Raw genomic sequence first — 57671 nt, forward strand, 5'->3', positions numbered from 1 at the left:
CCGATTTACGATCAAATCGCGGTTATGATCCCAAACTACGATATTCTTGTCGCCCAATCCCGCTTTTTCAAACGTTGGGCCTAAGTAGTTTTTGAGGAAGTCACGTTCATCTTCGGCAGTGTACACGCACGATTCCCAGGTTTGTGTAGCCATCGGCTCATTTTGGATGGTTACGCCCCAAAGCTCCATGTCCTCTTTTTCGTAGGCTTCAATGAATTTTACGTAATAATTAGCCCATGCTTGGTAGTATTCGGGAAGTAGCGTACCCCCTTTTAGCATATCTTTTTTTCCTTTCATAAACGCTGGCGGACTCCACGGGCTGGCATAAAAAAGCAAATCGTTCCCCGCTTTTTTCATTGCTTTTTTGATCATCGGAATCCGATATTTCTTGTCGTGGGAAATATCGAACGTTTTGAGTTCTTTGTCGCCTTCTTCTATGTAGGTATAGCTTCCTGGGCTGAAATCGCAGCTATGGATAGTGGTACGAAGGAGGGAATAATCGATTCCCTTATCCCCATAATAAGCCTCCAATAATTTTTTCTGATTGTCCGGTGAAAGCTTGGCAAAAACTTCGGCAGAGGCATCGGTAATAGCCCCTCCTATCCCTATGAATTCTTGAAATTGCTTATTTGGGTTGATAAAAACAGCTATTTCCGTTTCAAGTGGCTGGCTAGCCTTTTCAAGCTTGTAGTTGCCAGTGGAAGAAAGCCGTAAGTCCGTGTCCTTTGCCGTGGTGTAAACGCTTACAGAGTTGGTCTCCTGCCCAAAGGCGGCAAACCCAAAAAATCCTAAAGCGAAAAAGATGAAAAATGTCTTCATGTTAATTGTCTTTTTGTTTGTTTACAATAGTACCAACACTATTTGCAGGAAGAGTTATGATATACTCTTCGTTGGTTTCTTCTATGCGTAGGTTGAATTTTTTCTCTTGATCAGATTCGTTCATTACCACCACCACAATGCTTTCATCAGGGGCTTTGTAAGCTACGTTCGGAAGGTCACTTGGTGAGTTCGACTTTACCCTGACCGAACCTGGGCGAACATATTTGGATGCGTGGGCAATTATATAATAGGCAACATTCCTTTTTAGGATATTTCCATCAATGGTCAATGCCCCAAGGCACTGGTCACAGCCTCCATCAGTATGAGGCTCAAGAGCGGAATTTGCTGCTAAATTCCATTCTAACACATTTTTACTCCAGTTCCTTGGCGCACCTATTATCAGGTTTTTTACATGCCACATCAAGTTGTCGCCAAAATCAGAACCTGCGCCCACCCACTGTTCGGTAAAGTAGATATTCTTATCGGGGAAAGCGGTGTGGACTTGGCTCAAATCATCAATAGAACCTCCGTACAAATGGAAGGCAGAACCATCCACGTATGGATTAGCATTGGTGTTATTGAACACTTCTATAGGGTAGTCAGGTCTATCCGCATTGTGGTCATAGCAAATGATTTTGGTGGAAATTCCATATTCCTGAAACTTAGGACCTAAGCTACTTGCAATGAAATTGGCTTGCGCATCGGCTTCCATTAGCAGGCTTGGGTTATTGCCCGGGTGAAGCGGTTCATTTTGAATGGTAACGGCATCTATGGTAATCCCCTCCGCTTTCATCGCTTGGATGTATTTTACAAAATAAAGTCCATAGGCGTTATAATGGCTGGTTTTTAGTTCGCCACCTTTAAATGACTTGTTAGTTTTCATCCATGTGGGAGGGGACCATGGCGAGCCTAATATTTTGATAGCTGGGTTGATTGCAAGAATTTCTTTTAATACAGGAATGAGGTATTTTTTGTCTTCGGCAATACTGAACTTTTCCATGTTCAAATCCTCTTCGCCATCAGGAAGTTCATTGTAGGAAAACGGTTCGGCATCGAGATCTGAAGCTCCAATACTAATTCGCAAATAACTCACCCCTATACCCGTGCCTTCAGTAGAGAAAAGCTCTTTCAAAAGCTCAGCTCTTTTGGAAGAGCCCATGTTGTAAAGGTGGTAAGCACTTCCGCCTGTGAGCGTATAGCCAAAACCATCCATTTCTTGGTAAACCTCACTTGTCGAGATAGATAAAGTAGTATTAGAGGCATTGCTTCCCACAGAAACCGAGTTGCTTATTTCTGAAAAAAGAAAGCTCTGGGATTTGTTTGTGACAGTTACCGAAATATGTGAAGTGTCCTCAACTTTGGGAGGAGGGGGAGCTGGTTCCGCTGAGTCATCGTTTGAACATGCCCCACAAAAAAGCATACTGAAATAAAGAGAAAACACCCCTATTATACTAGTCATTTGTTTAGTTTTCATAGTTTGTGAAAATGTGGGAAAGGATTGCTCTCTTCCCCACACAAATGGTTATTTTGAAATTTTGTATGTACCTGTTGAGTAATCACTTGTGATCTCGATTGCTACATCATAAGTGCCTGATGTGGAAATGTTATTAAAGTTTACACTTTGATCCGAATTGGTCATCGTTCCTTCCATTGCAGAAGCATCGTCACTTGCCCCCGCACCAAACTGCAGATCCCAAGGCGAGTTGAATTTAGACTCGTGGCCTGCGGTAAGTTCAGCAGTAAGATTGAATTTGAAAGGATGTTCGTAAGTCATCAGGTACTCATTTCTTGTATCCCAATCTGACCAATGGAACATTTTGAGGTTGTAATATTTCCAGTTTACCGACTTGGTGTTAAAGTCCACGGTGAGCTGGTAAGCTTGGTCCCTCTCCACGGCGATGTCGCCACTTTGCTCGGCAAGATCTGGCGCACCTGTAACCTTATCGCCATCTGGAGAATCTGTTTGCCCAAGTGGACTAGAGATGGCATATGCCGTTCCTGTCCCGTCACTTTCAGAGTTGAGCGTGTAGGTTTTTCCCGCCTCTAGTGGGAGATAAAGGTCATAAGTAAAGGTATTTCCATCTTTCGCAAACTCGGCGATGACACTATTTTCTGAAAGCAAGAATAGTGTTTCTGGCGCTGTAATCGGCTTAGCACTTTCGTCTTGTTCTAGCGTGTAGCTGTAAGCATCGGCAGAAAGATCGAGGGTAACGGTATGCAAACCTACTCCTGAACCGTTGTAACAGTCTTCCACTTGAGCACCTTGGTCACCCGCTTCCGATTCTAGGATGACCGTATTAGTAGTCCCCAGAACAGTTTTGAATAAATAGCCCCAATCCCCATTGATTCGGAAGACAAAACTACCTTCTTCAAGTAATTTGATTTTGTTTGAGAAAAGACCTCTGCCTTGGTATTCGAGCGGCTCGTCACCTCCCCACCCATTGGCAATAGGTCCGCCAACCATACTGATGTAATCTATTTTCATTAGGGAATACGTATTGGCATCAAAATCAATATTTATTCTGTAAACCCCGTCTTCTTCAACTTCTATAGGATTTCCACATTTTATGAGATTGCCATCGCTTCCTCCAAACTGCAAACTTTGGGAAGACACGCTACTTACAAGTTCAAAGTTTTTCCCACCAACCAGTTGAGCATAAATTTCAAACTTGTTAGAAGGAGTTCCTTGGTCGTTGTTCAATACCCTAAAAGGCATCGCATTGGAAAGGTCTGCACCTGCTTCTGTCCCTTCACCTGTCAAATACAATTGGGTTGGTATTAGCTCTTTCTCAAAGCGTTTTACTTTTATGTTTTTGATGGAAAAGGCTTCTTTTGTGATAGAAACCGCTTTTACTGCCCAAGTCAAGTTAGCTATTTCATTTGCTGGATAGCAAGCATAAGAAAGTAATTCATCTAACTCAGTGTGGCTAATGCTGGCAGTCAAGCCTTTGCCGTTTTCATCTGCTACAATCTCTACAATTGGTGAATCGAAATCAGCTGAATTTGCCGAATCTATTACGACAGTGTACCTCACTCCATATTTTGCAGAAGAAACTGCAGGACTCCAAGTGAACTCGATAGCCCCACCTTCTGCCAAAGTTATTGAAGCATCTGATGCTGGGCTAAGAGCCTCAGGGTTAGATAATTCCCATTGCCCTTCGGGTTGCATATTTTCAGGTTCTTCGCAGCTCCAAACAAAAAGAAGCGAGAACAAAAGTGTTATATATAAGATGTTGCTTTTCATTTCAATAGATGGTTAGAAGATTACAAAGGGTTTTGGGTAAGGTTAGGATTCCTGTCAAGCTCTTGTTGCGGAATAGGCAGCAAAATTTTCGCCTCTGTCATGTTGTAGTTCACTGGCTGATTGGTTCTCAAGTCTATTTCCACTAAATTGTTCATAGTTTCAACAGCGAGGTTGTGGCGAACCAAATCATCCCATCTATGACCTTCTTGTGCTAGCTCCAACCTTCTTTCATTCAAAATAGCCATACGCAAAACTTCTTTCGAGCTTTTCTTGTCGGCAGCAAGCGGGTCGAGGTTAGCACGAGCCCTTATTTTATCAACTTCAACTACTGCTTCGCCAAGTTTTCCTGTTTCGTTCAGCGCTTCAGCTTTCAGCAAGATGATATCGCCGAACCTTAGCAAGTAAGGTCTGTCCGTACTTGCCCAGCCCATTGCATTTTTCCATTTGTAACCAAAAGGAATAGTACTACCGCTAGTGTTGCCCCAGTATTCATCTACCCAAGTCACTTCCTCAAAAAGAATACTTGCACTTTTTCTTACGTCGTCACCTTCAGCATCATAAGCGTTGATGAGGTCATGAGATGGCGTTACGAATTTTCTCCAAGTATCGCCAGAGATGGAAGGGGGCAAAAGCAACTGAGGGCCGTAGTTGCCTTCGTTGGTGCCGAGATATTGCACTTCCAAAATTGATTCGCTGTTGTTGTAATGGTTTCCATCAAAAAGGTGGGAATAATCGATCAACTCATAGTTAGCAGCGCTTTGCTCCACTTTTTGGATAGCGCTCAACGCATTTTCCCACTGGCCCGCTTGAGCATACACTTTTGCGAGCAAGGCATTTGCCGCACCAGCCGTTGCCCTCGCTTTGTTTACCGAGGCATCGTTGCCATACGTATCTGGAAGGGCTGTTGCAGCAACTGTAAGGTCGGCAACGATTTGCGCATACACTTCTTCAACAGAACTTCTTGGCAGACGAACCACATCCGGATCGGTAGACTTGGTTGGCTCAAGCACCAAAGGAACACCTCCAAAAAGTTTCACCAAATTGAAATAATGGAATGCTCTCAGGAAATAAGCTTCGCCTTTTATCTGGGTTCGCCTTTCTTCTGAAAGCAAAGGGTCTTGCACTAAATCTACTTTGTCGATTACGGTATTAGCTTTTAAGATCGCATTGAAAAGGTTCGACCAGTGGTTAAAAACCCTAGAGTTGGTAGGGGAAACGGTTAATAAATCGGCTTGGAACACTTCAGGATTATCGCCACCTGCGTAGTAATTATCTGCACGGACATCACTGAAGGTTACATGATCCCACACATAATATTCAGACTGAAATGATTCATACGTACCTGTAAGGGCGCTTTCTATTTGCGAGGCTTTGTTGTAAGCGCTTTCTGTAGTTTCTTCTGATATTGGCTGGAGGTCTAGGAAATTATCGCAAGAAGATATGCCAAACGCCAATATGGCTATAGATATATATTTATTGAATTTCATTGTCATATTAGTTTTAAAATACATTTTATAAGACAAGTTTTGGGGAATATCCCCATTCATTTTAGAGTGGGGATTTGAGGGTTTCTTTTCGTTAAAAAGAGACGTTTAGCCCAAGGATGTAACTTCTGGTTTGCGGATAAGTACCGAAGTCTATGCCCATGGTCGTATTGCTGCTGCCAAAGGCATTCACTTCTGGGTCAAACCCAGTGTAGTTGGTGAGGGTCAGCAAGTTTTCACCCGTAGCATAGATGCGAGCGGAAGACATTTTTACTTTCTCCAGAATAGAAGCTGGAAGGTCATAGCCCAGCGATAGGGTTTTGATTCTCAAGTAAGAAGCATCCTCTACAAACCGAGTTGAGATCCGTGAATTATTGGTGTTTCCAAAGCTAGATTTTGGGATGTTTGTGATATCACCTGGTTGTCTCCATCTGTCTAACACGGCGATGGTTTGGCTCTTGGCATCGGTCATTCCTTCGGTTTCAATCCTTGTAGCATTCAGCATTTCGTTGCCCTGTGAACCTTGCAAGAATAAAGACAATGTGAAATTCTTGTAGCTAACGGTGTTGGTCATGCCGTAGATGAAATCAGGGTTTGCATTTCCTATCACTTTCCTGTCTTCTGGGGTTGGGTCAAAAGTGCTTTCACCATCTTTGTTGATGTAATATGCATTTCCTGTTTCAGGATCAACCCCACCCCATACGTAGCCATAGATAGAACCAAGTGGAGAACCTTCTTTCACTTGGATAGCATCACCTCTTCCAGCTATTGAACCAACATAGATTTCTTGACCTACCAGATCGGTCACTTTATTTCTGTTGATAGACAGGTTGAAGTTGGTGTTCCAACGTACTTCCTTATCCACATTTACCGAATTGATATTGAATTCAATTCCTCTGTTTTCCAATGAGCCTATGTTTTGGATAGCGTTGTCGTAGCCAGTAGATTTTGGAAGAGGGGCATTGAGCAAAAGGTCGTTCGTTTGTTTGAGGTAGGCGTCTACCGTAAATTCAACTCGGTCGTTCAATATGCCAAGGTCAATACCAATGTTCGTTTGTTCCGATTCTTCCCATTTCAGGGATTGGTTTTCGATAGAAGCTGGGTAAGAGCCGGGCATGATCGAGCCACCTATTGGGTAATTAGCGCCTGTTCCTGCCTTGCCTAGGTAAGCGTAAGTTCCAATCTGGTCATTTCCTACAATACCCCAACCAGCCCTGATTTTCAGATCACTGATCACCTCTACGTTTTCTAAGAAGCTTTCGCTAGAAATCCTCCATCCTGCGGAGAAAGAAGGGAAAAAGCCCCAACGTTTATTTGGACCGAATACACTCGATCCGTCCATTCTCATGTTGGCAGTCAATAAATATTTATCGCTGAATGCGTAGTTTACCCTACCTATGAAAGAGGTATTCGCTTTTTCCGATTCAGTTGCTGAAGCGCTAGTGATTTCAGACCCGCCATTTGGGGTGATGATAGCATCACTGGCAAAGTTTCTTCGTTCGATGCTGCTGTTTTGCCAGTGGTATTTTTGGATAACAGATCCTACCAAAACTTGGAAATTATGGTTTTTTAGCGTTTTGTCGTAAGAAAGCGTGTTGTCGAAAATGTAGTAAGAGTTATTGTTTTGTGTAACAATGGCTTGCCCAACCAATGCTCTTCCGTACGAGGTTCTATAAGGGTCGAGGAAGTAATCGTATTTGTCAGTATTGTTGTCTATCCCAAGGTTGGTTTTGAATTTAAGCCCTTCCAAAAGGGTGAGTTCTGCATAGAGGTTTCCTAAGAATCTCTTGTTGTTAAAACCTCTTATAGAGCCGTCCGTGCTAGATACAGGGTTTTCCCAATCTTGAAACGGGTTGCTTGTAAACGTTCCGTTGTCATTGTAAATCCCAATAACTGGAGGGGTTGAAAGCACGCCAAGCAAAACACCACCTTGGTTTACAGCCGCATTATCGTTGACATCTACATCGCTATAATCGGTGTAAGAAACTCTTGTTCCAATTTTCAACCACTCGTTTACTTCTTGGTCAAGGTTGATTTTAAAGTTTGCCCTGTTCATTTCAGAACTTCGAACCGCCCCTTGGTTGGCAGTATAGCCTCCCGATAGGTAGTAATTAGTTTTATTCGACTTGCCCGAAAGCGACAGTTGATAGTTTTGAGTATATCCTCTTTGGAAAATCTCATTTTGCCAATCGGTATTTGCCGTATAAAGGTCCCAGTTGGTGCTGAGTCCCATTTCTGTCATTAGGTCGCGGTATTGCTCGCCATTAAGCACCTTTTGCGTATTCCATACTTCGGAAAAACCGCCATATGCATTAAATGATACTTGGGGTTTTTCAGATGAACCGCTTTTGGTCGTGATCAAAACTACACCGTTGGCGCCTTGTGCACCATAAATTGCAGCAGCTGAAGCATCTTTCAACACAGACATGCTTTCAATGTCAGCAGGGTTGATTGAGCGAGTATCGGTGGTGGGTACGCCATCTACTACATACAAGGGCTCGCTACCAGCATTGATGGAGTTTGTTCCCCTGATCCTCATACTTATGCCTTGGGAAGGCTTGCCCGAAGAAACCAGTACTTGCACACCAGCTACTTTCCCTTGGATAAGTGAACCCACTTGCGTGTTCGGTCTCGAATCCATTATTTCTTCGCCCACTACACTTACCGAGCCTGTTACAGCTTTTCTATCTTGTGTGCCGTAGCCAACTACCACCAGCTCTTTCAACATGAGCAAGTCTTCTATGAGCTGAACATCAATGGTTGTTTGCGTTCCTACTTCTACTTCCTTGGTTTTCATCCCGATGTAGCTATACAGCAAAATCCCAGAACTTCCTTCAGGGAGGTTGATGCTGTATTTCCCATCTATGTTTGATGAAGTTCCTGAGGATGTCCCTTTTATTAAGATATTTACACCTGGTATGGCTTCTCCATTGCTGTCAGTAACCGTTCCTGTTACTTGCTGGTTTTGCGCCTGGAGAGTGAATGAAATTAACTGAAAGAATATCAGTATAGTGCACTTGCCCCACCAATTGCGGAGGAGCGGAGACGTGGTCTTGTAACCCGTAGTTTTCATTTCCATTTTCCTTTTTAAGTTTGTTCTTATTGGAGTTTTGTAAGCCGAATTAGGATGTGATATGATTTTCCTAAATGGGTTTTACAAAAAAAAGGGATGGGAAACCGTATAACTATCGAGGGTAGTGAATTAGTAGATGTATGAAAGATGTAACTTGTAGATATATAATATCTTATGATAAGAGTGAAGGCCAGAGTTAGTAGATGTCTACTAACTTTTAGTAGTCGATTTTAGCCGATATTTAGTAGGTGTTCTTCAAACTTCTCCCTTTCCACCACCGCTCTGTTCTTCATCTTTACCCTGTAGTTGTAAATAGTGGTGACGGAAGTGCCGAGGACTTTGGCAATCTTAGAACTATCGGAAATTCCCAGTCGGATGAGGGCGAAGACTCGAAGTTCGGTGCTGAGGAACCCTGAGTTCTTGATGCTAACAGGATCGTTGGGATCAATCAGTTTGTTTATTTCTTCAATAAAATGCGGGTAGATGTTTAAGAAAGTGAGGTCGAAGTTTTTGAAGAATTCTTTCATTTCTTTCTTCCTAATATCTTCCTCTTTCAACTCGTTGAGGAGCTCGCCATACTTGCGGTTGACTAACATCTTCTTCACATGGTTACTTTGGTTTTCTAGTTTGCCGATGTAGTCTGAGCAAATCTTCAGAAACTCTCCTATATACACCTCTTTTACATGGTTGGTATCGGAAAGATCTCCATGCAATTGGCTGAGCTTTTTGTTTGCTTCCGTCAAATCGTTGTTGATGGTTTTGAGGTTGTTGTTCGCCCGTATGCTAATGTTTTTAGCAAGCCTAACCGATCTAATTTGCCTCCAGATGAAAATAATAGCAATGAGTAAAATGATGGAAAGCACACTTATGGCGATAATAAACCTTTCAAGGGAGTTGTTCTTTTCCGATAATTTCGCCTCGTATGAAGTAGAGATGAGGGGAAGTACATTGGCAATTTGGGAAGAACGAAGTTTTGAGTTGTAAAACATCGCATCTTCTACTGATATATTTATGTATTGATAGGCACGATCAATTTCTCCATCTTCATAGAGTTTGAATGCAAGGGTGGTGAGGGATGCATTGTCTTTGGTTACTCCTTTTATATCTGAAATAGCAGAAAGAATAAGGTATTTCTTCTGCTGTTTACTGTCGCCTTCCACTTGGAAAATAAGCGACCTAAGAAAGGCAACCTTAGAAAATTCTCGTAAGCCAATGCTTGTGCGGGAAAGTCGCAATGTGTTAATTTTTTTTGCCTCTTCTAAGTTCCGGCTATCCAGTGCCCTTGTTTCTATAATATCTAGGTATTGTTCCGAGCTTTCGGGAAGAATCGCCAGCAAAGAATCGCAATATGCATGGTACAAGTTTACATATTGCTCTTTGACCGATCGGGTAGGAGAATAGAAATACAGTTGGTTGTAAAGGTTTTTGTAAACAGAATAATACTTGACCAAAAGGTCGTGTCCAAGCTTAGAAGGATCTATTGACTTGATGATTTCATTGGGCTCGTGGTAAATTCCCGATGTTACTAAAACTGCGGCGAGGTTTAGTTTGCTTTCGTAGATCAGGTTCTGGTCGTTTATGGTTTGGGCTAGTTCAAGACTTGCATAGGCAAAGTGCAATGCTCCGTCAAACTGGTAGGCTTCGTATTGGTGGTACAGTTCGTTTAGCAAAAGGTATTTTTGCTTGTCGGTAGTAGAATCATTTTCCAGTAGGCTTTTGAGGTGATTTATTTTTTGCTCTTTCTCTAACTTAGACTCCTCTCTTAAGGCAATCTGCTTGTCCAGTTCTTGGATAAGGGAATCAATCTCTCTGTTTGCCGAGGCAACCGCTGGTAGAGAAAGGAGTAGAAGAATGGTAGTTGATTTGAGCAAATTCATGACCTAAAGTAAGTAAATACTCTAAAGTCGGCAAATAGAATTTTGATCGTACAAGAGTTTATTGATCAATAAAAACTAAAAAAGCTACCCTAATAAGAGTAGCTTTTTCTGTATTAACCTCAAAATTAAATTGTTACAGTTTTGGAGGTCTGCGCTGGCGTACCAAGGTAGCCTCCATAAACAGAACCTAAAATTATCTGCTCAAGCTGAAGCTGATGTAAAATACAAAAGCTTCAAAGAGCATGAAAAACAGTATAAAAAATCAATATTTTCAAGATTACCGAAAGGGTTAGCCTAGCAGTGTTCTATCTTGTATTTCTTCGTTTGGATCTACTATACTTTCAGTAGCATGGTCCCATTCTATACGCTTACCAGTTCTGTAAGAAAGCGTAGCCATGTGTGCTGCAATTGCCTCTTCGAAACCGTTGTCAATATGGCAACTTGGCTGGCCACCATGGCGGATACAGCTCAACCATTCTCTAATGTGAAGGTGGGTCGAGTCCACTTTTTTACCATCCCTATAAGTATAGAGTAAGCCTTTGGCGGCAAAGTATTTGGCAGTAGCAGATGTTACTCCATCTACTCCTTTGTTGCCAGGACGATACGCATAGAGCGGAAGGTCAGGAGTGATCGTTCCATCCTTTAGCATATCGGAATAGCGGGATGACCTAGAGTCAGCATAAACCGTTAAGTTCTTTCCTAATTCCATAGTGCCATCATGGCCCATCAACACATTTGTTCTGTTGTATTGGTTACCCAACGTAGCTGAATATATGAAAGTCATTCCATCTCCATAGTCAGGATATTCCATTACGGCTTGGAATACGTCAGGTACATCTCGACCATCTTTGTGGGTATAGACACCTCCTGAAGAAGTTACCGAACTCGGAATACCCATTTTCAAAATGGTGTTGATAGAATCAAACTCGTGGGTAAGAAGGTCACTTGAAAGACCTGTTCCGTACTCCCACCATTTTCTCCAACGGAAAAAGTGCTCAGCATTGAAAGGGATTTTAGGAGCATTGCCTAAGAACTGTTCCCAGTCAATAGTTTCAGGGCTTGCTTTTTCATGGATAGTATATTGCCAAGCACCGTTGTCCGAGTTACGGTTGGTGTTGGTCTGGATAAGGGAAACGTGCCCCAATACATTTTTCTTAATGATGTCTTGTGCAGTCAAGAAAGATTCCGTTTGGCGGTGTTGGTGGCCAAGTTGGAATACGATCCCCGTTTGTTTCACTACATCTCTGAGGGCAAACGTCTCGGGAATAGTCCTTGTCATACATTTCTCCACATATACATGCTTTCCAGCTTTGGCAGCGTCAATAGCCATTTGGGCGTGCCAGTGGTCGGGAGTGGCAATGATGACAGCATCTACATCGTCAGCAGCTAAAAGATCTTGGTAATGACGGTATCTTTTAGGTTGGTTATCTGGTGTGGTTACTGCAGCCAATGCATCTTCTGCACGCACATCAAAAAGGTCGCAAACTGCTGTAAACCGTATGTTCAAATTATCTTGGTTGAGGAAGTCTTTCAAGCGGGTGTCTTTGCTGTTTTTCATCGCACCCTCTTTCATGCTTTCTTTCCATTGTGGAGTGGCAAATCCTGAAGCTCTTACAAGTTGAGTGCCTCTGATTCCAAACCCGATGATGCCCAATCGGATAGGGTCGCCTGACATTGAGCCTGATGCAGGTGGCTCTACCATTTTTACTTTTAGTTCGTCAAGGATGCTTTCTCTAATTCCAGCATCGTAGGCTTTCTTTTGGAGGGAACCGTACCATAATGCTCCTAATACAGGCACTGTTGCCAGCCCTTTTATCAGGTCCCTTCTTCCTATTCCGTTACCATTATCTTTATTCTCAGCCATAATTCTTTATTATTTTTATGCTTCCTAAAAAGCATTTGAGTCTTTGTGATTTTAATTTCTTTTACTTGATCGTTATTAAGCAACTGCTTCCTTTTCAGCTTCTTCTGGTGAAGGGTTACCCTTTATTCGGTCTATTATCCTGTCAATACCAATGTATTTGCCAGTAGGGAAAGCTGCCATAATGAGCAATACCGCTGCTTCAATCAGTGTCTTGTTAACTATCAAATAGCTACCTTCGGAAGGAAGCGCATAACTTAGTCCAACCAATGGAGGGTGAGATAAGTAGTAAAAGAAAAGTAATAGTGCACCCGCAATAGAAGCCATTCTTGTGAAAGCACCTAAAATCAATCCTAAACCGATGAGAATCAATCCCCATATGTTCAGGGTGTCTACTACGCTCAATGTGGTTGGCTCAGCCGCCATCGACTGAAAGAAGTCGGCAAGTATCCACTTTGAGTCCATCAAAAAACCGGCTGATGACCAGTTGGAGCTTAATAATTTTACCATGCCCTCGTACAAAATATGCCAACCTACTAATATTCTTACGATTACCAGAGAGGTTAGCTGGAATGATGTTAAACGAGGGATTCCTTGAGTTTGAACTTTTGCATTCATATTTACGGGTTGTTTATGGATGTTATAAAACGTTATTTGTGAATTCTTTTCATTTTGTAAGTTCTATGTTAGTTGTTGTCCTCGTTGGTTGATATGGTAGTAAAGATAAAAATGCTGTTTGCCCAAAAAGATGACGCGTATCATGTTTGGGTATGATTCATGTCAAAATTCTCCTACCTTATCTTGAGCAAATACTTCATAGTGAACCTGTTTGAGGCTTGTTTGTGTGTGTGCTTCTTGGTTTTGCTGAAGTCGATTTGACTATTTTTAGAAATCATTGGGCAATGTATTTTTTTAGGCTAGGTTTAGAATAGGTTTGCCATTCCTTCAGATACTTAGATATATTTGCGAAGATGTTCCATCTTAAACCCAATAAAACATTGTCAAAACCAGATACAGCGTCGCAGTACAAAGAAGTGACGGCTAGTTGCCGAGAATTGTTTGAAAAGAAAACAAGGGATTATGGCACCGCATGGCGTATTTTAAGGCTTTCATCTATTACAGACCAGATATTTATAAAGGCAAACCGTATCCGTTCTATCCAAGAGAAGGGCACGCAAAAAATTGAAGAAGATATTCATTCAGAATTTATTGCCATTATCAACTACTGCCTCATTGCTATGATGCAAATTGAGCTGACGGATGCCGATCCTATGGAGCTAAACCCTGATGATGTGATGGAAAAGTACGACGGTTTTGTCGAAGAGACGATGAACTTGATGCTCAATAAAAACCACGATTACGGAGAAGCTTGGCGCTTGATGCGGGTGAGCAGCATTACGGATATCATTTTGATGAAAATATTAAGAGTAAAACAGATTGAGGAAAACAAGGGAAAAACCTTGGTTTCGGAAGGAGTGAAGGCTAATTACCAAGACATGCTGAACTATGCGGTTTTCTGCTTAATCTTGTTGGGGGAACAAGTTTAGTAGAAATTAGTTGAAATAACTTGAACCAAAAAAGGTATAAAACAACCAGTACAGTAATGAAAAACATCAATAAGGTCATTATTATTTTTTTAGGAGTATTGTTCATTTTTTCAGGTCTTATAAAGCTAAATGACCCAATGGGTACGGCTATAAAACTGGAGGAATATTTCGATATTTTCGCCGAAGATTTCGCCTCTTTTTTCCACTTCTTTTCTAGCTATGCCTTGCCTTTGGCGGTTTTCGTAACCTCCCTCGAAGTTATTTTGGGCTTAGCCTTGCTTGTTGGGTTCAAATTGCGCTACATCATCTTGGCCATGCTAGGGCTCATCATCTTTTTTACCTTCCTCACCTTTTACTCGGCTTATTTCGACAAGGTAACAGATTGCGGCTGTTTTGGAGATGCTATTCCTTTAGACCCTTGGCAGTCTTTCTACAAAGATGTTGTCTTGACGGTGTTGATTTTGGTTCTTGTTTCTCAGCTCAAGAGCTTTAGCAATTCGGCAAAAATCATATCTAAGATTACAATGGGGTCGAGTGTCGTTTTTTGCATGGTACTAGCTTGGTATGTGCTCAACTATTTGCCTGTTATCGACTTCAGGGACTACAAAGTGGGGAATAGTATTCCTCAGCTTATGCAACCCCAAGCGCCTTGTCAGTATGAGTACATTATGGAAAAAGATGGAGAAACCTTTGTGTTCGATACCTATCCTACTGACAAGTCTTATGAGTTTAAGGATATGAACATAGTGAACGAAAAGGAGTGCATGGCCAAGATCATGGACTACAACCTGATAGATACAGATGGCCAAGATTTTACTCAGGAATCACTTTTGGGAAAGAAGTTATTTGTGGTAGTACATAAAGTAAAAGATACCGATCTGCATGTATATGAAGAGCTTTCTGCATTGGTAGGCGCTGCCGAAAATGCGGGTATCACCCCAATGGTGCTCACCTCTGAAGGAGGGAATTTTGAAGAATTCCGCCACCAAGTCCAATTGGCCGCACCCTATTATTTCACAGATGAAACCGTACTGAAGGCAATGGTAAGGTATAATCCGGGTATTTTGTTATTGGAAGACGGTGTTGTACAAGGAAAATGGTCGGGCAAGGCTATTCCATCTCCCGATGAACTCCAATCACTTTTGTCCCAGTAAGCCCCTGTATATCTTTTAGCCCTGCTGCTTCAATAAATCCACTTTTCCAACGTAGTAAGAAAGAGTTTTGGTGTAATATATAACATGTTACAAAAAGCTCAGGAAATGCGTTTTCATTTTATTCAACCTTAGGTAAAAGGAGTAGTTGCCATATCGGTTTTGTATGGTCGAATTGGCGCAGGGGATATGTTAAAATATATACTAAAAAGAATAGGGTATGGTATGTTGCTAATGCTTGGGGTTGTCCATGCTGTCTTCTTTTTGTACCATGCTCTCCCTGGCGACCCTGTTTCCCTTATGGCTGGGCAACGGTCCGATCCTGAAATGCGTGAAGCTATCCGCAAAGACCTTGGGCTCGATCTTCCACTTCAAAAACAACTTCTCAATTACCTTAACGATTTGTCGGTTATCTCTTTCCATAAGGACACGGAAGAGAACCAAGTAAAATATGAATATTATTGCCTATTTGAGATTGGGGAAACAGCTACTGTGATCAAAAGGCCCTATTTTCGACGTTCGTTCCAGACAAACCAACGGGTAGATGAGCTGATTTTAGATAACTTGGAAGGGACGATTGTGTTGGCTTTTGTGGCTATGCTGTTCGCAAGTGTCATCGGTATAGCACTGGGCATTATCGCCGCATTGAACAAAAATTCCTTTTGGGATCATTTGCTAGTTTCGTCCTCTGTAATTGGGATTTCTGCCCCATCATTTGTCGCCGCTATTTTGATTTCGATGGTGTTCGGCTATTATTTGAGTGAGTACACGGGGCTTAATATGACGGGGCAGTTATGGGTTTCTGATCCGCTAAATGGGCGTGAGCTTCATTTGGAAAACATCATCTTGCCAGCTCTTACTTTGGGAATAAGACCTTTGGGAATAATTACCCAACTCACCCGTAGCTCTTTGCTCGATGTACTTTCCCAAGACTTTATCCGGACGGCAAAGGCAAAAGGTCTTTCTAAGCGAAGAGTGATTCTAAAGCATGCTCTTAAAAATGCGTTGAACCCTGTAGTTACAGCTATTTCTGGTTGGCTGGCTTCATTAATGGCCGGGGCGTTTTTTGTAGAATATATTTTCAATTGGAAAGGGTTAGGTTTTCAAACCTTAAAGGCAGTGGAAATGCTCGATTTCCCTGTTGTGATGGGGGCTACTATCACGGTCGCCATTATTTTTATCATCATCAATATCTTGGTCGATATTTTATATGCGGTCATAGATCCCCGAGTACGTTTGCATTAATCTCAATATTATTTTACTGACCTTGCTTTCCCTGTTTGAAAACATGGGATGGTTGACTATACTTGTGAAGTATTTTATCAGAAGTATGCGTGAGTTGATGGCAATTTACGCAATGGATCTAGAAAAGTAACTATTCAGTTGGGCTATAAAGCACTGTTATTATCTTAAATAAATATTTTAATATGAAGAAGAACCAAACATTAGGATTGATCATTACCCTACTTGCATTTTTTATGTTCAGTTGTGGTGGAAAAGAAAAGAAATCTGAAACCCCACCGCCTCCACCTCCAGCAGAAACGAAGACAGAAGCTCCCGCACCTGAAGCAGAAAAAGAGGTTGTGTCAAAAGCTGGAAAAGTAGTTTACCTAACCTATTGTGCTGTATGCCATCAAGAAGATGGAAATGGCATAGCTGGAATGAATCCTCCACTTACTGAGACAGAGTGGGTAAATGGCGATAAAACAAGATTGATCAATATAGTACTAAACGGACTTTCGGAAGAGATAGAAGTGAAAGGAGAAGCGTATAATAATGTAATGGCTCCACATGATTTTCTTACCGACAAGCAAATAGCAGACGTGCTTACCTATGTGCGTGGTAGCTTTGGCAACGAATCAGATGCTGTTACCGAGGCGGAAGTAGCTGAGGCAAGAGCTGCAAAATAATCATTTAAGAAAACTCATTGGAACAGGAGCTTCAGTCCTGTTCCAATGAGTTTTCTGATCTTTAAGTTTTCCTGACTTGCTATTTAGCCTCTGCTCTTTTTGTCAAGCTCAACCTAGAGGGCTTCTATTAATTTGGATGTATTCCTTTTCCTTCCTGTGCATTTCCTCTTGAGGGTTTACGTTCTTCCATATTTTGCCTCATTTCCTCCTCTTGTAGCAACCAACCGTAAGCAATGCCAAAAAGTGGTATAATGAATACAATACACGGTTATTTATCTTACGATGTACTGAATTATATTTCTGCGGTAATCGGATTTTTTTTAGATTAGAAGTTATTCACCTTACCTAAATAACATTAATAAACAATTATGTCAGAATTTACTGCAGAACTGATTGGGACGATGCTTCTGATCTTGCTTGGAGGAAGTGTAAATGCGAACACCTCGTTAAAAGCGACTTATGGAAACAGTAGTGGTTGGATTGTCACCTCTTTGGGTTGGGGGTTTAGTGTGTATGTAGGTGTAGCGGTTGCAGGACCGTTTAGCGGGGCACATCTGAATCCTGCAGTTTCTATTGGGTTGGCTACAGCGGGCAAGTTCGCTTGGTCAAGTGTTTGGTTGTTTGTATCAGCTCAAATGATAGGGGCTATGTTGGGCGCTTTTTTGGTTTGGTTCAATTTCAGAACCCATTTTGATGCAACAAGCGACAAAGGTACAAAACTTGGTATTTTCTGCACTGGTCCCGCCATTAAGAATATGTTCACTAATCTGATAAATGAAGCGACAGGTACGTTCGTATTGGTGTTTGTGGTTTTGTACTTCACCCAGCCAGAGTTTTCAGCAGATGGAATTGAGAACGGGAAAATCGGATTAGGTTCGTTGGGAGCTTTGCCCGTAGCCTTATTGGTAGTAGTGATAGGGTTAGGCTTGGGAGGAACTACGGGCTATGCCATCAACCCTGCCCGTGACTTAGGTCCTCGTATAGTTCATACTATTATGCCTATTAAAGACAAAGGAGACAGCAATTGGGGATATGCCTGGATCCCAATAGCCGGCCCTATAGCCGGTGGGGTTTTGGCAGCGCTTTTGGCGGGCTTACTGGCGTAAGAGAGGTTGTCTGAAGTAGCATCGCTTGAAAGCTTAAACTTTAAACAAGCTCTAAAGTAAAAAGTCCTGCCACAGTTTATGCAACAGAACTTTTTATGGGTTTTGCAGCTGAATGGCTAAAACTTGCTGGTGTAGGTCTTGGTCATGTTTTCAGGAATGCAGAAAATATAATCTGCTGATTTCAAATCGTCCTCACTTGGAGACAATATATCCTCTATTTCTACCGTAGTAATTGTTTTGATTTTGAGATCAGGGTTAGCATTTTTCAAGTGCCAGTAAATCCCGTCGAAGTTGTTGGAATGGTACGAGCCATTGTAGTGGAGCAAGATCGTGTTTTTCTTCAAGTTTTTCAAGATAAAGTGCGCCATGGTCGCGTCTTTTACCCCTTGCGCATAAGCGATGTTGTTGGCAGAAAAACCAGTGCCATGACCTCCCATCATTGCAATCATGTTTTTGTAGCCAGGTAATTCCAAATCAATTTCCAAGGGTAGGGGAGCAATGTATTTTTTTGCCTCGTCGCTCAAGCTATCGAGCGAGGCTAACCCTTTTTTGGAAACCATGCTGGCATAGCGCCTAGGCACATTTGCCCCCACGAACTTCAGTCCATTTGTTTTGCAAAATTCTACCAAAGGCTTGTAATCCGTGCCATAGTTCTGCCAAAGTTTGGCTTCCGCTTCAAAGTTGTTGGTTTTGATAGTGCCCGAAAGGTATTCATCGAGCAAGAGTTGGTTGTCAGCTTCAAACATCTCTGCGCCTATCACCAGTTGTTTGTCAGGCGTTCCGAGTAAGCTCTTTGCAACTTCTAGTTCTAGCCAGTGGCACAGGGAGTTATTGTGCAATTCCCCAAAGAGAATCACATCCGCTTCTTGCAACTCGGCAATCATTTTTGAATATTTTACTTGCTTGCCTTTCTTGTTGAACAATAAATAGGCAGGGTGGTCAGCGCTCATGGCCATAAGAATAAATGCTGTGAACGTTAGTAATAGCGTTTTTTTCATCCTTTAAATAATTGAGGTTGATTTGTGTCAATTTTCTGCCCAAAGATACGAGGGATTTCTATTGGGTGGGATGAACTGTGGAGAATAAGGTGAAAAATGTGGGAATATGCATTTCGAGGGACAGATTCTTCGGAGAGCTCTCTCAGAAGTTGTTGTCGGGCGAATCTTCCGATTTAGGAAACCCTGTGAGTAAGATGTGTTCCCGTCGCCTTCAAGGCGTCAATCGGGAGGTTGACTGTTTTAGCTTACTTCGTAGAGGAAAAAATGCTACGAAGAACGAATCCGCAAACTCGACGAAGTGATAAGAGGCGTATCTAGCTGTGAAGCCTTTTACTCGTTAGGTAGCTGGGCTTGTTTTAGTTAAACGATTGCCTGAATTCCAAAGGTGATAAATTGGTTTTTGTCTTAAAAAGTTTGCTAAACGATTGTGAATGTTCAAACCCTAATTCGTAGGCAACTTCACTTACCGTAAGGTTGGTTGTGGATAATTTTTCTTTGGCCTTTTCAATCAGTTTTTCGTGTATGTGCTGCTGCGTATTTCGTCCCGTTAGCATCCTAAGTAGACGTCCTAAATAACTTTGTGACACATTCAATTCCTCAGAAACATATTGAACAGAAGGTAAGCCTTTCATTAGCAAGTCATCGCCATTAAAGTAATCTGTCAATAGTTTCTCCAAACGTGCTAAAATTTGATGGTTGGTCTTTTCCCTTGTGATGAATTGGCGATTGTAAAACCGTTCTGAATAACTGAGCAAATTTTCAATATGTGTACTAATGATTTGTTTGCTGAACTTATCGACATTTGTTTGGTACTCGTGCTGAATATTTTGAACAATACTGTTGATGGTAAATTCTTCCTTAGGTGAGAGAAACAATGCCTCGTTGATGGCATAATCAAAAAAGTCGTATTGTTTGATGGTTTTAGCCAATGTTGTCCCCCATATAAACTCAGGGTGAATAAGCAATACCCACCCTGAGTTTTCTGGTTTATGGTTTTTATCAACCTCCACACGAAACACTTGGTTTGGCGCCATAAAAAACAGTGAACCTTCATCAAAATCGCACTGCTGATGTCCATATTTAAAATGGGTGTGAGATGATTTTTTCAAAGAAATAGAATAAAAATCGAGCATCCAATTCATTGAATTATTTTCATTTGAATGCTTAATCGAAGCGTAATCTATGACACTGATTAAAGGATGCTCGGAAGCCGGTAGACCTCTGAGTCTATGAAACTCACTAATTGTTTTGATTCTATATGGTTTTTTGTTTGCCATGCTGTGATCAAGATACTTATTATTGGTTGTATATAGCTGCAAACTCGTTGGCAAAATCAGAGAATTTTACTTTTCCAAATGTGGGTTTGTGTTTATTGAAATCTTCGTAAATACTTCCTGTTCGTTGGGCTGCTTGCATAGCCACATAGTCTTCAGCAACCTGCTTATTCATCCCAAAGTTTAGTAAACCATCCAAATACTGTTCATCAGTTACAGTTACCCATTTTAAATCGGATTGTTCAATTGCCTTACCTAATGTCTCTGCAATTTCAATAGCTGAAACTTCATCGCTAGCCACATAACGGATTTCCCGCCGATTAAATGGCAGCCCGAATTCTTCTGAAATTACATCGGCAATGTCATAAGGTGAAACCCAAGGTTCTTTTGCCTCACTTCCAAAATTAGAAACGATAACACCTTGTGATTTAATCGTTGGGATTTGACCAAATAGATTCACATAAAACCCAACTGGTCTAATAAATTTAATGACTACATCATCAGGAAGTTGGTTCAATATACTTTCTGCTAAATGATGGAATTTAAGGATGCCGACTCCTTTAGAAGTATGAGCACCAATACTACTCAGATGAATTACTTTTTTTATTGCAGCTGCTTCAATCGCATCTTTGTAATTGTGGGCAATCTGGTCAACATATTGTAGATAATCAAAATCCTGATTGAAGAAGCCAAACGTTTCCATGCAATACACCGCATCTGCGCCTTTAAATGTTTCTGTTAGGAAGGTCACATCTTCCATAGTGCCTATGGCTGCTTTTGCTCCTAAACTTTCAATTTCTTTTTGTTTTTCGGGACTGCTGCTGACCACTGTTACCGAATGTTCTTTTGCAATTAATCCCGCTGCAAGCGGTCTGCTGATATTGCCCAATGAACCTGTTACTACAATTTCCATTTTTCTGTTTTTTTGTTTCTACAAAGTTGCGGTGCTATTAAACAGCAGGTGTAGCCAAAGCGATTGTTGTTGTAGTCAAAATGAAATATTTGTAAATAGTTAAAATAAATGGTTGGCTTGGTTGGCCTGTTCGTTAAGATACATGGTTTGCAAAAATTATAGATCAGGGTTTATACTAAATTAGTTTCTAACCTTACTGATTGTTCCTTAATTCTCAATTCCTTTTCGGAAAGCAAGATAAATTAAATGCAAAAACGGTTCAGGTATCACCTAAACCGCTATTGTTTTATACATTTTGTTATGCAGCGTTTTTTATCTTTTCATTTCATTTTTTGTTTCTAAATATCCTGTTAGTGCTTCTAAATAAAGGATGTTAAAAGAGCTACTTGAAAATGGGTTCTGGCTAGTGACTAGATTTCTATCCTTTATCGCAAAGTTAGCTTTTGGCAAACCACTTCTGTATTTCAGTCCTAACTTTCTGAGTTGTTTGGCTATTTTCCTGTTTTTAGGTTTTCCTTTCATTATAAATTTTTCAATAACAAATTCTTCAAGAGGTGAAACAGAGTTGACTTTATATCCAATGTATGGATTTTCTTCTGCTGGAATTGTCAAAATAAGGCTAGGAGCGTGGCAAATAAGTCCGGTTGGCTTGTCCTCTTTAGCAAAGTGTTTTAGAAGAATAGGAATATTTTTGTCTTCTATTAGATCTATCATTAAACCTTGTCCACCTGGAATAATGATACCTATATAATTACCTTGATTTTCAATTGCGTTTTTAAGTGTAATTGGATTATTGAAGGAATGATCTTTTTTTATAAATTCTACTGCCTCATTCTTGATTTCTAATATTTCTTTCCAATACTTATCGTTAATGCTTTCTTCATCAATTGTCGCGACAATACCATTTGGTGTGGCAAATTCCACTGTATATCCATTTTCCGAAATAGATTTATATGTCAAATAAAATTCATTTAAAAAGACTCCAGTTTGTCGCAGTTTTTGTTCATTATTCAGCTCTAAAGTATCTGCGGCACTCAAAACAAAAAGAATTTTCTTGTTTTGAGCTAAAAGAGATATGTTGGTAATCGCTGCAACTATTATAATTAAAATCAGTTTTTTCATTTTAAGGTTATTTAGCTGCGATAATTTCAATTTCTATTTGACAATTTGGGGCTGTTGCAAGTAAGGGCAAAGGAACAATAGTACTGGCTGGGAAGTTTTTTACTCTCCACTCTTTAGATGCTACGTCTATAAGAATCTGCTTTTTTTCTATTGTAAAATCTACGATGTAAACAGTCTGTTTCACTACATCATCTAATGATAAGCCGGCTGTTTCTAGAGCTGTTTTGACATTAGAAACAGTCTGTTTAACTTGGTCTTCAAAATTTTCTGAAACCAATTTACCTTCTACGTTTGAAGCCCATTGACCTGAGAAATAATACATTTCTTTTCCTTCTGGAACTTTAACAATATGCGAAAATCCATTTTGTTTAGGATTAAATAATCCTTTTGGATTGATAAAACTGTTTTTTTCTTGAGCCATACTATTATTTTTTTGAGTATTTAAGTTTTCTGATCTCGTGCATGAAAACAATATTGACAATATTGCAAACGACATTATTTTTCCTATCATAATTTTAGAGTTTTAGATTATGACACAAAGGAAATACACATCAGATTCGTATACATTTACATATGTAAAGAAAACTAGCTCTTGCTATTTTTGGCTCTAATTCGACTTAGTTGTGTGGGTGTTATACCAAGGTAAGAAGCAATATGGTATTGAGGTATGAGTTGTTCTAATTGGGGATATTCCGATTGAAAAATAGCATATCGTTTGTTTGCTTCTAGCAACACGATTTCTACTTCTCGTTTTTCTTTATCAACAAAATAGCGTTCAGCAATTTTTCTTAACAGTCTTTCTAAGTCTTGATACTTGTCTAATAAATCAGTTAATTTTCTATAGTTCCCTATAAGCAAATCACAGTCCGTTAACGCTTGTTGATTTATACTATTTGGGAGTTGAGTAACCAATGAAGAATAGCCCCCAATCATATTGTTTTTTGTGAAGAAATGTTTGTTATACTCTACTCCTTCATTATTGCGATAGAACGCTCTGACAACACCTTGTTGAAGAAAGCCAAAGTTTTTAGCTACTTCACCTTCTTTTAAAAAAAACTCGCCTTTTTTTAATGAACACTCTGTAAAAAGGGTTTTTACTTCATTCCAAGTGTTTTCTTGAATAAGAGAAATAGTATTAAGAAAATTATAAAGGTCTTTCAAATTAGATTTCGTATTTTTTTAATGCAAGCTAACGTGTTTGTGTATAGTTAGAGCATGTTTAAAATATTGGTTTTCAGGAAGCAAAAATTTAAACATGATCTTAGTTGCGGAAAAGAACACGGGTCATTTTCCGCTATACAATATAGTGAATTGTAGGGAAATATCTTCCACTTAAAGTGCTTGCGTAGTAGTTAATTATACGCATTATTGAAGCTTGGCTTTTGTAAGCTACTAGTTAATAATTGATTCAACTTTTAATCACTTGGTCTTTCAGGAATGTAAACAACATCAATGTCTATTTCATTTCCATATTTTATTCTAATTGAACATAATACAGCAACATTTTTCCCATTGTGAATAGCAGGTTTCATCACAGGCATTTTTCTAAGCACTCTCAATATTTCTGCTTGAATGGTTACTTCTGAATCTCTGACTTTCATGCCAGTCAAATTTCCGTTTTCGTCGATTATAAAAAATGCTTCTACCTGTTTTGGTTCTGAAAGATTTAAATCTTTAGATACATTCAAGTTAAACTCTCGTTTTATAAATGTCGATACCTTATTATTAAAACATTCTTTTGTTTTTTCTTTGGAAAGACCCTCACAGCCCATATAAACAGGCGCTATTTCTACATCTTTTAATATCATCCTATTATCAGGACTGAAATTTGCCAAACCGTCATCATGCGACACAATGCTGCATAAACTTAATATAGCCTGTTCCTCTTCTTTTGTCATATTTCCTTGTGCCATCACTTGCTCTTGAACAGCATTAATCTTCATTATTAATTCACTTTCTGTGTTTTTTGAAGCGTCAGGCGATTCCTTGCAAGAAACGCATAAGAGACCAAAAGAGATGATTGAAATAGATACTAAATGTTGTATCCTTTTTCTTCTTTTTAAATTGAATTTCATAAGTTTTGCTTTTTTAGCTTGTGGACGTAGGCGAATCCGTCCAGAGTTTTTGTTATACTTTGTTGGGAATAGTCTCTATTCAAATATTGGTTTTAATAAATGATCACCGCGGCGGCGGACCGCTTTGGGGTTCTCACGAAAGAAGAAAGTTCGCAAATAGTAGCGCTACCGAGTATCGGACCAGTGAAAAATTTTATGTTGAACTGGACAGACGCTCTGTGATCGTTTGTAGCGAAACAGGTAAAATTTAAATATGCTCTAAACAAGTAATAGGTCTTCCAATCGCTTCTTTTGCCTTATTCTGCATCCAAAATAAGCGATAACAATTTTTAAATATAATTCCCAAACAGCTTCTTAGACATTGGTTTAAATTCTTTTTGATATAATGAATCAGATGCTAGCGTTTGATGTATAGTTTTCGTCATCAACATTATATGAATATGCTTTTTTTAGCACAAATTTAAAACTTACAGAATCTTCTCCTCCACCAAATTTCTAGATTGGTAATTTTTCCGATTGTATGTTTCCAATATCTACTTTTTGCATTCTTATAACACGAATAATTCCACTAATAAATAACCAATATGCAAAGTATAAAAATAGAGGTAAAAACTCACAAATAAAAATTATAGGTAGTGTGTCAAAGTTCCAATTTTTGAGATTGATTTTCATATTATGGCTACGGTCTCGTATATGCGGCGTGCGACCTCATAGGGAGTATAATATATATATTGTTGCGTGTAGTGTTATTTTTAATTTAATTTGTAAAGGTTAATTACGTTTTTCAAGTCAGTTTCTTTCTCAATTTCAAAAAAATAATTTAATTGCCATTTTTGCGTTTTTTCCGCTTGTTTATTTTGAGGTTTGTCCCATTTTGGATAAACTCGAAATCCACGTTTTCCGTCTTTCATTTTCGTTGATATTATTCCTCTGTTAATCAATTCAGTTTTTGGAAATACAAATTGTCCAAATCGATTTTCAGTTTTTGTGTTAATTACAAAAAAGTCAATTAGGTCAGTTTCGCAAAAAGGTTCCGTTATTCCTTCTTCACTTCTTTTCCAAAAAGTAACAAATTGCCCATTTTTTTTAGGCGTTATTTTAGAACTTCTACAAATAATTTTCTTCTCGTTTAATGCGAACTGACAAGCGTCATATTCTTTTCCTTCTGATTCTATATTTAATTTGTAAATTTTCAAAGAGCATTTGTCATAGATTTTCGACACAATCTCAGCTAAATTTTTATCCAACGTTTCAATTCTATTCATTTATTCAACAGGCTGTCATTTTTTTATTTTTCTCATTACACACAACGGACTTGTGTATGGAACGTAGCGTGCAAAAAGGCAATAACTTTTCGGATTAACACAGAGCCAAATTTTTATATTTTGTTTTTAATTTCTCTCTTTTTAAAACACCAAATTAAAAATTTGGCGGTGTTGGTAAATAGCACTGAATTTTCGTGAACACCGAAGCCGCCTACTCGATTAGCCACCGTTTTTAGTTCGATTTGATTCTGAATTCAGTTGGTGTCAACCCTGTTTTTTTCTTGAAAAGTCGGCTAAAGTAATGAGGATATTCAAAGCCAAGTTGGAAAGCGATTTCTCCTATGGATTTTTCAGATGCTAATAATTCACTTTTGGCACTCTCAATTATTTTGCCGTGGATATGTTCGATAGCTGATTTTCCCGTTGTAGCTTTCAGATAATCGCTCAAATAATTTGCAGAAATATGTAGTTGAAAAGCTAATAACTCAACGGTTGGTAATCCTCTGTTATCTATTTCTTGGAAATAAGCATTAAGTAAATCCTTAAACTTCGAAAATATACTCGAATTCACTTCATTTCTGATTACGAATTGCCGTTTATAGTACCTGTTAGAATAAGTAAGCAAAAGTTCCAAATTGGATATAACGACTTGTTTACTAAATGAGTCTATGGGTTGGTCATATTCTGTTTTGATATTGTTAAAAATAGTCTCTAGTGATTTTTCTTCTGTCTTGGACAAATGCAACCCTTCATTCGTTTGATAGTTGAAAAAACGGAATTGGTCAATTTTGTTTTGTAAGACAGATTCATTCAGAAATTCCTTTTGAAAAAAGAGAATCCAGCCTGTAGCTTTATTCAATAAGTCAGAACTAAACTCCATTGCTTGGTATGGTTCTGTAAATCCCATTGCTCCTTCTTGAAAGTCATAATTCACCCTGCCGTATTTTACAAATCCTTCTAAATTTTTCTTCAGACCAACACTAAAAAAGTCGTAAGTCATTCGCTCTGGAAGTTGTACATTGATTAGGTTAATATCTTCGAGACGATAAATACTGAACAAAGGATGTTTGGGTGGCTCTAGCCCTACAATCTGGTGCAGTTGATGTATTGATTTAATGTGTGTTATTCCTTTCATTTAAAGAAGTTTAAGTCGATTAGGCTTTTTGCAGTATCCTTTACTGCTTGCTTAAGCGGTAAAGGTTCCCAGCCTAAGTCTATTGTAATCTTTGTAGTTTCAAGTAGCCTTTTTGAATTTAAATCATTCAATATCGGCTTTGTTTCTTTGTCGAAAAGACTGAACAATTTTACTAAGAAGTCAGGTAACTCTTTTGAAGGGATTTTCTTTTTCGGATATTCATTTCTTAAAATGTCTGCGATATCTTTAAAAGCCAAATAACCATTAGCACATAAATATCTGTTTCCGTTTGCCTTTTGATTTTCAAGTGCTATAATATGAGCATCAGCAACAGAACGTACATCAACCATCTCAAAGCCAATTTTTGGCATTGCTGGCATACTTCCGTCCATCATTTTTTTGACAAGGTTTGCAGATGTGCCGAAATCATTTTTATCGATTATTGGACCGAGAATCGCACCAGGAAGAATAGTAACGAGAGCAGGAGCATTCGGTGTGTTTTTTACAAAATTCCAAGCTTCTTTCTCTGCAATAGTTTTACTTCGGAAATAAGGTGTAGTATCAGTTCTGTTTTCGACATTTGTCCAATCCTTTTCGGAAAAAGCACCATTTTTCTTATTACCATAAACTACAGCTCCAGATGACGAAGTCATCACAACTTTTGGAATACCTAATTCTGTAGCGGATTGCAGAATGTTTAATGTACCCTTTTTTGCAGGTGCAATAAGGTCATTTTCATTTTTTGGTAAACTGGTAGGAAAAGGTGAAGCAATATGAAAGATTCCATCAATGCCTTTCATTGCTTTCTTCCAGTCATCCACAGAATCCAAAAGGTCAATTTGATAGAAGGATAGATTTTCAGTTTTATCACTATAGTTTGAAATGACTTCAGTTATGTGATGTTTCTTTTTTTTGTTTCTAAGAGTTCCTATAACATTATAGCCTCTGTTAAGAAGTTCGATTGTTGTATGTGAACCAAGATATCCTGTTACACCAGTTAGTAAAATATTTTTTCCTTGCATCTTTTTAAATTTTGTTTGTACAAAGTTCAAATCCAAACAACTCAAAATTCAATACACATTACTTGATGTTTAACACAGATTACGGTTTTCAAATGGCGGCTAACGGTCTCGTGTATGAGTAGTAGCGGATTTCTACTAACTAACCTTTCGGTTTTGTACTGACCTTTGTTTTATCACTTAAACCGCTATTGCTTATACACCGTGTTACCTTACGTTTTTAATTCTCTCCATATATTTGAGTTATTCCCAAGGTATCCCCAGTCTGTAACTCTTGGAAGTTAAAATCAGAAAAATCTGGATTCATAATATTTTCTGTGTTTACATGTCCTAGTCCTAGAACATGTCCTATCTCATGCAAAGCAAAAATGTAAAATGAATTACAATCGTTTATCCCTAATTCTGATTGAATAATTACATTTCCTGCAAGATTATTACATAAGTCATCAGTATAGTTAGGATACCCAATGCCACTTTGAACAATGTCAGCAGTATAAAAACGAATATCAGCCACACTATTATCTGGTAGTTCTTCAAATTCAATATCTGCAACCTCAGCCCAAGAATTTAGAGCATGTCTGATTTCTATTTTTGCACATGATAAAATATCATTGAAAGAGTTACTGGGTACATTTATCTGACGATGCGTATTAATAAGTCCATTTTCTTCTTGAAAGCTATAAGTGATTATTCCTCCGCTTGATGCAGGTCCTTGAGAATTATAACCTGATTGCGAGAATACACTATCCTGCCCCCACTTGAATCCAAATAGACAGTAATCCCCATTTCCGTTTACACATGCAGTTAATTGTGAATTACAAAAAGAATAATCATCTGATAGGTTAATGGGTGTTGGATTTTCATTTTCTTGTTCCTTCGCACATGAAATCAATGATATAGTAATGAGTAAAAAATAAATTCTCATTGATAATATTTTCATTTTTCTTATTCGTACTAATGTAACAAAAACGCAACGACCTTTGGTACTAATTTAGCAATTATTTTTATACAATGTGTGCGCCTTGAATGGTGAATATAGCTCATGAACTTGAGTGTTCCAAAGGGTGAAAGACTGGGCGTCCCCGACCCGTATGTGCTGGAGTCGTTACCCGAAGCAAAGCAAGTGGCAAGGTTGCTTGGGGCGACCCAAGGACTGAAGTAATCGGACCGCCGAAGCGGCCAGACTGCGGTATCTGTACCGACATTCCTGAGAACGGGAGTTCGAAAGGACATCACGAAGTGAGAAACTGGATACAGAGGCCATCAGAACTGGGCGTCCCCGCCGGATGAGGTACCACATGCTGCCGAAGTCCAAAGCCCCGATTTCGATTGGGGACAGTGCCGAAATAGTAGATCCAGCGGGGATAGATACAAGCCACCGTGGCAGCGGGATATTCACCTTACCGAGAGGGCAGAGCGTAAAGAAATTGTCTACTAGACAATTTTAGCGATGAGCCAGGTTGTAGGGGAGGGGATTCTGGAAACGGAGTTGAGAAGTCACAGGGACGCCTGCCGGCAGAGCCCATAGTACTGATTGGGAAACGAGCTGCTAAAGAGAAGCAGAGGCCTCACGAGAAAGGGAAGGGCCGAACGTTAAGTTGCCCAAAATTCGATAGGGAGGCTATGCTAGCCCTATCTTAAACTACGGCAAAGGTATAGTTGGTGTAAAGAGCGATTATGCTATGCTTAACGAACCGCCGTATACGAGAACCGGTACGTGGTGTGACCGGGCTGGCGTTCCAGGGGCACGCCTAGTGAGGTGCACCGTGGGCTTATGGCTCACGGCCGCCTACTCGATTAGCATTATTTTTAATTTCAAACGGTATTCTAGTCCTACGTTCTATGTCACGATTCAAGTAATTTTTGAATTTTGCGATTTCCATAATCCTTTTAGCTTCTTCATCGCATCCATAGCCAATACCTTCAACAACTATGATATTCTTTGTTTCTCCGGTAGGACTTATAGTATACTGGATCAACACTTTTCCAGAAATATTATTTTCCAAAGCACTATCAGGATATTCTATTTTAGATAATAATTCATCAAAGGTGCCTATTAAATCTGCTCTCTTTTCTGGATAATAAACTCTATAAAGAGAATCGGAAGGTACATACTGCAAAATATTTGTTTCTGATTTTTTATGCATTTCGTTAAAAAATCTTAGAAGTTCATTCAAAGTATATGCACCTAATTCCTTTCTTTCATCATCTGTAACAGCACTTGTGTCGATACTTTGTAAATACTGCAATTCCCCGAAGACCCTTCGTTGAGTACCATATATTTGAGGCTTATTGATACTCAATAAGTACCTATCCATAGACTGGGCAATCATAAATCTGGCATCTTTATTTTCTGGGTCTAGTTCAACCGCCTTTTGCGCTAAGTCATTAGCCTTTTTATAATCTTCGGGATTATCTCCGTGTTGAAATATTAAGGCAGCATTAAAAAAATCTTTCGAAGTATTCACTCCCCCCAGTATAAATATGCTTTTAACTTCATTTAATCTTGTCCTATCATTTTTTGATACTTCAAGGTTATTCTGTTTCCTGTCTGATTGATCTTGTTCAGCAAGGTACATAAGTCGCTGATTGTCTTGCGCCAAACAACTACCGATGGTCAAAATAAGGACAGGTATAACAATGATATAGATTTTGTATTTCATAAGACTTAATGCTAACGCCTAGGCTATAGTGCGTGCGTGTCGGCTAAGGTTGTGTCTACCACAACCCGCGAATATGCACCTATAGCCGATGTTAGCCATATTCTTTTAATTTATTTTCGAGAAGAACTCTTCCTCTCTTATCAACTGTTCAATTACAGCACTTCGTTTTAAATCTATTTTTTTGTTGTGATTATTTTGATTTAGGTATAACGTAAACCATGAATCAAGATAAAAAGCTAAACAACCTAATTCGTTATTAAAATATAGAGTTGTTGCACCGTCAAGACTAGCTACTCTACTTTTATAGCAATCAATTATGTATTCCTTTTCATCGACTGCCACTTCTATTTGTTTCATGAGAAATAAGTTTTCATCCTTTTCTCTCATTGTTGAGGAGGAGTCGTACAAATTAAATTCAAAGAAATCCATATTATGAAAGCTATCTTCCTCTGAATGGACACCTTTCTTCATGCTAGAATTTAATTTTAATCGAATACATGAGTCTTGACTTTGAATAATGTAATTACAATGAGACTTATGATGAAAGTTAGTCAATCCTTTTGACGGATAATTCTCATAACAATAAAAATCTACTTCATGAATAATTTCTCCATTGTCACTACAAGAAATAATCATTAGGAAAGTTATAGCTATAAAAAACTTCATACTTCATCAATTATTATGGCTAACGCCTAGGCTATAGTGCGTGTGTGCTGGCCAAGGTCGAGTCGACCGTAGCATAGCGTGGACAATGCACCTATAGCCGATGTTGTAGGGCGTTTTTTCTATTTAATTAAATAATTCGAGGATCTCATTTTCATGTTCTTTCAAATTATCACAAGATTCTAATTTATTCCACTCCCAAGTATTTTCCTCTTGATTGTAGTACTTTTCAACAGATTCTTCATGATCAAAGAAATACACTTTTTGATCAAATGGATTACATAGATCAATTAAATAATAGTCACCTCCTCCATTTTCTCCTATACACAGTTTATCTTTTATGAATTTATCAGAGCCATGAAATCCTAAAAATCGATTTGTTGAGATCAACTGTTCAGGATTATCATACAAAAACAATAGTTCTCCAATTTGTGTCTTAAGCTCCTTTAGTGTTATTGGAAAGTTGGTAATATATTTCACGTAATGTTTTGGAAGAGTAATTCCCAATTCTTGTTCAATTATTCTGATGTCTTCCAATTTCATTCCTTATTCTTTGTTTTGCGAATGCCCTACAACATTTGTATAAAAGGACAATTCCTTTTATTTCTCTTTTGGTACTACCGCAAATTAGCCTACAAATTTAAATTGTCCAAGAGGCTAACAATGTTTTCGATAGCCTTTTTGCTAATATGTGTATATATTTCGGTAGTCTTTGAAGAGCTGTGCCCCAAAAGTGCTTGGATATACCGCAGGTCAGTCCCCCGTTCCAGCAAATGGGTGGCAAAGCTGTGCCTGAGCATGTGGGGGGTTACTTTTTGGGCTATCCCTGCTTTCTTTGCGGCCCTATCCACTTTTTCTGGATGCTGGAACCTGTATATTGCCCTCCTTTTTCTCCCTCAAACAGCCATTTTTTCGGTTTGTATTGAAGGTAATACTTTCGCAACAAGACCAAGAGTTTTGGGGAGAGCAAGGTTGTGCGGTCTTTATTGCCTTTCCCGCCTCTTATCAGTATAAGCCCCCTATCCGAATGGATATCTTGCATTTGGAGGTTGAGTGCCTCTGACCTCCGCAGCCCCCCTGCGTAAAGAAGGCTCATTATTGCACGGTGCTTCAGGTTCTTGGTTACTTCTATCATTTTTGCTACCTCTTGTTCTCCAAGTACCTTGGGCAGCACAAAGTCCTTTTGGGGGCGTTCGAGGTCGTAAAACTCCCTTTTCCTACCCAATACTTGCTCATAATAAAACTTTATGGCATTGACCGCTTGGTTCTGATAAGAAACAGATACCTTCCTTTCTTTTGCGAGGTAAAGCATATATGCTTGTATGTCCTCTTCTTCTATCTCCTTGAAATTTTTGTTAGGATAGAAATTGATAAACTCGGTAAAAAGAGGGACATAAGACTTGATTGTGTTTGGGCTATAACGCCTTCTGGTCAATGTATCGGTATATTCTTTTGGGCACTCCAAGGTAAGGGGATAAGTGCGGGGCTTGACTTTTTCATCAGGTTTACCCTGTTTTTTATCAGTGCCATTTCTTTTGAATGTTCGGAACACGTCCCCACCGTCTATCCAAGCTACTCCCTTGAAGGTGTCGAATATTGTAAAACGATGGCCTCGCTCCAAGCGAGGCCATCGATAAATAAATTTGCCTAGGCTACGCTTATGACATCAGGCGAATGCCTATTTTGTGGCAAGGAACTCTCGGGGAGGGCAGGGAAAAAATTCTGCGACAACCAGTGTAAGTCCCATTACCACTACGAAAAAGGAAAAACCAAAGGAGGAAGTCTTTTCCAGCGGATAGACCAGCAGCTCAAGATAAATAGAAGGTTGCTAAAGGAACACAACAAGGCGGGCAAGACTACTCTCAGAAAGCAGACATTGCTTGATCTTGGCTTTGACCCCAATTTCTTCACCCACTACTGGAAAGCCAAAAACGGGAACATCTATTTCTTTTGCTACGAATATGGGTTCATGCCCACAAAAAAGGAGAACACTGAAAAATATGTGCTGGTCCAGTGGCAGGAATATATGGAAAAATAAATCGATGGCCTCGCTGCGCAGCGAGGCCATCGGTGAAAGAAAGGATTAAACCTTCTCCTTTGCTGTTTTGGTGGTAGTACCCGCTAGGGTGGTAACCTTTGGTGCAGGGGTAGCCTTGTAAATCGCTTTAAATGTTCGCAACCATTTGTGAAATTCGCCTTTTTGCTCGTTACGAGCTTGGGTATGTTCTTTTCCTTCGTCTTCTTTGCGCTGAGCGATAATATGATTGTCACGTACTTCTTCGGTGAGGGCGAGCATCTGTTGTACCAGCTCGGGTTGGATGTTCCGTTTTTTCAACCGGTCGCTAATTTCTTTTTCGCTAGTGGCAAACTGATAAAACTTATAGATGTAATCAAGCTTTTCATCAATTCCATCGGGGCGGTCTCCCTTTAATTTTAATAGTTTGCTAATCCCTTTGTCTACAACAGGGTCAAATATCCTTCTTGCTTTTTCTAGGTGGACCATGTACTGCTTGTACAGGTTTTCCAGCGACTGGTGGAATATGCCATAATGCTCTGCTTTTTGGGCTTGCTTTTGTTCCCAAGCAATATCCATGGCCATTACTTGCTTTGCCAAGCTGATCATGGTTTCCAGCTCTCCTTTGGTGTAGCCTGCTTCCTTGGCCCTTGCCATATTGGTTGGGCTTTCTGCTACATTTACCAAGTCTTTCAACTCTTTTGCCAATGTGTTTCTCCATGTGGTAGATACTTTCTTTGGTTGTGCATCGGCATTCTTTTCATTTGAATTAATCATAAAATAATGGTTTAGTGTTGGTTATGGTTTTTTGAATATACAAATAACGACTTGCAGATTTTTTATTGTTTACAAAATAACGTGAAAACGTACCTTTAACATAACCTGCATTTGGAGTGAAATTGGAGGGATGGTGTAAGAAATTATTGAAAAAGAAAGTTGATAATGAGGGCTTTATCTATCAAATTATTCAAAAATACAAAATATAGTACAAGTTGTTTGTTTAGTGTTGGATAGAGAAGGCTGTTTTACTGATGTTGGGCTTATTAAAGTGGCGGGCTATGCTCCAAATAGTAGGGTTATGAGCGCAACTACTGGGCAATTGTTTATAAAATTAGCGGGTGATGGCATAAATAGTGCGGGTGACGTCGCAAAAGGTACGGGGTATTACATGAGGAGTGCGGGTGATGCTATAATTGGTGCGGGTGGTCTCATAATTTTTTTTCTGATGTAAGAAAAACTTGCAGGTTGGTAAAGAAAGTTAGCGGTTTTGTCAATAAAGTTAGCAGGTGGTCTTCCACCGCCATCGGATCATGCAATAAACCCTGCGGGTTACCCAATAAACGTTGGAGGTTGCCCTATATTTAGAGAAGGTTGTTTGGTAAGGGAAATACGGGATCTATGTAGGGTTTCGTTATTTATGTAAAGAAATCATCTTTTGGAGATAGGAGAGTAGGGGGGAAGCAAAGCTTAGAGCATAAGGAATAGGATAGGTGATACACTAAGTTCTTCTAAGAGATACAATCGTGTCCTCTCAGAAGTTTTTATTGGGCAAATCTCCTGATTTGCGAAACCCTGTGAGCGAGATGTGGCTCTGCTACTTTCCAAGGCTTCAATCGGGAGATTGACTGTTTGGGTTACTCCATAGAGGGAAAAACTCTATGGAAAGTGTTGGGGGCTTTGAAGAACCGTTTTCTAAAAAACCGACGACATCATTTAAAATAATGTCGTTGGTTAGTGATGAAGCTCACCAGAATTTTCAAATCTTACCACTTATCCTTATTTTATCTGCATTTATGGAATTAATCAATTGCCTCTTTTTTATTTTGTCTACATTTATGGATAATATAACAATCGGATACAATGAAAGGAACATATTTAGGAGAATTTGAAGAAATTGTTTTACTCACGGTAGGGGTATTGTACGATGAAGCATATGGTCCTTCTATAAAGAAGGAAGTGGAGGAAAGAACAGGGAGGAAAGTCAATTTGAGTGCTATCCACGCTACGTTGAACCGTCTCGATGAAAAGGGGTTTCTGAGTTCCCGATTAGGTGAAGCTACTGCCAAGAGAGGAGGGAAGCGAAAGAAGTACTTTGCCGTGACGAAACTTGGAGTTAAGGCACTGGAAGAAGCAAAAAACCTAAGGGAATCATTGTGGGTATCTATTCCCAAGATAGCATTACAAGGAGGGGAGTAAGTCTTGTTACTAGTTACTGACGGTCCGCAACCAGAATAACATAACAGTTCAATGTACTACTATAAATCTATGGAAGATCCTAAAGATATACATCCACCAAAGTTCGCCCAACGGTTTTTGCAGTGGTTTTGCTCCGATGCTTACCTTGAGTCGGTAGAAGGTGATCTGTACGAAGAGTTTTTAGACAATGCAGAAGAAAAAGGGCTGCGAAAAGCTCAGCGTATTTACATAAAAACTGTCTTTCTTTCCTTCCGATTGTATCAAATTAGAAAACCTCAAAACAAAACATTTATCACTATGGCTATGCTGCTCAATTACTTCAAAATAGCTTATAGAAGCTTGTTGAAGCATAAATCGTATTCTATAATCAATGTGTTTGGCTTGTCTTTTGGCATTGCTTGTTTTCTGATTATCAGCTTGTACATAAAAGATGAACTGGCGTTCGATAAACTTCATTTGGAACATGAGTATATTTATAGGGTAACGGAAACGTTGGTAAATGAAAAGGGGGAAAAGCATCAGCCATCTGTAGCTTTTCAAGCCTCACAACGGTTGCTTACCGAATTTCCCGAAGTTCAAAGAGGCATTACCTTGTTCAATAATGGAAGGACATTGGCTTCTAATCCAGACAATCAGTACAGTACTTACCTAGAGCTCAATTATACCACACCTGCCTTTTTTGAGATCTTTGATTTTAAGTTGCTCAGTGGAGATAGGCAAAACCTACTGAAGAAACCTCAGGCGATTGTATTGGATGAAAAAACAGCTATTCAGCTTTTTGGCAGTACCGATGTGGTGGGGAAAACAGTGCATTCCGACCGGACCAAGCATCCTTACAAGGTAACAGGAGTAATGGAAAACTTTCCGAAGAACTCGCATTTGCAGCTGAATTCTCTGATTTCCTTTGCAACCCTAGAAGAAGAACGGTTTTTTAAGGAGTTTGCCCCTGTCGATTGGACTTCTAATTACTTTGCTAGCTACGTATTGCTCAATAGAAATGCAAATTCAACCCATGTGGAAGAAGGCTTGAATAGCTTGGCTCAAGCGAATAGGGAAGCATCTTCTTTAAAAAGATCGTATCACCTGCAACCGCTCGATGATATCCATTTTGGTTCGGCACATTACGAAAACGATTATAGCTTTAACCCGAACGATATCAATTACATGTACATCATGCAAGTGGCTGGGGTACTCATTTTGTTGATTGCTGCTTTTAATTATATGAACCTCGCCACGGCAAGGTCGATGGCAAGGAGCAAGGAGATCGGGATCAGAAAAGTTGCCGGGGCATTTCGGTCGAGCATTGTCATCCAGTTTTTAGTAGAGTCAATTTTAATGACCAGCATTTGTGTTTTTGTTGCATCAGGGATTGTTAACCTTGTGTTGCCCTATTTCAATTACTTTACAGGCAAAGAAATCAGCATCAATCCAATAGAGCATATTTGGGTGATTCCCTCCCTTTTTCTGCTCACCCTAGTCATGGGGATTATTTCGGGGTTGTATCCTGCTGTGTTCCTCTCTAGGTTTCAGGCTGCTACGGTGCTGAAGTCTGCTGGGAATAAAGTCAATGCCAACATGGGACTAAGAAGGGTGCTGGTCACTTTTCAGTTTGTGGTATCCATTATCTTGTCGGTCGCTACGTTGGTGACCTACCTTCAGATGCAGTACATCGACAAGAAAGATCTTGGGTTTAACAAAGAATTGATGCTGGTGGCAGATATCAATAGCGGGGTAGTGCGAAGGGATTTTCAAACCTTGAAAAATGAATATGCTAAAATTCCTGGGGTGAAAAGTGTATCGGTAAGTTCAAGGGTACCGGGGGAATGGAAAAGGATTCCAAAAACGTTGCTTACGAATGAGGTGCAAACAAAGGAACAAGGAAACGAAATGTTTTTTTTGGGAGTAGATGAGGATTTTGTTTCTACGTTCGATGTGAAGCTGCAAAGTGGAATGAACTTCGAGGGGAATACGAATGATTCTACCCGTGTGCTCATCAATGAAATAGCTGCTAAGTTGCTAGGAATTAGCAATGCGGAGGGGCAATTGGTAAAAATGCACTATAGCAATTTCGGAGGAAATATCGACCAGTTTGATGAACCGCTAGAAGTAACGGTTGTAGGGATTGTCAAAGATTTCCACTATCGATCGCTTCACGAAGACATTGCTCCGCTTGTGCTTGCCTATAGAAACAACCCCATCCATTCTATTGATTATTTTACCATGCAGATAAATGGAAGCAATATTGCCCGAACGCTCGACTCCATAGAAGAAGTGCTGCAAAGTGTAGACCCGCAGCATATATTCGAGTTTCACTTTTTAGATGAGCAGCTTGCGTTGTTTTATGAAAGTGATGAACGGAGAAGCCTGATCTTCACAGTTTCGGCGAGCATATCTGTAGCCATTGCCTGCTTGGGCCTGATTGCTCTAGTCTCTTTCTCTACAAGACAAAAGCAAAAGGAAATTGGCATACGCAAAGTACACGGGGCAAGTGTTTGGTCTATAACCTATATGCTCAGCAAGGAGTTTTTTGTGTTGATATTGATTGCCCTACTCATTTCTGCCCCATTGGCTTGGTACGGCATGGGGAATTGGTTGAACACATTTGCCTACCACATTTCTATGTCGCCTTTGTACATCTTGGCAACTGGGCTGTTCATGATGATACTAACGCTACTTTCTGTTGGTTTTCAGTCACTCAAAGCTGCCAATAAAAACCCGGTAGATACACTTAGGAGTGAGTAGTTTCTTGGTCAGGAATTTAAAGTACCGAAAACAAGGTATAATAAATATTGTCATCTATTTTATTCAAGGCATCAGTATTCGTGATAAACTCATAGGAGATTTTTTCTATGAGTTCTTCTTCATCGTAAGGGGAAAGCAATTGTTTGGCTAAGTTAGCTAGGCTCGTATTTGATTTGTTCCGTGTAGCAATAATTCGCCGTGCATGGTTCACCAATGTGTCGTCTTTCAATATACAGCCAATAAGGGCAATAGATTCGAAGTCTTGCGTTGGGCAATTTCTTAAAACCTGACATTCTTCTTCTGAAAGTTGCCTGTTGAGCAATGTGTTTAATTCTTCCCTTCTGTCATATTCAGAGTTGGGCGATAAAATGTTTCTTTTGTTCGTTACTTTGTTTAGCTAAATACAACGTCATAAGCAAAAGAGTAATTCCCCAAGCGTTCGCTGATTTTTGCTTCAACTTCCTTGGTAATATGAGTTGACGATACAATGGAGATATGTGCCATTTGCCCCTTGGTTTTGTGCCTGCCTACGTTTACTTCTGCCAGTTCTCGAATGCCTAGGTTCACCAGTTCCATCTCTATCACAGCTTTTATTTCCAAACTGAGCAAGGCAGGTTTGAATATTTTTCCAATTGCCGTGAGGGGCATTTCGTTAATCAGATAGATTTTCTTGGGGATGGCCGCACGCTCGGTAATATGTTTGGTGGCATATTCCATCAGTTCTTCTTCAGTTGCTTGTTCCCCTTCTTTGAGCTGCACATAGGCTACGGGAAGCTCGCCGACTTTTACATCGGGCTTGCCAATGGCTGCGGCAAAGGCTATGGACGGATGCAAATGCAAAGGGTCTTCAATGATTTTCGGGTCGATGTTGTGCCCACCTCTTATGATCAGCTCTTTTTTCCTTCCCGTAAGCCAAAAGTAGTTTTCCGTGTCTTTATACCCCAAATCGCCCGTATTGAGCCAGTTTTCGCCTTCTACTTCTATCCAAATTCCTTGGTTGTGTTGTTCGTCTTTGTAGCCTGGGAATACATTTCCACCTTTCAGGGCAATCACGCCCGTTTCATCTGGCTCGGCTCTACGTTCAAATGCTCCGTTTTCATCCAACATCATCACATCCATTTGCTGGAAAGGAATACGGAAACCAACCGAACCTACTTTTTTAAGACCTGAAGGAGGATTGATAGCACTGGCGCAGTTCCCTTCGGTAAGCCCATAACCTTCTATTATTTTCACCCCCGATTTCTCTTGAAACTCGTTAAATACATTTTTGGGCATGGGTGCAGCACCACAAATGGCAAACTGCAAAGAGCTGATGTTTTCTCCGTTGAGGGGAAGGCTCAGGAGGTATTGGTACACTGTTGGCACTCCGCTGAAAAAGGTGATCTTATAGGTCTCGACTATCTTCCAGAAGTTGGGGAGCACGCCTTCGCCCCGGTAGCCTTGTGGTGTTCCCAGCACCACGGTGACTCCCTCCATAAATGGACCTAAGCCCGTGACGGTGATGCCGTTTACGTGGAAAAGGGGCAAGCCGCAGAAAAATACCCAGTTTTCGTCCCGCTCCAAGTTTCGGAAAATTGACCAAGCGTTGAACACCTCGTTGTAGTGCGTGTGCTGGGCTATTTTAGGCAAGCCCGTTGTGCCACCCGTGTGGAAATACGAAGCGATGGTGTCGGGAGTGATTTCTCTATCGAAATCTAGCTTATGCTTTGGGTATTTCTTGAGTGTTTTGTGGAAGTCTAATACCTTTTGCCCTGCTACCTTTTGGATGCTTTTGGTACTTGTAACCAGCTTCACTATCAGCTTTTTTATTCCGCTGAGGTGCGTACCCAAGTCGATGGTAAGGATAGTTTTGAGTGAAGGGACTTGCTTGCGGATGCTATCCACTTTCTGCCAAAGGTCGGTTTTGGGGAAAGGGGCGAGTGTGACCAGCACTTTTGTTTCCGAGGCATTGAGGATGTCGGCAATCTGTTGAGGCTCTAGTAGCGGGTTTATTGCCCCGACGATGCCCGCAGCCTCTCCGCCAAAGTAGGTAAAAAAGGTTTCGGGAAGGTTGGGCAAGATATACGAGACCACGCCATCGTTTTGTATACCCAAGTCCCAAAACATGTTTGCCGTTTGGTGAACCGCTTCCAAAAACGCTGCATAGGTATAGCTTTCATGCTTTTCATGATCAGTTCCTTGCAAAAAGAACTTTAGGGCAGCCTTCTGAGGGTTTCTATCGACTCCTTGTCGGAGCAGCTCGTACGTGTTTTGCGGTAGGTGGTAATCTTCAAGGGGAGCTTTTTCTATTTCAAGAATATCAGCGTAGGTAGCGATGCCTCTTTTCATGGTCGATTTATGGTTGGGTAAGTTGAAAAAATCAATTGGCTTGCAATTTTACGCTAAACTGGGGAATAATCCTTGTGGGGATTGAAGCAATAGTTGAAGAGATGGACCAGTAGGGAGGTCAAGTAGATGCATTAGATGTAAAGCAGCAGAAAAAGCAAGAACCCAACAGCAGCGATGTAGCTGTTGGGTTCTTTATAATTTTACTTTTGATAAGCTCCAGAGGAATAGGTGAGTTCATAACTGTGGGTGTAGATCTCGAATACGATTCCGAACGGATCTTCCACATAAACCATTTTGTAGGGCTTTTCATTTGGGTAATACTCCCGTATGGGCATGCGCTGTTTCCCGCCATATTCAACTATTTTCTTTGTTAGGTTTTCTATGTCGGGGTCTTGGACACAAAAGTGAAACAAACCAGTGTTGAAAGGGCTGAATGCAGGAGCTTCTTTTACCCCATGAGGGAAAGAAAATAGTTCAATTCCTATTCCATCTGAAGTTGACATATGGGCAATTTCGAAGGTTTCCCAGTCTTCTCCAAATACATCAATACACATTTGGCCTATGGCTGTTTCTTGCTCTTTTTTGACCGTAGACGGAGTCATTATCACATACCAGCCCATTACTTCTTGGTAAAACTCAACCGCTTTATGGATGTCCGGAACAGTAATTCCTATGTGCGAAAACGATTTGGGATATTGGTTGTCTATCATGTTTTTTAATAAGTTGGTTAGATAAATAGATCTTGTTTAAGTTGTTTTCTTATATTAAATGCCTTGCTTTATATTACTTTCTTTGTAATTAGCTTAATTCCACAATGGTGGCTATTTCCTTCGAAAAGTGTAGAATAAAGCTTCAAACAAAGTGTTTTTTGGGATAGTTCCAAGTAGTTGTTTATGGTTTTACTTGTATCTTTTTAATGAAGCTGTTTATTGGTGATTTTACCTTTTTACCCACCTTCATCCAAATACAAAAAGTTTTGAAATGAGGAAAAGCCACAAAGTATATTTGCTTTAGTATAACTATTATCCTTTCAATTCCAAAGCCCAAAACTTGGGAAAGAGGAAAGCTTTGTTACTTTTGGAAAAGGGATGTGCCCTAGAGTATGTCAATTGTTCTGCATTAGTTTTGTAGGTTTGGCTATGGTGCATAATAACTTCAAGGGGTATTTTGATGTTTATATGCTAAGAACAAGTTTAAGTTTTATAGTTTAAACATGCTTTAAGGATAAGACGATGACTGGGTGAAAAAAAACTAAATTATGGCAAAGCAAATTCGAAAGCGGCATAAGGAGATTATGGAGAAAAAGGCGATACTCGACAAAGCAAAGGCAACGCTCAAGGAGGAATTTATAGGGATTGATAAGGTAATAGATGAGGTAGTCGATGCCATGAGCTCTTGGTATTTGTTCCCCGACTTGCAGGAGAAGCCGATAGTCATCAACCTCTGGGGCTTGACCGGTGTTGGGAAATCATCCCTCATTAACAGGTTGGCCACGCTTGTAAACTTCGAAAAGAAATATTTTCATTTTGACCTAGGGGAAAATGAGGATAGACACATGACCATAAAAGGGCAGATTGAGGAAATTTACGAACATGTGAATGGTTTTCCCGTCTTGCTTGCTCTCGACGAATTTCAACATGCCCGCACGCTAGATGAAACCGGAAAAGAGCTAGACAAAAGTTCGTCCCGCATTATTTGGCAACTGCTCGACTCTGGGCAATTTCAAGTTTCTAAGTTTAATTACCGGCTCGAAGAACTCCATGACCTTATTCTCAAACTTCGCTTTTTGCTCAAGAATGGGGTGAAGGTTTCGAAGGGGAAAGTGGTAGAGAAAAAGGAGTATTTCATTGAGCATATGGATATGCGTAACGAATACGAGGGAGTAGGGAAGGGCAAGTCCAAAGCGGTGCTGTTTATCCCCATGGCCTATTACGATGGGGTTTATTCTTTGGCCAAAGAAACCTTTTCTTCCAGCCTTGAAGTTCATTCTAAATTGATGGAACTCAACGGTTATGAGAGCATCCGCTATTTGATGGAGATTTTTGCCATAGGCAATGCACCAAAAATGGTCGATTGTTCCAAAGGCTTGATCTTCGTATTGGGAAATCTGGACGAGGCCTATACCATGAGCCACGATTTTAATCCTGATATGGACGCAGACGAGTTCCATGAACAATCGCTCAAGATCAACGTGCCTATCATTAAAAAAGCTTTGAAGGAGCGGTTTAGAAATGAGCAAATAGCTAGGCTAGGCAATATGCATATTATTTACCCAGCCTTTAGCAGAGAATCCTTCAAGCAAATAATTGCCCTTGAGCTGTCAAAGATTTCCCGAAAGGTATACGAAAACCAGGAAATCCCTTTGACGTTTGACAGCTCCATCCACGAGCTTATCTACAAAGAAGGGGTGTATCCTACACAAGGTACACGCCCCATTTTTACTACCATCCATCAGATAGTCAATTCGAAGCTGGGAAGAGTGATCACCGAGCTTTTGCTCAACAAGCTTTCCGTTTCCGAAATCATATTTAAAGCCAAGGGCGATACTGTTTTGCTTGAATACATAAAGAAAGGAGTTGTTGTTCATTCATTGGCTATTAAGCAGCAGCTGAACTTGGAGAACCTTCGGGAAAACAAGAAAGATGATGTGCAGGCAATTACGGCGGTGCACGAAGCTGGGCATGCTATTATTTCGGCGGTGCTGTTGCATACCGTACCTGAGGTTGTGTTTTCCAACACGGCTGAGGCGGGCACAGGCGGGTTTGTGTACACCAAGTTCAAATGGAAGTATGTTTCAAGAAAAGAGATTACTGCCCGCCTTGCCTTGTTTTTGGCTGGTTATGTGGCTGAAAAAATAATTTTTGGTGAAGAAAATGTAACCACAGGGGCAGAGCAGGATATAGAAAAAGCGACTAATTTCATTACCGAAATGGTCAAACTTAGCGGAATGGGAAAAAATGTAGGGGCTTATCACGAAAAGCATCCAAGCACCAGAGAGTTTTTACATGACTATACCAACAGCCTCAACGACGAAGCTGAAACTTGGTTGAAAAAAGCATTTGACCTAGCAGAAAAAACGCTAAAGGAACAAGAGTTACTACTCCTTCATATGGCAGACTACTTGAGCGACAATAGGCAAATGAACAAGCTGCAAGTAACGAAAATGCTAGTAAAGTATGCTTATAATTTCGATACAGATCAACTGATTGAAAACGGGGATTTGTTGTTTTACCGCGATCACTTAAAAAAGAAAGTAAAAGGCTTGAAAAATGGTCATGCCACTGGTCTTCCCGTCTTGGAGTTAAGAAAAACAGAAGGAGGGAAGAGGTCGGGTAAGAAATAGCACACACTAAATTTATAGCGATTTTTTAAAGAAGGGGATTTAAGTGAAGTATTAATGTATGATTTCTTGTGTCGGCATTGTTTTTGGTATATGTTACATGCTGCATTTTTTGTGCAAAATTTTACATGTAACAACTAGTCATTTCATCATGAAAAAAATCCTCATAGCTACCTTGTTAGTTTTACTTAATTGCGGTTTATCACATTCTCAAAATCAAGATTTCCAAAAGCCATTTGATTTGGCTAATTCCCTATCTAGTTTATGGATTGAGGGAGAAACAGAAAAAGCAATAAATGTATCTGCCGAATTAGTGGAATTATATCCTTTTCTGTTATCAAGTACTGTGCATAATACATTGTCCCAAATGGTATTAAGTGTGAGTGATGAAAGAATTACTAATGCCAACGCGTATCTAGAAGGGATGTATGCAATGAATAACAAGCCCATCAATGACATAATTGGCCCAATTTATTATTGGAGTAAGGTTGTGAAGGCAGGTGACCCTAAGGAAATAGGCAAACTGGTAAAAGAGATAGAAAAGAATTTGGGAGATAGTTCGAATATGTGGAACATGGCAGAAAGGTATGGGTTGTTGGTATTGAATGAATTAAATGAAAAGGACTTTTCTGATGATAAAGTAAAAAAAGAATTGCTCCAAAAAATTATGAAAAACCTAGAAGCCTTTCCTGATCTAGCCGAGGTGGTTAAAGGTAAGGGAGAAGGCAGAAGGAAACATGAAAAACGTGCTTGGAATAGGTATTTATTAGCCTATAGCTATAACTATTTGTACGTTAATTATGATGCAGAGGAAGAGTACCTGAAAAAAGCAGCTGTGTATAGTCCTGATGTTACTGATAGCCAATTTAAGCATGCATACTTTTATGATATGGCTTTGCTAACTCAAAATACTGAGAAAATTAATTTTAAGGCTACTTATGCTGGGTATTTGCAACAAAATGAGCGTATGGATGAAGCATTGGATGTGCTTGCTGAGGATGCTTTTATAAATCCCAGTAGTAATAATCTGTTGGGTTTAAAATCTTTTTATTCCGACCTTTCTAGATCCGAATCCTTTGGCGAATATTGGTTAGGATATATCAATAGTCAATCTTCTGATGCTCCTGCTGTGGAAATTGAATTTGGTGAAAGTACTGTACTGAATACGAAAAACATGGAAGGTTCTTGGACACTGCTTGAGTTTTGGGGGACATGGTGCGGGCCATGTGTAAGGGAACTCCCTAGTTTGGAAAAGTATTATCAGGAAATTAAGTCATTGCCAGCTTCTAAACTGAGTATTTATACACTTTCTTATAACTCTAAAGATTTGGGTGAATTTATGAATAAGAATAATTACTCATTTCCAGTAGCTGAAGTGGGAAAAGAAGAAGTAGAGGCTTTCAATATCCAAGGGTTTCCCACAAGGATATTGATGACACCCGCGGGCAAGTATTTAAAACTTCCCTACAATGCAGATTGGAAACTTTACATAAAAAACTACACGCAGATGTAGTTGAATTGAAGGCAAGCGTTCCAAAAAAGCGTTTGCCTTTTACCTTATCTTCTTAATAATCTTCTTAGTAGTAGAAGCTACTCTAACAATGGCGACCGAACAATCAGCTCCTTCGGCAACTTGGGTGGAGAAATTGCCTACCATCGCTTTGGAGAGGATTCCTACTTTGGCAGTGCCTATTACCAACAGGTCAAACTCGCTCGATACATCTATCAACGCCTGCACAGGCGAATCGGAAGTGAGTAAACGAACTTGATAAAGCGACTTGGAATTATTTTCCTGCAATACCTTTATCATCATCTTGTCTGCATGGAGACGATGGATGGGCTTGAAATCTTTTGGAAGGATATTGATAAATGTGATTTCTCCTCCAAACTTATCTGCCAGTGCCCCTGCCAGCTTGAGCATCAGTTCCAAATTACCTTTCCCCCCCACCGAAACAGCTATCTTTTTTGGAGCAAAGTTCCCTTCTTTCAGCCCTTTGAAGTTGAACAGCAAGATATCGTTGGAAGCCCCGCTCACCACTTGTTCCATGAGCGTAGTAGTCGATTTCTTTTGGGGTTTTTCTGGTTTGGGCGTGTAGCCCATCACTATCAGGTTACAGCGCTCTTCTTCTGCAGTATGGATAATACCTTGGGAAATACTGCGCGAAGCCCGCAGTACAGGACGAATGGGAAAATCTACTTGCATTTGCATTTCCTCGGTACGCTTAAGCAGTTCCAATGATGAGCCTGCATCGGAGAGGGCAGCTTGGAAATCTACTTGTTCGGGGGTGTTTACCACACTAAGGGCTACAATCTCCCCTTTGCTCTTTTTCAAGAGAATATTAGAAACGGTTAAAATACCCTTTTGGGTGAGTGGGTTGGCCATAGGGACCAATATTTTGCTATGGAAGCCAAGCATGGGTTGTTTGGTTTCGGAAAGCACCAAGTTGATGCCAGACTTAGAGCGGTTTTCGTTCTTTTTGGAATAGAACCAATAGACTGCAAAGCCAGCTAAGCCCAATTGTAAGCCGAAAAGGATAGACATCCAATCCAAAGAACTCAACAAGCCAAGGTTGGCAATGAGTGTAGCTGCGGGAAGCATTTTTTTCCACCAAGCAATTTTTATATTCTTAGGTTGTTTCCTATATATTTTTCTGAGGCTAAGAGAAACAGGAAGCAGGGAAGCCAACAAGGCAAAGTTTGCCGACTTTACAATGAACTCTAGGTCGAAGAATAGTAGGGCTGCCATTACCAGTGCACCACCTGCTAGAATGGCCGTTTGAGGAGTTTTGTTTTTCTCATGGAGTTGGCCAAGTAACTTAGGGACAAAACCGTCTTTCCCCATGGCAAAAATCTGTCGGGCTTGGGAAACCAAAGTGCTGTTGAGCGCACTTAGCGAAGCCAAAATCCCTCCTGCCGAAATCAATACCCAACCGTATTTGCCTAAGCTCTCCGAGGCAACGAGTACTAAAGGAGCATTGGATGCTGCAAGTTGCTCCCACGGAATGACCATAATAGAGATGACTGCTACGGCAAGGTAGCCGGCAAAGCTAACCTCCATCGAATACTTCATAGCCAAAGGGACAACCTGCTTGGGGGTGCGGATTTCATCGCTGCTATTGGCAATGAGCTGGTAGCCAAAGAAAGAAATATAGATGATGGATATAGCTGAAAATGTTCCGCCGTAACCTTTTGGAAACATGGGTTTCACATTTTCAATATCTAGCAAAGGCAATGAGAAAAGGATAAGAACCAACAGGATAGCCAAGTTGCCCCATGTAAGAACTCCTTGGATTTTATCTGCCCCATTCGTGCCTTTTGCATTAAGCAAAGTAAGAAGAAGGACAATACCTGCGGAAATCAGTCTGACTTGAAAATCGGACAGTTCGAAGCCCAAAGAAGTGGTGAAGTACTGGGCAAAGCCTATGGCATAAAGCCCACAGGCAAAGATGCTCCCCAGCGCCAAGTACCAGCCCGTGGCAAAGCCGCCAAAGCTCCCCAGCGTTTTGTACACATAGGCATAGCCCCCGCCTGATACGGGAAGGGTTTTGGAAAGCTCGGCATAGACCAGTGTGGTAAGGAAGGCAAGCCCACCGCAAATAACGTAGCTCAACCAAACAGAAGGGCCTGCTTTGTCGGCTGCCAGCCCTATAAGCACATATACACCAGCGCCCATAAGCGCACCTACGCCAATAGTAGTAGCTCCGAATAGGCTGATATGTCTCTCGAAAGTGACGGGTATAATTTTCTTCTTGTATATCTCTTCTATTTTGCCAGCCATATCCGATTTGAATTGATTTGCAAGATAACTAAATGTTAGTGTAAGAGTAAAGAGCTTTTTTTAAAGATTTGGCCTTTATGTAACATGGTAGGAGAGTCTCATGGGTTTTACTTGATGAAGTTGTCTAAAGTAAGGATTTCATGGCAAGAATAACATACGACGTGTTCGTTTTTTTACGCCCACGTCGCTTATTAGAGAAGCCAATATCCAGCCTGGGTAGGTAATAAAATCAGTACGACGGGGGCTTTTGAGAAGACCCCGTCGTACTGATGTCATTCCTAACTTTAACTGGTCAACTCCTATATTTTCTCCCTTTCCCTCACAAATCTTACGTAGGTACTCCATCTGTTTTATTTAACTACTCTCAATAAAGCACTTGTGTTCTAATAACAGGAAATAGACTTATATAAAGACAAGCTGTGTTTTTAGTAAGTTTTATCATAAAGCATTGTAAAGCAATATGTTACGCTCTTTTCTTTCAAGTGGTTTTACTTTTAGAAAAATGTGTACATGCTAGTTTTTAGTACTTCATATAGCTAAATTTTAGCTTGTATCGAAAATGCTGAACAAGACGGAAATTCGTTTATGAAAACAAAGGACTTGTTTGCAATTAGACAATTAATAAAAAATATACCTGAATTGAGTGAATTGTTGTTTAACAGAAAACTGACTGAATTGCTGACTGGACTACCTAATAAAAATGGTACAAATTTATTAAGCCACTTTATCAAATTGTACCATTTTTATTAGGTAGTCCAATTTGCTTTCAGCCAACAAACAATTAATTCTTCCAAATCTAAAGTAAAATTTGAAGTTTCTAACTTGGCTTTCAATACAGTAGAAGGAACTTTTACTGACATGATAGGAACGGTTAAGTTTTCAGAGGAAGATTTTAGCAATTCTTATTTTAATGTTTGCATAGCAGCTAAATCTGTAAATACTGAAAATGACACAAGAGACGAACATTTGCGAACTGAAGATTTTTTCCATGTAGAAAAGTACCCGAACATTTGTTTCAAATCAAGCTCGATTAAAAAAACGGCTAATGGGTACACAGCTATTGGCAAACTAACTATGCATGGAATAACTAAAGAGGTTAACATTCCTTTTACGTTTATCAGTAATACTTTTAGCGGTTCACTTACTCTTGACAGAACGGACTACAATGTTGGTTCAGATCGTAGTTTTATGATTGGAAAAGAGGCTAAACTAGAAATCATTTGTGTAATTAATTAGGTTTATTTGATGAAAAACAATTAAAGAACAAGCAATAAGGTTAGAAACTTTTTTAGTGTAAAGCATGTCCCTTTAACTTTTGTAAACCATGTTTCTTAACGAACAGGCGAAAAAAAACAATGAAACAAAACGGTGAAACATACGATAATTTCAGAATAGCTGTTCCGACAGATTATAAAAATGTATTTTCTCATTTCTATTTTGCCGAAAATCAATCCAACGAAACTATAACAAAAACTTTATTGCCCTCGTACCAAACTATTTTGGTTTTCAATTTTGGCACAAAAGCATTGCTCAATTCCAAAAATAATTCACAAATAGAAATTGACAAATGCATTGTATTGGGAACAATTCGGAAAGCATTTAACTATTCGTTACCTCCAAAAGCAAAAATTTTGGTTGCCAACTTCAAAGATGATGCGTTTTATCGGTTCTTTGGTAACACTTCACTTGCTGAAAACTTACCGGTTAATCCCGATGAATTATTGAATAAAAATTGCTTTACTACAATGTGGTATGAACTCAATAAAATCGATAATGTAGACCAGCAAGTAAATTACATTCTTGAGTTTTGCACACCCTATATACAACAGCGTGACAAAATTGCCAAACAACTGTCGAAATTCACAAAACAATCCTTAAACCCCATTAAATCACTTGCCAGCGAGAATAACCAAACAGAGCGGAATATCCAAATAAAACAAAAAAAGTACTTCGGGTATTCTGCGAAAGAAATTAACCGCTACCAGCGATTTTTAAAGGCAGTTGAATACATTGAAAACATTGCTTCAAAGGCTTCGAAAGAAGATTGGTTTACTGTCATCAACGATTGTGGTTACTATGACCAAAGCCAACTCATCAACGACTTTAAATATTACACTAATATGAGTCCGACAAAATACCTGAAATTCCAACAAGACATATGCAATCCTGTAAACTGATTTTCGTTTTCTTACAATTTTAGCAGAAAGCAACATTCTACTTTTACTTAAATAAATCAAAAAAGTAGAAAAATGAAACATTTAATCATTTACGCTCATCCAAATGAACATAGTTTGAATGGACACCTAAAAAAAATAGTTTTAGACCAGCTCATCCAACAAAGACACGAAATAAAAGTTCGGGATTTGTACCAACTTAATTTTAATCCCGTGCTTTCTTTAGAAGATATAGCAGGACAGCGAAAAGGAGAAGTTTACGAAGATGTGAAAACTGAACAAAATTGTATTACATGGGCAGATAGCATTACTTTCATCTATCCAATTTGGTGGACCGGTTTACCCGCTATTATGAAAGGTTACATTGACCGTGTTTTTAGCTATGGTTTCGCCTATCGGTATGACCAAGGAATTCAAAAAGGTTTGCTTTCGGGCAAACAAGCCATCATTATTAATACATACGGAAAATCACAACGTGAATATCATGATTTGGGAATGGATAAAGCTCTTGAACTTGCATCAGATAAGGGTATTTATACCTATTGCGGTTTAGAGATTAGACAACATTTGTTTTTCGGCCAAGCCGATAGAGCCGATACAGAAATTATTGAGCAGTGGACAAGAGAAATCAAATCAATTTTTTAAAAATTTAAAAATGAAACAGACAACAAAAACACAATTCGATATATCGGTTTGCAACCCGTTGCTTTTCAATAGCTATAAAGTAGTGAAGAAAGCTCTGAAGTACAGTTTGTATTTAATAGTGTTATATTTTGCTTACAAAGGATTTATGGACTGGAATTAAAGGAATGAAGATTATGCTGTAAACAATGTATATGTACCATAGGTGCTTTTGTGATCCATCTATGGTATTTTGTATATTTAAGGACTGTGCTAAACCGAAAAATTAGTGCATATAATCCGCTAATGCTCTTATACAAACCGTTGAAGCCAAAACTTTTTACCAATTGATAAATTAAGTAAACTCAAATTTTTCCAACTTGCAATAATGGAAGATTTAATAGCATATATTTTACAATTTGGAATTCTGAATGTGCAACAGATTAATCTGATTAAAGGAAAAGTAACTGAATTAGAACTCAGAAAAGATGCATATTTTTCAGAAGCTGGTAAAATTCCAAGACAAGTTGCATTCGTGGTAAAAGGTGTTTTTAGAGGCTGTTATTATAACAACAAAGGAGAGGAAATAACACGCTGTTTTATTCAAGAAAAAAGTATAATGTGTGATTATGTGAATTTTGAATCTAATGCCTTTTCTTCCGATTATCTGCAGGCCTGTACCGATTGTGAGCTCATGGTTTTTTCAAAGCAAAGTTGGGAAGAACTTTCACGAGTTATTGTGGGATGGGATGCTATTAAAAGTAAAATGGCTCAAGTTTGTATGTATCAAAAATCCAGAAAAAACCCAGTCATTTCTCAGGATGCCACGACCCGATATTTGGAGTTTATAGAAAACTATCCCTCATTAGTCAATCGAATCCCTTTGACATATATAGCATCTTACTTAGGGGTAACGCAACAATCTTTAAGTAGAATTAGAAAAAATATCAGCTAAAGACTCTTTTTACCATTTGGTAAAATATCTCTTTTTTAATCGATAGAACTTTACATCATCATTAAAAAAGAAATAAAATGAAGAAAGTATTAATCACAGGGGCTAATAAAGGCATTGGCTTTGCAACAGCTAAATTATTATTACAAAAAGGGTATTACGTTTATCTCGGTAGTAGAAATATGCAAAATGGTGTTGCAGCTGTTGAAAAATTGAAAGAAAAAGGTTTAACGAATGTAGAGTGTACTCAAATAGATGTAACCGATGACTATTCAGTTAAAACAGTTGCCGAAAAAATAATTAAAAAAACGGATGTTCTAGATATCTTGATTAACAATGCGGGTATCAATGGAGGAGATGACCCTTATACAGCTTTAGCAGCCAAGCCAGAGGAGTTTCAAGCAGCATTTGATGTCAATGTAATTGGCACATCAAGGGTTACCCAAGCATTTCTTAATTTACTTAAAAAATCACAACAACCTCGAATTGTAAATTTAAGTACTAGTGTTGGTTCTCTTACTTTACAAAGTGACCTGAACTGGCCAGCATATAATTATGCAAAATATGCTGTTTATGCAGCTTCTAAAGCAGCCTTAAATATGTACACCATTCACTTGGCTTATGAACTGCGTGATACCAATTTTAAGGTAAATGCTGTTTGTCCAGGGTTAACAGCTACTGACTTTACATTTGGAAATGGAGGAGAAGTGGAAACCGCAGCGAAAAGGGTGGTTAAATACGCAACAATTGGCCAAGAAGGACCATCGGGAAAATTCTTCAGCCAAGAATCCAATCCTGAAACTGAGGGAATTCCTTGGTAATAAAGAAAAACCAACAATGTATATGAGCCATAGCTGATTTTGTAATTCATCTATGGTTTTTTTGTATGTTTAAAGTCTGTGCTAAACTGAAAATTTAATGCGTAAAAATCCGATACGGCTCATACACGATACTGTTAGCGGTGTAGTATACCCCAAAAATCGAACAACTGAATAAGGTCCGAAAAAACTTTATATTCGATTATGGCAAAGCGAAAAAGTTACACTACCAAATTCAAGAAGCAGGTAGCCATTGAGGCAGTCAAGGAACACCTGACAATTCCCCAGATTGCACAGAAGTTCAAGGTGCCCCCCTCCCAGATAAATAAATGGAAGGGGGTTCTGCTTGAGCAGAGCGATGTGCTATTTGAGCATGGAAACAGTAGGCACAAAGTTTCAAAGGAAAACGAGAAAGCCCAAGACGATTTGCTGCGGATTATCGGCAAGCTACAGGTAGAGAATGAGTTTCTAAAAAAAACGCTCGACTGATGTGCCAAGAGGCAAAATTGCGGGGTATCAGCCGTTCGGAGAATTTGAGTCTGGTCAGGCAGTGCCAGCTGCTCGGGATAAATAGGGGGAGGCTTTATTACCAGCCTGTCCCAGAAAGCGGCATGAATCTTAGGATCATGCGCCTGATGGGTGAGCACTATCTGGTCCGCCCAGACAAAGGGCCACGCAGGATGCGCACTTGGCTGAAGAGGGTACATGGCATCAATGCCAACCTCAAGAAAGTCAGCCGCTTATACTACGAGGTCATGGGACTCAGCTCAATACTTTCCGGGTCCCATACTTCAAAGCCGGCACCGGGGAACAAGGTTTGTCCCTACCTGCTTAGAGGCATGGAGATAGAAAGGACCAATCAAGCCTGGCAGACGGACATCACATACATCGGGCTGTCAGGGGGGTATCTATATCTGGCCGCATGGATTGATGTGGCTACCCGTTTCGTACTGGACTGGTCGCTGAGCAATACAATGACGGCTGGATGGTGTGCGGAAGTATTTGAAAGGGCATGCAGTAGCTGGGGAAAGCCTGAGATTGTCAATACCGACCAAGGAAGCCAATATACTTCGGACGTATTCGCCTCAGCGGTCCTTGAGGTGGGCAAGACCAAGTTGAGTATGGACGGAAAAGGCAGGGCTACCGATAATGCCTTCATAGAAAGGCTATGGAGGATTGTGAAATATGAGTATGTATTCCTGCATGATTTTGCGAATGGGACTCAACTGGCTGAAGGTCTCAAGAATTATTTCTATTATTACAATCATGAAAGGGAGCATCCATCTATTGAACCGCCAATACCTTCCATGAATTATTTAATCAATTAAGACCTTATTAAAAAACCGATTCTGTTTAAAAATGGGGGACACATCAATTTATACGATAAATAACCTTCTAAAGAAACTACTCCATGAAAGCTATTGCCTATTTTTTGAACATCCTTTTTTGCCTGCTCGTCATCGGATCTTGTAAACCCAAACCTACTCCTTCTGCTACCACGGCTCTTTTCAATGGAAAGAACTTGGACGGTTGGCATGTGGATGTTCCCGCTCAAGATGCCAGCCCCGATACTGTCCCTTCTTTTGTGGTGAGGGATGGGAAGTTGGTGAGCATGGGAGAGCCTAGAGGGCACCTCATCACAGACAGTGTTTTTCAAAACTACAGGCTAGAGGTGAAGTATAGGTTTGTTGGTGAGCCGGGGAACTGCGGAGTGCTGGTACATGCTTCTACGCCAAGGGCTTTGTATAAAATGTTCCCCAAGTCCATAGAAGTACAAATGATGCATGAAAATGCGGGTGATTTTTGGTGCATAGTGGAAGATATTTCCGTGCCCGATATGGAGACCCGCCGTGGGGCAAAAGAGGAGTGGGGCATTACCGAGGGCAAAAAGAGAAGAATCCTCAACCTGACCGACGGTTCGGAAAAGCCCTTGGGCGAATGGAATACGATGGTGGTGGAGTGTTTGGAAGATCAAGTGAAAGTGTGGGTGAACGGCGACTTGGTAAACCACGGGTTCGAGTCCACGGCAAGGGCTGGGCGAATAGCCCTCCAAGCAGAAGGGGCAGAGGTTGAGTTTGAAAAAGTGGAGCTTACGCCTATTGCCGAGTTGAGTGAGTAAATGATCTTTGTTATTTACGGAAAACCATTTATAATCTGCTGGAAAGAACAAGAAGCATGTTTAAGTTTTAAACATGCTTCTTGTTCTTCTTACCCAAAGGGCGTTTACTCCGTTTCTTTGCTGTAAACCGATGAATGCCTCAGGCGAATTTGATCAATTGAGTGCCCTTGGGATCTGCCACTGATCTGTAATGTATATTCACCCGGTTCATCGAACTCGACAAAAATAGGGTGGGTATCGTTGTCGCTCACGTAGCATCCCCATGACCAATCAAGCGTGCGAGAGCTATATACCTTGAACCATCCGTCTGTTCCTGCTCCTTCGGGTTCAGGTGTTTTCCCAAGACCTTTGGGGTACACTTTTGAGCTTTCTCCATCCACAGTTTTTTCCCCATAGACGTTAGCTGCATTGGGAAAACGCAACCATGAATCATTGGCATCGGTAGGGTCATCACCAATACCTACTCGGTTTCGCCAATCAAACGCATATTTCCCCTCCTGCTCTATTTTAATAGTAATTTCTACCAAATCTTCGCTTGGGCTCTGATGATGGTTACCCCCTTTCCACACAATGTATCCCTTCCCACTGTAATTCTCTGCCGAATATTCTACAGACCAATTTTCTGTAAGTGGCAAATCTTCTGCCTCTATAAGAAGCTTGCCGTCATGTTCCTCAAATACTACACGTTCAGTCCCTTTCTTTTCTGTGCTACGGATCAGTACAATCCATTCTTTTTCAGGATCGCTAGGAGGTCTACCAATAGATTGTGTTCCTTTCCCTGAAATAAATTTTCTAGTCCCATTCTGCAAAGCCCCTCCATTTTTAGGGTCGAACCATTTTACTTCGTAGTCCACTTTTTTGTCAAAGTACATGTTTGCAAAGGTCGCTCCATCCAATTGCACTACATATACTTCGTTTTCCTTTGCAAGGCAACGTCCATTGTCCACCAAATCATTCCTGTTTTCCATCTCCCAAAAAGGAATGTTATTGTCCATAAAAAAGTCAACAGCGGTTTTGGTTTGATGAAACATTTTTTCCCTCAGCGTAAAGTCCTCGCAATACAAATCATTCTGACGGTGCTTGTAGCCATAGTACCAAGAGACTCCACCGCCACCTGCTAGAAGTGTCCCCCAAATTCCTTCTCGCCGAGGCAAGTCATGATCGGGGTCTTCTTCATCTATTTTGACTCCGTATTGAGCCGATACGCACTCATCGAAAAATACCACCCACGGATGGCCTCGTCGCTTGGCTTCGTTCACTCTGTAAAGCACTTTAGCATGTGCCTGAGACCAGTTGTCTGCACTGGCGTGCAAGGCAAAATAGGTGAACTCAGGCGTGTCCTCGTAATCTGAAGAGTTTATGTTTCCATTGTGCAACCCGGTAGAATGTTTGTAAGGATCAATCGAAGTTAAGTGGACAATTCTCGTTGCATTATATTCGGGAGGAAATTTATGATAAAGCCTTGTTTCTTCGCTGATGATCCAGACCAAACCCAAAAGGTGGGAAAAACGGGCGATCATTTCCCGGTAATACAGCTTGCGCTCTAGCCCCATTGCCTCTCCATCGTCCAATAGCTGCTCATTTTCTGCTTCAAAAAGTAGTGCCGTGAGCAAAAGTCCTTTATGGTTCATGTAGGTAAATACCTTGTTCCATTGGTCTAGCTTTGAGCAATCGAACCGAGTGAAATCTTCTGGGTCTGCCCATGGCCAAGAATCGTCTCCGTCGCCTTTTAGGGTGGTGAGGATAACGTACTGGCTATTGACACCTTGCTGGGACAAATAATTGATGGCGCCCAACATATTTTTTCCCTTGCCCTCTTTCCAGGTGTAGTCCTCGTCAGCTTCGTTGTAGTGTGCCGCATGGACTTTGTATTCATGAATGAAGTTTCCTTTCAAATCTCTTACATCGTCAAAATCCTTGTATGCGAGAAATGTCTCAGGAGACCCTTGGCCAGCTTTCAAATAATAGCGTTCACTTCCTTGGTACTTCAGGTAGCGGTTACCGTTAAACAGCAACAAACCTTTATCGGGGCTTCGGAAATCTACTCCTGTCTTATCCGATACTCCAATGATAAATCCCCCTTCTTGCCCATCAATTTTTGCCGCCTTTTTCCCGGCTTCTGGTTGTTCTTGGTAAGGGATTGCGGCAATGTTCTCTCCTTTCCTGAAAGAGATCTTATATTTCCAAGTCCCTGTTTGGGTAGGGGTAAAAATCACCCGCCACTTGTTTCCTGTTTTTGCACTTGTATTAGCGGCATTTCCATCTGCGGCAAAGTAACCGGGTACGATGTACTCTGTTCCTTTTTCGCTGGTAAACACCATATCCAGCCTATAATTTGCAAAAGGATTCTCCGCTGCATCTTCGCTTGCCTTAGGTCCATCTAATGTGAAAATCACTTGGTGCCACTGCTTTAGCTCCCCTTCTATAACAATAGGTTTTGCCATAGTTTTGAACTGAATGAGTAATACTAAGCTTGCTAACAGTGCTAATTTCCATTTCATATTTTTATTTAGTATTTGATCAAAAATAAGTATAACCTATTGTTCTAGTAAAGTATTGATTATCAATGCTAAGTTGTTTTGTTTAAATAGCACTGGTGCTTATCTACGGTTTTTGATTCTTAAGCCCAAGCAGCACTAATACCTAGTAAACTAAGTTTTTGTGTTTTATTAATAAATCCTATTGTTGATTTGCTACCGTAATTGATTGTTGCTGACGGTTCGCCGCTGCGATTGCTAGTTTTTTCTTAAAAAAATCTTTCACTTTTTAAGAAAAAGACAGTTAATCAACTCATTACTTAGTTGAAACCAGTAACCCGTAACTAGCATCTAGTAACCGTCAGCAGGGTTTAAAAATCAAAATAATAAGCATCATTAAAGCACTCGGTTATTTAGTTTACAGTGTACTAACTATTATTCCGATGTTGCCGCCACTTTCTTTATCACAAATGGCTTCTTATCTCCCGGAGGAATGATTTTTATAGAGTCATGATCTACTGTGCCATGCAGCGTTTTGACTTTCAGCCTAACGGGCTTGCCATATTCTGGCGGGATTGGTATTTTGATGGGAAGCACTACCTGACCCTTTAGAAGGGTGTACTCTCCAATTCTTGCTCCTGCCATCGAGGCTTCGACAAGGGCTTCTTTGGTCGCCGATTTGAAGTGCAACTCGGCATCCCATGTATTCACATAAAACCCGGGATCAATGAAGGTGATTTCGTACTCTATCCATTTATTATCGTCCTCTTCTTCTACTTGAGAAGAGCCTATCCCAGCGCTGCTGGCGTACAAATAATCCCATTTTTTGGTTCGGATCTCATCATCGGCATTAAAGTAGGCACTTTTTTGCCCAACTTTAATAGGAAGAATATCTCCGCCTTTGGCCTCAATG

Annotated in this window: 50 protein-coding genes (2 of these 50 only partly in view); 19 read left to right on the top strand and 31 right to left on the bottom strand. The window is 40.0% G+C overall.

Features of this window, described 5'->3' with window-relative positions; translation table 11 throughout:
• The 8 genes from R9C00_09965 to R9C00_10000 form a co-directional block, all read right to left on the bottom strand.
• Positions 1-819, bottom strand: partial view of a glycoside hydrolase family 30 protein gene (locus tag R9C00_09965; GenBank protein WPO37777.1) — the 5' portion only. It extends 612 nt beyond the left edge of the window; the window shows 819 of its 1431 coding nt (coding positions 1-819); the start codon lies at positions 817-819; the stop codon falls past the left edge of the window.
• A 1-nt stretch (position 820) separates the two neighbouring features.
• Positions 821-2293 carry a glycoside hydrolase family 30 beta sandwich domain-containing protein gene (locus R9C00_09970; protein ID WPO37778.1) on the bottom strand — a complete coding sequence of 491 codons (1473 nt, stop codon included), beginning with the start codon at positions 2291-2293 and terminating at the stop codon, positions 821-823.
• A 48-nt stretch (positions 2294-2341) separates the two neighbouring features.
• Complete coding sequence (locus tag R9C00_09975) at positions 2342-4063, bottom strand: SusE domain-containing protein (protein WPO37779.1); 1722 nt, start codon at positions 4061-4063, stop codon at positions 2342-2344.
• A gap of 20 nt (positions 4064-4083) precedes the next feature.
• The gene (locus R9C00_09980; protein ID WPO37780.1) at positions 4084-5550 is read right to left on the bottom strand and encodes a RagB/SusD family nutrient uptake outer membrane protein; all 1467 of its coding nucleotides are present in this window, start codon (positions 5548-5550) and stop codon (positions 4084-4086) included.
• Between the two features lie 91 nt (positions 5551-5641).
• Positions 5642-8626, bottom strand: a complete 2985-nt coding sequence (locus R9C00_09985) for a TonB-dependent receptor (GenBank protein ID WPO37781.1) — start codon at positions 8624-8626, stop codon at positions 5642-5644.
• Positions 8627-8850: 224 nt separating this feature from the next.
• Positions 8851-10497, bottom strand: coding sequence for a DUF6377 domain-containing protein (locus R9C00_09990; protein ID WPO37782.1), 1647 nt, complete (start codon positions 10495-10497; stop codon positions 8851-8853).
• A 289-nt stretch (positions 10498-10786) separates the two neighbouring features.
• Positions 10787-12361, bottom strand: coding sequence for a Gfo/Idh/MocA family oxidoreductase (locus R9C00_09995; protein WPO37783.1), 1575 nt, complete (start codon positions 12359-12361; stop codon positions 10787-10789).
• A 75-nt stretch (positions 12362-12436) separates the two neighbouring features.
• Positions 12437-12976: a DoxX family membrane protein gene (locus R9C00_10000; protein WPO37784.1), complete on the bottom strand. Its 540-nt coding sequence runs from the start codon at positions 12974-12976 to the stop codon at positions 12437-12439.
• Between the two features lie 380 nt (positions 12977-13356).
• Here R9C00_10000 and R9C00_10005 point away from each other — a divergent pair, with 380 nt between their 5' ends.
• From R9C00_10005 to R9C00_10025, 5 genes are all read left to right on the top strand, one after another.
• Positions 13357-13905, top strand: a complete 549-nt coding sequence (locus R9C00_10005) for a DUF1599 domain-containing protein (GenBank protein ID WPO37785.1) — start codon at positions 13357-13359, stop codon at positions 13903-13905.
• Between the two features lie 56 nt (positions 13906-13961).
• Positions 13962-15059, top strand: a complete 1098-nt coding sequence (locus R9C00_10010; GenBank protein WPO37786.1) for a DoxX family protein — start codon at positions 13962-13964, stop codon at positions 15057-15059.
• Between the two features lie 186 nt (positions 15060-15245).
• On the top strand, positions 15246-16301 hold the full coding sequence (locus R9C00_10015; GenBank protein WPO37787.1) for an ABC transporter permease: 1056 nt from the start codon (positions 15246-15248) through the stop codon (positions 16299-16301).
• A 182-nt stretch (positions 16302-16483) separates the two neighbouring features.
• Positions 16484-16966, top strand: a complete 483-nt coding sequence (locus R9C00_10020) for a cytochrome c (protein WPO37788.1) — start codon at positions 16484-16486, stop codon at positions 16964-16966.
• A 368-nt stretch (positions 16967-17334) separates the two neighbouring features.
• Complete coding sequence (locus R9C00_10025; protein WPO37789.1) at positions 17335-18072, top strand: MIP/aquaporin family protein; 738 nt, start codon at positions 17335-17337, stop codon at positions 18070-18072.
• Positions 18073-18188: 116 nt separating this feature from the next.
• Here R9C00_10025 and R9C00_10030 read toward each other — a convergent pair whose 3' ends face one another.
• The 16 genes from R9C00_10030 to R9C00_10105 all read right to left on the bottom strand — a co-directional run bounded on the left by R9C00_10030 (position 18189) and on the right by R9C00_10105 (position 32820).
• Positions 18189-19070, bottom strand: coding sequence for a ChaN family lipoprotein (locus R9C00_10030; GenBank protein ID WPO37790.1), 882 nt, complete (start codon positions 19068-19070; stop codon positions 18189-18191).
• Between the two features lie 356 nt (positions 19071-19426).
• A complete protein-coding gene (locus R9C00_10035; GenBank protein ID WPO37791.1) occupies positions 19427-20347 on the bottom strand; it encodes a helix-turn-helix domain-containing protein in 921 nt (306 codons plus the stop codon).
• A gap of 19 nt (positions 20348-20366) precedes the next feature.
• Positions 20367-21257 (bottom strand): NAD(P)H-binding protein, encoded by an 891-nt coding sequence (locus tag R9C00_10040; protein ID WPO37792.1) that lies wholly within the window; start codon positions 21255-21257, stop codon positions 20367-20369.
• 312 nt (positions 21258-21569) lie between these two features.
• Complete coding sequence (locus R9C00_10045) at positions 21570-22379, bottom strand: type 1 glutamine amidotransferase domain-containing protein (protein ID WPO37793.1); 810 nt, start codon at positions 22377-22379, stop codon at positions 21570-21572.
• A 7-nt stretch (positions 22380-22386) separates the two neighbouring features.
• Entirely contained in the window at positions 22387-22890 is a 504-nt protein-coding gene (locus R9C00_10050; protein WPO37794.1) for a RidA family protein, read from the bottom strand.
• A 74-nt stretch (positions 22891-22964) separates the two neighbouring features.
• Positions 22965-23540: a Crp/Fnr family transcriptional regulator gene (locus R9C00_10055; protein ID WPO37795.1), complete on the bottom strand. Its 576-nt coding sequence runs from the start codon at positions 23538-23540 to the stop codon at positions 22965-22967.
• A gap of 254 nt (positions 23541-23794) precedes the next feature.
• Positions 23795-24454: a hypothetical protein gene (locus R9C00_10060; GenBank protein ID WPO37796.1), complete on the bottom strand. Its 660-nt coding sequence runs from the start codon at positions 24452-24454 to the stop codon at positions 23795-23797.
• A gap of 752 nt (positions 24455-25206) precedes the next feature.
• Positions 25207-25719 carry a MepB family protein gene (locus R9C00_10065; GenBank protein WPO37797.1) on the bottom strand — a complete coding sequence of 171 codons (513 nt, stop codon included), beginning with the start codon at positions 25717-25719 and terminating at the stop codon, positions 25207-25209.
• 232 nt (positions 25720-25951) lie between these two features.
• Complete coding sequence (locus R9C00_10070) at positions 25952-26854, bottom strand: helix-turn-helix transcriptional regulator (GenBank protein ID WPO37798.1); 903 nt, start codon at positions 26852-26854, stop codon at positions 25952-25954.
• Positions 26851-27876 carry an aldehyde reductase gene (locus R9C00_10075; GenBank protein ID WPO37799.1) on the bottom strand — a complete coding sequence of 342 codons (1026 nt, stop codon included), beginning with the start codon at positions 27874-27876 and terminating at the stop codon, positions 26851-26853. The genes R9C00_10070 and R9C00_10075 overlap by 4 nt, the downstream gene beginning before the upstream one ends.
• 217 nt (positions 27877-28093) lie before the next feature.
• Positions 28094-28813 (bottom strand): matrixin family metalloprotease, encoded by a 720-nt coding sequence (locus R9C00_10080; protein WPO37800.1) that lies wholly within the window; start codon positions 28811-28813, stop codon positions 28094-28096.
• Between the two features lie 832 nt (positions 28814-29645).
• Complete coding sequence (locus tag R9C00_10085) at positions 29646-30536, bottom strand: energy transducer TonB (GenBank protein WPO37801.1); 891 nt, start codon at positions 30534-30536, stop codon at positions 29646-29648.
• 105 nt (positions 30537-30641) lie between these two features.
• Positions 30642-31007, bottom strand: a complete 366-nt coding sequence (locus tag R9C00_10090; GenBank protein WPO37802.1) for a hypothetical protein — start codon at positions 31005-31007, stop codon at positions 30642-30644.
• Between the two features lie 318 nt (positions 31008-31325).
• Positions 31326-31742, bottom strand: coding sequence for an SMI1/KNR4 family protein (locus R9C00_10095; GenBank protein ID WPO37803.1), 417 nt, complete (start codon positions 31740-31742; stop codon positions 31326-31328).
• 89 nt (positions 31743-31831) lie between these two features.
• The gene (locus R9C00_10100) at positions 31832-32050 is read right to left on the bottom strand and encodes a tyrosine-type recombinase/integrase (GenBank protein WPO37804.1); all 219 of its coding nucleotides are present in this window, start codon (positions 32048-32050) and stop codon (positions 31832-31834) included.
• Positions 32020-32820, bottom strand: coding sequence for a phage integrase N-terminal SAM-like domain-containing protein (locus tag R9C00_10105; GenBank protein WPO37805.1), 801 nt, complete (start codon positions 32818-32820; stop codon positions 32020-32022). Before R9C00_10105 ends, R9C00_10100 begins: the two co-directional genes overlap by 31 nt.
• Before the next feature lie 39 nt (positions 32821-32859).
• Between R9C00_10105 and R9C00_10110 the strand changes: the two genes are divergently transcribed.
• Entirely contained in the window at positions 32860-33237 is a 378-nt protein-coding gene (locus R9C00_10110; GenBank protein ID WPO37806.1) for a hypothetical protein, read from the top strand.
• 45 nt (positions 33238-33282) lie between these two features.
• Here R9C00_10110 and R9C00_10115 read toward each other — a convergent pair whose 3' ends face one another.
• The gene (locus tag R9C00_10115) at positions 33283-33990 is read right to left on the bottom strand and encodes a hypothetical protein (protein ID WPO37807.1); all 708 of its coding nucleotides are present in this window, start codon (positions 33988-33990) and stop codon (positions 33283-33285) included.
• A gap of 226 nt (positions 33991-34216) precedes the next feature.
• Here R9C00_10115 and R9C00_10120 point away from each other — a divergent pair, with 226 nt between their 5' ends.
• The 3 genes from R9C00_10120 to R9C00_10130 all read left to right on the top strand — a co-directional run bounded on the left by R9C00_10120 (position 34217) and on the right by R9C00_10130 (position 38151).
• Positions 34217-34444: a hypothetical protein gene (locus tag R9C00_10120; protein WPO37808.1), complete on the top strand. Its 228-nt coding sequence runs from the start codon at positions 34217-34219 to the stop codon at positions 34442-34444.
• A gap of 629 nt (positions 34445-35073) precedes the next feature.
• Positions 35074-35409 carry a helix-turn-helix transcriptional regulator gene (locus R9C00_10125; protein WPO37809.1) on the top strand — a complete coding sequence of 112 codons (336 nt, stop codon included), beginning with the start codon at positions 35074-35076 and terminating at the stop codon, positions 35407-35409.
• A 51-nt stretch (positions 35410-35460) separates the two neighbouring features.
• Positions 35461-38151, top strand: a complete 2691-nt coding sequence (locus R9C00_10130; GenBank protein ID WPO37810.1) for an FtsX-like permease family protein — start codon at positions 35461-35463, stop codon at positions 38149-38151.
• A gap of 16 nt (positions 38152-38167) precedes the next feature.
• Here the strand turns inward: R9C00_10130 and R9C00_10135 are convergent, their stop codons facing one another.
• The 3 genes from R9C00_10135 to R9C00_10145 all read right to left on the bottom strand — a co-directional run bounded on the left by R9C00_10135 (position 38168) and on the right by R9C00_10145 (position 41189).
• Complete coding sequence (locus R9C00_10135) at positions 38168-38473, bottom strand: hypothetical protein (protein ID WPO37811.1); 306 nt, start codon at positions 38471-38473, stop codon at positions 38168-38170.
• A 71-nt stretch (positions 38474-38544) separates the two neighbouring features.
• A complete protein-coding gene (locus R9C00_10140; GenBank protein ID WPO37812.1) occupies positions 38545-40479 on the bottom strand; it encodes an acyl-CoA synthetase in 1935 nt (644 codons plus the stop codon).
• A gap of 200 nt (positions 40480-40679) precedes the next feature.
• Positions 40680-41189: a lactoylglutathione lyase family protein gene (locus R9C00_10145; protein WPO37813.1), complete on the bottom strand. Its 510-nt coding sequence runs from the start codon at positions 41187-41189 to the stop codon at positions 40680-40682.
• 548 nt (positions 41190-41737) lie between these two features.
• Here R9C00_10145 and R9C00_10150 point away from each other — a divergent pair.
• The gene (locus R9C00_10150) at positions 41738-43822 is read left to right on the top strand and encodes a hypothetical protein (protein ID WPO37814.1); all 2085 of its coding nucleotides are present in this window, start codon (positions 41738-41740) and stop codon (positions 43820-43822) included.
• 148 nt (positions 43823-43970) lie between these two features.
• Positions 43971-45332 carry a TlpA disulfide reductase family protein gene (locus tag R9C00_10155; protein ID WPO37815.1) on the top strand — a complete coding sequence of 454 codons (1362 nt, stop codon included), beginning with the start codon at positions 43971-43973 and terminating at the stop codon, positions 45330-45332.
• 39 nt (positions 45333-45371) lie between these two features.
• Here the strand turns inward: R9C00_10155 and R9C00_10160 are convergent, their stop codons facing one another.
• Complete coding sequence (locus R9C00_10160) at positions 45372-47597, bottom strand: amino acid permease (protein WPO37816.1); 2226 nt, start codon at positions 47595-47597, stop codon at positions 45372-45374.
• A 780-nt stretch (positions 47598-48377) separates the two neighbouring features.
• Here R9C00_10160 and R9C00_10165 point away from each other — a divergent pair.
• The 8 genes from R9C00_10165 to R9C00_10200 all read left to right on the top strand — a co-directional run bounded on the left by R9C00_10165 (position 48378) and on the right by R9C00_10200 (position 54281).
• A complete protein-coding gene (locus R9C00_10165) occupies positions 48378-48833 on the top strand; it encodes a YceI family protein (protein ID WPO38768.1) in 456 nt (151 codons plus the stop codon).
• A gap of 119 nt (positions 48834-48952) precedes the next feature.
• A complete protein-coding gene (locus R9C00_10170; GenBank protein ID WPO37817.1) occupies positions 48953-49774 on the top strand; it encodes an AraC family transcriptional regulator in 822 nt (273 codons plus the stop codon).
• Positions 49775-49846: 72 nt separating this feature from the next.
• Positions 49847-50416: an NAD(P)H-dependent oxidoreductase gene (locus R9C00_10175; protein WPO37818.1), complete on the top strand. Its 570-nt coding sequence runs from the start codon at positions 49847-49849 to the stop codon at positions 50414-50416.
• A gap of 364 nt (positions 50417-50780) precedes the next feature.
• The gene (locus R9C00_10180) at positions 50781-51347 is read left to right on the top strand and encodes a Crp/Fnr family transcriptional regulator (protein ID WPO37819.1); all 567 of its coding nucleotides are present in this window, start codon (positions 50781-50783) and stop codon (positions 51345-51347) included.
• A gap of 77 nt (positions 51348-51424) precedes the next feature.
• Positions 51425-52165 (top strand): SDR family NAD(P)-dependent oxidoreductase, encoded by a 741-nt coding sequence (locus R9C00_10185; GenBank protein ID WPO37820.1) that lies wholly within the window; start codon positions 51425-51427, stop codon positions 52163-52165.
• Positions 52166-52366: 201 nt separating this feature from the next.
• Complete coding sequence (locus R9C00_10190) at positions 52367-52651, top strand: transposase (GenBank protein ID WPO37821.1); 285 nt, start codon at positions 52367-52369, stop codon at positions 52649-52651.
• On the top strand, positions 52651-53490 hold the full coding sequence (locus tag R9C00_10195; protein ID WPO37822.1) for an IS3 family transposase: 840 nt from the start codon (positions 52651-52653) through the stop codon (positions 53488-53490). Before R9C00_10190 ends, R9C00_10195 begins: the two co-directional genes overlap by 1 nt.
• An 83-nt stretch (positions 53491-53573) precedes the next feature.
• Positions 53574-54281 (top strand): DUF1080 domain-containing protein, encoded by a 708-nt coding sequence (locus R9C00_10200; GenBank protein ID WPO37823.1) that lies wholly within the window; start codon positions 53574-53576, stop codon positions 54279-54281.
• A gap of 104 nt (positions 54282-54385) precedes the next feature.
• Here the strand turns inward: R9C00_10200 and R9C00_10205 are convergent, their stop codons facing one another.
• Together R9C00_10205 and R9C00_10210 are read right to left on the bottom strand one after the other, a co-directional pair.
• Positions 54386-56782, bottom strand: a complete 2397-nt coding sequence (locus R9C00_10205) for a DUF5060 domain-containing protein (protein ID WPO37824.1) — start codon at positions 56780-56782, stop codon at positions 54386-54388.
• Between the two features lie 411 nt (positions 56783-57193).
• Positions 57194-57671, bottom strand: partial view of a glycoside hydrolase family 3 C-terminal domain-containing protein gene (locus R9C00_10210; protein WPO37825.1) — the end only. It continues 2096 nt past the right edge of the window; 478 of the gene's 2574 nt are visible here — the last part of the coding sequence; its start codon lies off the right edge, out of view; it ends in the stop codon at positions 57194-57196.

Source organism: Flammeovirgaceae bacterium SG7u.111 (assembly GCA_034044135.1).
GTDB lineage: Bacteria > Bacteroidota > Bacteroidia > Cytophagales > Flammeovirgaceae.

Coding starts and splice junctions, on each gene's coding strand:
- R9C00_10205 (WPO37824.1), bottom strand. CDS start 56,782: ATGAAATGGAAATTAGCACTGTTAGCAAGCTTAGTATTACTCATTCAG.
- R9C00_09975 (WPO37779.1), bottom strand. CDS start 4,063: ATGAAAAGCAACATCTTATATATAACACTTTTGTTCTCGCTTCTTTTT.
- R9C00_10175 (WPO37818.1), top strand. CDS start 49,847: ATGAAACATTTAATCATTTACGCTCATCCAAATGAACATAGTTTGAAT.
- R9C00_10170 (WPO37817.1), top strand. CDS start 48,953: ATGAAACAAAACGGTGAAACATACGATAATTTCAGAATAGCTGTTCCG.
- R9C00_10125 (WPO37809.1), top strand. CDS start 35,074: ATGAAAGGAACATATTTAGGAGAATTTGAAGAAATTGTTTTACTCACG.
- R9C00_10045 (WPO37793.1), bottom strand. CDS start 22,379: ATGAAAAAACTGATTTTAATTATAATAGTTGCAGCGATTACCAACATA.
- R9C00_09980 (WPO37780.1), bottom strand. CDS start 5,550: ATGAAATTCAATAAATATATATCTATAGCCATATTGGCGTTTGGCATA.
- R9C00_09970 (WPO37778.1), bottom strand. CDS start 2,293: ATGAAAACTAAACAAATGACTAGTATAATAGGGGTGTTTTCTCTTTAT.
- R9C00_10040 (WPO37792.1), bottom strand. CDS start 21,257: ATGGAAATTGTAGTAACAGGTTCATTGGGCAATATCAGCAGACCGCTT.
- R9C00_09990 (WPO37782.1), bottom strand. CDS start 10,497: ATGAATTTGCTCAAATCAACTACCATTCTTCTACTCCTTTCTCTACCA.
- R9C00_10150 (WPO37814.1), top strand. CDS start 41,738: ATGGCAAAGCAAATTCGAAAGCGGCATAAGGAGATTATGGAGAAAAAG.
- R9C00_10060 (WPO37796.1), bottom strand. CDS start 24,454: ATGAAATTCAATTTAAAAAGAAGAAAAAGGATACAACATTTAGTATCT.
- R9C00_10035 (WPO37791.1), bottom strand. CDS start 20,347: ATGGCAAACAAAAAACCATATAGAATCAAAACAATTAGTGAGTTTCAT.
- R9C00_10185 (WPO37820.1), top strand. CDS start 51,425: ATGAAGAAAGTATTAATCACAGGGGCTAATAAAGGCATTGGCTTTGCA.
- R9C00_10070 (WPO37798.1), bottom strand. CDS start 26,854: ATGAAAGGAATAACACACATTAAATCAATACATCAACTGCACCAGATT.
- R9C00_10085 (WPO37801.1), bottom strand. CDS start 30,536: ATGAAATACAAAATCTATATCATTGTTATACCTGTCCTTATTTTGACC.
- R9C00_09995 (WPO37783.1), bottom strand. CDS start 12,361: ATGGCTGAGAATAAAGATAATGGTAACGGAATAGGAAGAAGGGACCTG.
- R9C00_10145 (WPO37813.1), bottom strand. CDS start 41,189: ATGATAGACAACCAATATCCCAAATCGTTTTCGCACATAGGAATTACT.
- R9C00_10025 (WPO37789.1), top strand. CDS start 17,335: ATGTCAGAATTTACTGCAGAACTGATTGGGACGATGCTTCTGATCTTG.
- R9C00_10020 (WPO37788.1), top strand. CDS start 16,484: ATGAAGAAGAACCAAACATTAGGATTGATCATTACCCTACTTGCATTT.
- R9C00_10190 (WPO37821.1), top strand. CDS start 52,367: ATGGCAAAGCGAAAAAGTTACACTACCAAATTCAAGAAGCAGGTAGCC.
- R9C00_10115 (WPO37807.1), bottom strand. CDS start 33,990: ATGATTAATTCAAATGAAAAGAATGCCGATGCACAACCAAAGAAAGTA.
- R9C00_10030 (WPO37790.1), bottom strand. CDS start 19,070: ATGAAAAAAACGCTATTACTAACGTTCACAGCATTTATTCTTATGGCC.
- R9C00_10090 (WPO37802.1), bottom strand. CDS start 31,007: ATGAAGAAAGGTGTCCATTCAGAGGAAGATAGCTTTCATAATATGGAT.
- R9C00_10010 (WPO37786.1), top strand. CDS start 13,962: ATGAAAAACATCAATAAGGTCATTATTATTTTTTTAGGAGTATTGTTC.
- R9C00_10140 (WPO37812.1), bottom strand. CDS start 40,479: ATGAAAAGAGGCATCGCTACCTACGCTGATATTCTTGAAATAGAAAAA.
- R9C00_10075 (WPO37799.1), bottom strand. CDS start 27,876: ATGCAAGGAAAAAATATTTTACTAACTGGTGTAACAGGATATCTTGGT.
- R9C00_10080 (WPO37800.1), bottom strand. CDS start 28,813: ATGAAAATATTATCAATGAGAATTTATTTTTTACTCATTACTATATCA.
- R9C00_10065 (WPO37797.1), bottom strand. CDS start 25,719: ATGAATAGAATTGAAACGTTGGATAAAAATTTAGCTGAGATTGTGTCG.
- R9C00_10155 (WPO37815.1), top strand. CDS start 43,971: ATGAAAAAAATCCTCATAGCTACCTTGTTAGTTTTACTTAATTGCGGT.
- R9C00_10160 (WPO37816.1), bottom strand. CDS start 47,597: ATGGCTGGCAAAATAGAAGAGATATACAAGAAGAAAATTATACCCGTC.
- R9C00_10050 (WPO37794.1), bottom strand. CDS start 22,890: ATGATAGGAAAAATAATGTCGTTTGCAATATTGTCAATATTGTTTTCA.
- R9C00_10015 (WPO37787.1), top strand. CDS start 15,246: ATGTTAAAATATATACTAAAAAGAATAGGGTATGGTATGTTGCTAATG.
- R9C00_10180 (WPO37819.1), top strand. CDS start 50,781: ATGGAAGATTTAATAGCATATATTTTACAATTTGGAATTCTGAATGTG.
- R9C00_10200 (WPO37823.1), top strand. CDS start 53,574: ATGAAAGCTATTGCCTATTTTTTGAACATCCTTTTTTGCCTGCTCGTC.
- R9C00_10000 (WPO37784.1), bottom strand. CDS start 12,976: ATGAATGCAAAAGTTCAAACTCAAGGAATCCCTCGTTTAACATCATTC.
- R9C00_10195 (WPO37822.1), top strand. CDS start 52,651: ATGTGCCAAGAGGCAAAATTGCGGGGTATCAGCCGTTCGGAGAATTTG.
- R9C00_09985 (WPO37781.1), bottom strand. CDS start 8,626: ATGGAAATGAAAACTACGGGTTACAAGACCACGTCTCCGCTCCTCCGC.
- R9C00_10095 (WPO37803.1), bottom strand. CDS start 31,742: ATGAAATTGGAAGACATCAGAATAATTGAACAAGAATTGGGAATTACT.
- R9C00_10130 (WPO37810.1), top strand. CDS start 35,461: ATGTACTACTATAAATCTATGGAAGATCCTAAAGATATACATCCACCA.
- R9C00_10110 (WPO37806.1), top strand. CDS start 32,860: ATGACATCAGGCGAATGCCTATTTTGTGGCAAGGAACTCTCGGGGAGG.